This window comes from Lentzea sp. NPDC060358 (genome assembly GCF_042725365.1).
Lineage (GTDB): Bacteria > Actinomycetota > Actinomycetes > Mycobacteriales > Pseudonocardiaceae > Lentzea.
This window is the reverse complement of record NZ_JBHXCW010000007.1, coordinates 1-57,671: the sequence shown is the minus strand read 5'-3', so window position 1 is coordinate 57,671 and position 57,671 is coordinate 1. Positions and strand designations below refer to the sequence as shown.

Annotated in this window: 41 protein-coding genes (1 of these 41 running past the window's edge); 21 read left to right on the top strand and 20 right to left on the bottom strand. The window is 73.9% G+C overall.

Annotated elements, in window-relative coordinates:
- Both ACFWGZ_RS02905 and ACFWGZ_RS02900 read right to left on the bottom strand, forming a co-directional pair.
- A protein-coding gene (locus ACFWGZ_RS02905) for an ATP-binding protein (protein ID WP_382449747.1) crosses the window boundary here: on the bottom strand, positions 1 to 89 show its start. The gene continues 337 nt to the left of window position 1, outside the view; the window shows 89 of its 426 coding nt (coding positions 1-89); its start codon is at positions 87 to 89; its stop codon lies off the left edge, out of view.
- A 122-nt stretch (positions 90 to 211) separates the two neighbouring features.
- Entirely contained in the window at positions 212 to 574 is a 363-nt protein-coding gene (locus tag ACFWGZ_RS02900; protein ID WP_382449746.1) for an STAS domain-containing protein, read from the bottom strand.
- A gap of 296 nt (positions 575 to 870) precedes the next feature.
- Here ACFWGZ_RS02900 and ACFWGZ_RS02895 point away from each other — a divergent pair, with 296 nt between their 5' ends.
- The gene (locus ACFWGZ_RS02895) at positions 871 to 2,847 is read left to right on the top strand and encodes a M91 family zinc metallopeptidase (protein ID WP_382449745.1); all 1,977 of its coding nucleotides are present in this window, start codon (positions 871 to 873) and stop codon (positions 2,845 to 2,847) included.
- Here the strand turns inward: ACFWGZ_RS02895 and ACFWGZ_RS02890 are convergent.
- Both ACFWGZ_RS02890 and ACFWGZ_RS02885 read right to left on the bottom strand, forming a co-directional pair.
- Positions 2,844 to 4,688, bottom strand: coding sequence for a hypothetical protein (locus tag ACFWGZ_RS02890; RefSeq protein WP_382449760.1), 1,845 nt, complete (start codon positions 4,686 to 4,688; stop codon positions 2,844 to 2,846). The genes ACFWGZ_RS02895 and ACFWGZ_RS02890 overlap by 4 nt on opposite strands.
- Before the next feature lie 241 nt (positions 4,689 to 4,929).
- Positions 4,930 to 7,092 carry a M20/M25/M40 family metallo-hydrolase gene (locus ACFWGZ_RS02885; protein WP_382449744.1) on the bottom strand — a complete coding sequence of 721 codons (2,163 nt, stop codon included), beginning with the start codon at positions 7,090 to 7,092 and terminating at the stop codon, positions 4,930 to 4,932.
- A gap of 161 nt (positions 7,093 to 7,253) precedes the next feature.
- Between ACFWGZ_RS02885 and ACFWGZ_RS02880 the strand changes: the two genes are divergently transcribed.
- Complete coding sequence (locus tag ACFWGZ_RS02880; RefSeq protein WP_382449743.1) at positions 7,254 to 8,249, top strand: LuxR C-terminal-related transcriptional regulator; 996 nt, start codon at positions 7,254 to 7,256, stop codon at positions 8,247 to 8,249.
- Here the strand turns inward: ACFWGZ_RS02880 and ACFWGZ_RS02875 are convergent.
- Positions 8,238 to 8,966 carry a thioesterase II family protein gene (locus ACFWGZ_RS02875; RefSeq protein ID WP_382449742.1) on the bottom strand — a complete coding sequence of 243 codons (729 nt, stop codon included), beginning with the start codon at positions 8,964 to 8,966 and terminating at the stop codon, positions 8,238 to 8,240. The two genes, ACFWGZ_RS02880 and ACFWGZ_RS02875, sit on opposite strands and share 12 nt — an antisense overlap.
- Positions 8,967 to 9,095: 129 nt before the next feature.
- Between ACFWGZ_RS02875 and ACFWGZ_RS02870 the strand changes: the two genes are divergently transcribed.
- Both ACFWGZ_RS02870 and ACFWGZ_RS02865 read left to right on the top strand, forming a co-directional pair.
- On the top strand, positions 9,096 to 10,217 hold the full coding sequence (locus tag ACFWGZ_RS02870) for a hypothetical protein (RefSeq protein WP_382449741.1): 1,122 nt from the start codon (positions 9,096 to 9,098) through the stop codon (positions 10,215 to 10,217).
- On the top strand, positions 10,205 to 10,591 hold the full coding sequence (locus ACFWGZ_RS02865) for an ACT domain-containing protein (protein WP_382449740.1): 387 nt from the start codon (positions 10,205 to 10,207) through the stop codon (positions 10,589 to 10,591). Before ACFWGZ_RS02870 ends, ACFWGZ_RS02865 begins: the two co-directional genes overlap by 13 nt.
- Here the strand turns inward: ACFWGZ_RS02865 and ACFWGZ_RS02860 are convergent.
- Complete coding sequence (locus ACFWGZ_RS02860; protein ID WP_382449739.1) at positions 10,570 to 11,808, bottom strand: MFS transporter; 1,239 nt, start codon at positions 11,806 to 11,808, stop codon at positions 10,570 to 10,572. The two genes, ACFWGZ_RS02865 and ACFWGZ_RS02860, sit on opposite strands and share 22 nt — an antisense overlap.
- Positions 11,809 to 11,810: 2 nt before the next feature.
- Positions 11,811 to 15,164, bottom strand: coding sequence for an amino acid adenylation domain-containing protein (locus tag ACFWGZ_RS02855; RefSeq protein ID WP_382449738.1), 3,354 nt, complete (start codon positions 15,162 to 15,164; stop codon positions 11,811 to 11,813).
- Positions 15,165 to 15,330: 166 nt separating this feature from the next.
- On the opposite strand from ACFWGZ_RS02855, the gene ACFWGZ_RS02850 reads away from it, so the two are divergent.
- From ACFWGZ_RS02850 to ACFWGZ_RS02815, 8 genes are all read left to right on the top strand, one after another.
- Complete coding sequence (locus ACFWGZ_RS02850) at positions 15,331 to 18,270, top strand: condensation domain-containing protein (RefSeq protein ID WP_382449737.1); 2,940 nt, start codon at positions 15,331 to 15,333, stop codon at positions 18,268 to 18,270.
- Between the two features lie 81 nt (positions 18,271 to 18,351).
- The gene (locus ACFWGZ_RS02845) at positions 18,352 to 18,936 is read left to right on the top strand and encodes an isochorismatase family cysteine hydrolase (protein ID WP_382449736.1); all 585 of its coding nucleotides are present in this window, start codon (positions 18,352 to 18,354) and stop codon (positions 18,934 to 18,936) included.
- Positions 18,933 to 19,958: a hydrogenase expression/formation protein HypE gene (gene hypE / locus ACFWGZ_RS02840; protein WP_382449735.1), complete on the top strand. Its 1,026-nt coding sequence runs from the start codon at positions 18,933 to 18,935 to the stop codon at positions 19,956 to 19,958. The genes ACFWGZ_RS02845 and hypE overlap by 4 nt, the downstream gene beginning before the upstream one ends.
- Positions 19,959 to 19,965: 7 nt before the next feature.
- The gene (hypF, locus tag ACFWGZ_RS02835; protein ID WP_382449734.1) at positions 19,966 to 22,362 is read left to right on the top strand and encodes a carbamoyltransferase HypF; all 2,397 of its coding nucleotides are present in this window, start codon (positions 19,966 to 19,968) and stop codon (positions 22,360 to 22,362) included.
- Positions 22,355 to 23,698 (top strand): hypothetical protein, encoded by a 1,344-nt coding sequence (locus tag ACFWGZ_RS02830; RefSeq protein ID WP_382449733.1) that lies wholly within the window; start codon positions 22,355 to 22,357, stop codon positions 23,696 to 23,698. The genes hypF and ACFWGZ_RS02830 overlap by 8 nt, the downstream gene beginning before the upstream one ends.
- Positions 23,695 to 24,408 (top strand): gamma-glutamyl-gamma-aminobutyrate hydrolase family protein, encoded by a 714-nt coding sequence (locus ACFWGZ_RS02825; RefSeq protein ID WP_382449732.1) that lies wholly within the window; start codon positions 23,695 to 23,697, stop codon positions 24,406 to 24,408. The genes ACFWGZ_RS02830 and ACFWGZ_RS02825 overlap by 4 nt, the downstream gene beginning before the upstream one ends.
- On the top strand, positions 24,405 to 28,178 hold the full coding sequence (locus ACFWGZ_RS02820; RefSeq protein WP_382449731.1) for an AMP-binding protein: 3,774 nt from the start codon (positions 24,405 to 24,407) through the stop codon (positions 28,176 to 28,178). Before ACFWGZ_RS02825 ends, ACFWGZ_RS02820 begins: the two co-directional genes overlap by 4 nt.
- Complete coding sequence (locus tag ACFWGZ_RS02815) at positions 28,175 to 29,695, top strand: amino acid adenylation domain-containing protein (RefSeq protein WP_382449730.1); 1,521 nt, start codon at positions 28,175 to 28,177, stop codon at positions 29,693 to 29,695. Before ACFWGZ_RS02820 ends, ACFWGZ_RS02815 begins: the two co-directional genes overlap by 4 nt.
- Here the strand turns inward: ACFWGZ_RS02815 and ACFWGZ_RS02810 are convergent.
- From ACFWGZ_RS02810 to ACFWGZ_RS02790, 5 genes are read right to left on the bottom strand one after another with little or no spacing between them, the layout of a single operon-like run.
- On the bottom strand, positions 29,676 to 30,599 hold the full coding sequence (locus tag ACFWGZ_RS02810; RefSeq protein ID WP_382449729.1) for a GNAT family N-acetyltransferase: 924 nt from the start codon (positions 30,597 to 30,599) through the stop codon (positions 29,676 to 29,678). The two genes, ACFWGZ_RS02815 and ACFWGZ_RS02810, sit on opposite strands and share 20 nt — an antisense overlap.
- Positions 30,600 to 30,607: 8 nt before the next feature.
- A complete protein-coding gene (locus ACFWGZ_RS02805; protein WP_382449728.1) occupies positions 30,608 to 31,588 on the bottom strand; it encodes a TauD/TfdA family dioxygenase in 981 nt (326 codons plus the stop codon).
- Complete coding sequence (locus tag ACFWGZ_RS02800; RefSeq protein ID WP_382449727.1) at positions 31,585 to 32,571, bottom strand: TauD/TfdA family dioxygenase; 987 nt, start codon at positions 32,569 to 32,571, stop codon at positions 31,585 to 31,587. The genes ACFWGZ_RS02805 and ACFWGZ_RS02800 overlap by 4 nt, the downstream gene beginning before the upstream one ends.
- A 37-nt stretch (positions 32,572 to 32,608) precedes the next feature.
- Positions 32,609 to 35,860, bottom strand: a complete 3,252-nt coding sequence (locus ACFWGZ_RS02795) for an amino acid adenylation domain-containing protein (RefSeq protein WP_382449726.1) — start codon at positions 35,858 to 35,860, stop codon at positions 32,609 to 32,611.
- Entirely contained in the window at positions 35,853 to 36,842 is a 990-nt protein-coding gene (locus ACFWGZ_RS02790) for a TauD/TfdA family dioxygenase (RefSeq protein ID WP_382449725.1), read from the bottom strand. Before ACFWGZ_RS02790 ends, ACFWGZ_RS02795 begins: the two co-directional genes overlap by 8 nt.
- 135 nt (positions 36,843 to 36,977) lie before the next feature.
- Between ACFWGZ_RS02790 and ACFWGZ_RS02785 the strand changes: the two genes are divergently transcribed.
- Positions 36,978 to 37,577, top strand: a complete 600-nt coding sequence (locus ACFWGZ_RS02785; protein ID WP_382449724.1) for an HD domain-containing protein — start codon at positions 36,978 to 36,980, stop codon at positions 37,575 to 37,577.
- Here the strand turns inward: ACFWGZ_RS02785 and ACFWGZ_RS02780 are convergent.
- From ACFWGZ_RS02780 to ACFWGZ_RS02765, 4 genes are all read right to left on the bottom strand, one after another.
- Positions 37,571 to 38,254, bottom strand: coding sequence for a class I SAM-dependent methyltransferase (locus ACFWGZ_RS02780; RefSeq protein WP_382449723.1), 684 nt, complete (start codon positions 38,252 to 38,254; stop codon positions 37,571 to 37,573). The genes ACFWGZ_RS02785 and ACFWGZ_RS02780 overlap by 7 nt on opposite strands.
- A 34-nt stretch (positions 38,255 to 38,288) precedes the next feature.
- On the bottom strand, positions 38,289 to 39,473 hold the full coding sequence (locus tag ACFWGZ_RS02775) for a cytochrome P450 (RefSeq protein ID WP_382449722.1): 1,185 nt from the start codon (positions 39,471 to 39,473) through the stop codon (positions 38,289 to 38,291).
- Complete coding sequence (locus ACFWGZ_RS02770; protein WP_382449721.1) at positions 39,470 to 40,768, bottom strand: cytochrome P450; 1,299 nt, start codon at positions 40,766 to 40,768, stop codon at positions 39,470 to 39,472. Before ACFWGZ_RS02770 ends, ACFWGZ_RS02775 begins: the two co-directional genes overlap by 4 nt.
- An 87-nt stretch (positions 40,769 to 40,855) precedes the next feature.
- Positions 40,856 to 41,545, bottom strand: a complete 690-nt coding sequence (locus ACFWGZ_RS02765; protein WP_382449720.1) for a hypothetical protein — start codon at positions 41,543 to 41,545, stop codon at positions 40,856 to 40,858.
- A 145-nt stretch (positions 41,546 to 41,690) separates the two neighbouring features.
- Here ACFWGZ_RS02765 and ACFWGZ_RS02760 point away from each other — a divergent pair, with 145 nt between their 5' ends.
- Together ACFWGZ_RS02760 and ACFWGZ_RS02755 are read left to right on the top strand one after the other, a co-directional pair.
- Entirely contained in the window at positions 41,691 to 43,862 is a 2,172-nt protein-coding gene (locus ACFWGZ_RS02760) for an amino acid adenylation domain-containing protein (protein ID WP_382449719.1), read from the top strand.
- A 497-nt stretch (positions 43,863 to 44,359) separates the two neighbouring features.
- Positions 44,360 to 44,887 carry a lipocalin-like domain-containing protein gene (locus ACFWGZ_RS02755; RefSeq protein ID WP_382449718.1) on the top strand — a complete coding sequence of 176 codons (528 nt, stop codon included), beginning with the start codon at positions 44,360 to 44,362 and terminating at the stop codon, positions 44,885 to 44,887.
- Between the two features lie 572 nt (positions 44,888 to 45,459).
- Here the strand turns inward: ACFWGZ_RS02755 and ACFWGZ_RS02750 are convergent.
- Positions 45,460 to 46,587, bottom strand: a complete 1,128-nt coding sequence (locus ACFWGZ_RS02750) for a hypothetical protein (protein ID WP_382449717.1) — start codon at positions 46,585 to 46,587, stop codon at positions 45,460 to 45,462.
- A gap of 88 nt (positions 46,588 to 46,675) precedes the next feature.
- On the opposite strand from ACFWGZ_RS02750, the gene ACFWGZ_RS02745 reads away from it, so the two are divergent.
- Positions 46,676 to 47,614, top strand: a complete 939-nt coding sequence (locus tag ACFWGZ_RS02745; protein ID WP_382449716.1) for a LysR family transcriptional regulator — start codon at positions 46,676 to 46,678, stop codon at positions 47,612 to 47,614.
- Between the two features lie 176 nt (positions 47,615 to 47,790).
- Here ACFWGZ_RS02745 and ACFWGZ_RS02740 read toward each other — a convergent pair whose 3' ends face one another.
- Positions 47,791 to 48,663, bottom strand: a complete 873-nt coding sequence (locus tag ACFWGZ_RS02740) for an alpha/beta hydrolase (RefSeq protein WP_382449715.1) — start codon at positions 48,661 to 48,663, stop codon at positions 47,791 to 47,793.
- Between the two features lie 257 nt (positions 48,664 to 48,920).
- Here ACFWGZ_RS02740 and ACFWGZ_RS02735 point away from each other — a divergent pair, with 257 nt between their 5' ends.
- Genes ACFWGZ_RS02735 through ACFWGZ_RS02720 form a run of 4 tightly spaced genes read left to right on the top strand, consistent with a single transcriptional unit; the run spans position 48,921 to position 53,101 of the window.
- Complete coding sequence (locus ACFWGZ_RS02735) at positions 48,921 to 50,189, top strand: ABC transporter substrate-binding protein (protein ID WP_382449714.1); 1,269 nt, start codon at positions 48,921 to 48,923, stop codon at positions 50,187 to 50,189.
- A 19-nt stretch (positions 50,190 to 50,208) separates the two neighbouring features.
- The gene (locus ACFWGZ_RS02730; RefSeq protein WP_382449713.1) at positions 50,209 to 51,120 is read left to right on the top strand and encodes a carbohydrate ABC transporter permease; all 912 of its coding nucleotides are present in this window, start codon (positions 50,209 to 50,211) and stop codon (positions 51,118 to 51,120) included.
- Complete coding sequence (locus tag ACFWGZ_RS02725; protein WP_382449712.1) at positions 51,120 to 51,947, top strand: carbohydrate ABC transporter permease; 828 nt, start codon at positions 51,120 to 51,122, stop codon at positions 51,945 to 51,947. Before ACFWGZ_RS02730 ends, ACFWGZ_RS02725 begins: the two co-directional genes overlap by 1 nt.
- A gap of 2 nt (positions 51,948 to 51,949) precedes the next feature.
- Positions 51,950 to 53,101: a mandelate racemase/muconate lactonizing enzyme family protein gene (locus tag ACFWGZ_RS02720; RefSeq protein ID WP_382449711.1), complete on the top strand. Its 1,152-nt coding sequence runs from the start codon at positions 51,950 to 51,952 to the stop codon at positions 53,099 to 53,101.
- Positions 53,102 to 53,122: 21 nt separating this feature from the next.
- On the opposite strand, the gene ACFWGZ_RS02715 is transcribed toward ACFWGZ_RS02720, so the two are convergent.
- Positions 53,123 to 54,145: a LacI family DNA-binding transcriptional regulator gene (locus tag ACFWGZ_RS02715; RefSeq protein WP_382449710.1), complete on the bottom strand. Its 1,023-nt coding sequence runs from the start codon at positions 54,143 to 54,145 to the stop codon at positions 53,123 to 53,125.
- 100 nt (positions 54,146 to 54,245) lie between these two features.
- Complete coding sequence (locus tag ACFWGZ_RS02710) at positions 54,246 to 55,019, bottom strand: FadR/GntR family transcriptional regulator (RefSeq protein ID WP_382449709.1); 774 nt, start codon at positions 55,017 to 55,019, stop codon at positions 54,246 to 54,248.
- Between the two features lie 306 nt (positions 55,020 to 55,325).
- On the opposite strand from ACFWGZ_RS02710, the gene ACFWGZ_RS02705 reads away from it, so the two are divergent.
- Positions 55,326 to 57,671, top strand: a 2,346-nt coding sequence (locus ACFWGZ_RS02705; RefSeq protein ID WP_382449708.1) for a ricin-type beta-trefoil lectin domain protein, incomplete at its 3' end; no start/stop codon positions are given.

Here is a 57,671-nt window from a genome sequence, read left to right as displayed (position 1 = left end):
ATGTCGTGGCGCAGTCCGGTCAGGACCACGTCACGGCCGATCAGCACGTCCATCACCAGGAGGTGCGCCTGTTCACCGACGAAGGGCACCGTGGTCGCGCCTCCAGCCGGCCGGGTCGTCTCGGGGGTGTGCGCACACCGCAACCCCCGATCACGACCGCCGATGTCCACCACCGAACCAAACATCATGGGCTTGTGACCTTCGCTCCGGTTCAGCCCACCGCCGCGAGAGCGGCAGGCAGGTCGCGGTACAGGCCGAGCAGTCCGCTGACCCCGGAGAGCGTCAGCACGCGGCGCACGAACCCCTCCCCCGTCACCACCGCGAAGGCCACCTCCCGCTCGGCGGCCTGCTCCCCCACCCGCAGCATGACGTTGATGCCCGCGGATCCCAGGAAGGTGACGCGGGAGACGTCGAGGACCAGCGACCGCGGCCGGTCCGCCAGCCGCGTGGCGACCTCGTCCCGCAGGACGTGGCCGGTGGTCAGGTCGATCTCGCCGTGCACGGACGTGATCGGCGTCCCGAAGCCGGAGTCGGCGGTGCCGACCCAGATCGGTAGCGGGCGTGGCTCAGTCATGCCGCGGCTCTCCCTGCCGTGGGCGAGGCATCGCGGTCACTGCAGGTCCGCGCTGCCGGGGCCGTGACCGGTCAGCGACTGCACCGGCCACGTTCAGCGCCTGGTACCCAGCTCATCGCCGTTGAAACGCCGGAACTCGCCGCCACCCTCCAGGACACCGCATTCCGCCCCGACGGGCAGTGCACGGCGCCCGTCGGGGCGGAACCCCGGTGTTGCCCGTTCCAGCCGACCCGATGCTCGTACTCTCGCTCTGCCGGCTTGTTCCCGCACGCTCCGACGAACCACGGGGAGTCGTGATGTCCCAGTTCGTTCGGCAACCGCAGGGGCTGGAGACGGGGACCGCGGCGCGACCACCGCGGCGGGCCGCACCACCGGGCCCGCAGGCGCTGCTCGCCCTGCAACGCGCGGCCGGGAACCGTGCGGTGCAGCGCACCATCCAGGTCGAGCAGGGCTACCACCTGGATTTCCTGCGCGCCCCGGCGGATCGGTTCAAGACCCAGGTGGTGGAGGCGATCAGCGCGGTGCTGGCCGGCACCGGCGTCAGCGCGGCCGAGCAGAACGGCCGCATCGTGCTGACCGGCGAGCCCCGGGACAAGGACGATCCGCGGTACCGGCTCGTCCACGACCTGGTCGGCAGCGACCGCACGGTGACCATCCGGCGCGACACCAGCGGTGACAACCGCACCGATGTCGCGGCAACGGGTTCCGGCCGGGCCGCGGTGCGGGCGGGCATCTCGGCGGCGGCCACGACCGGCGCCGACGCCATCGTCCACTTCGACCCGAAGACCGCGGGTGAGAAACGCGTGGTCGAGGTGTGGGACGAGGAGCACCAGAGCCTCGAGCGGCAGGAGATGCCCACGTTCCTGGTGCTCGCCCACGAACTGATCCACGCGGGCCGGATCATGCGCGGCAAGGCGGCGAACCACCCGGCCACCGGCGACCGCCAGGTCACCGTCTACCGGCGCGAGGGCGGCGGCAAGCTCCAGATCGGGCACCTGGAGGAGGTCCTCACCGTCGGGCTGACCCCGATCGGCGCGGAGCAACTGGAAGAAGCGCTGTCCCAGGGCGGCGCGCTCCAGGCGTTCGAACGCTCCGGGAAGGCCGGTGAGCTGCTCAAAGTGGCCGAAGACGTGGCGACGAACGACGACGTGACGGAGAACGCGCTGCGCATCGCCCTGGGGTTGCCGGTGCGCGCGTCCTACGAGACGTACCACCAGGACGCGTTGGTCATCAAGGGCGGCAACCAGAACAGGGGCGCGTTGAACCGGCTGGCCGCCGCCGGACAACCGGCCCTGCCGTGGCGCGCCATCGCCGGTTCCGTGTCCGTGCCGGTGCTGGCCTGTCTGCTGTGGTGGTTCCGGGCCGAGCTGTCCGCCGCGTTGCTGAGCGCGCCCGGCCAGGACGCCGACGTGCAGCGCAGCACCGAGTGCGACTGCCCGGCCACCACCGCCCCGCCGGTGCTGCAGCGGTTCGGGATCGGGGACCGGAACTGGGGCGAGGCCACCGAGGTGGGCGCTCTCCGCAAGGGGGTCTACGTGGTGAGCAAGAACGACGAGGCGTTGGTCGTGAAGACCTCCGCGGACACCACCCCCGCCGCCGAGGTGGTGGCCTCCCAGTTCGGGAGGATCGCCGGGGTCAACACCGTGCAGACCGAGGCGATCCGGGTCGACTCCGCCGAGATCACGGGAGCGCTGGCGCGGTTCCGCGAGCTGGGCGCCGGCGGGAACTCACTCGCCGACGCGATCAAAGCGGTGCAGTACGACCAGGTCCTGGTGATGCCCTACGTCAAGGGCGTCGACCTGAAGGACGCGGCGAGCCAGTGGAACGCGGCGGACGAGCAGACCCGTGGCGGGTGGGTGGAGGAGCTCGGCCGGGTGTGGCTGCTCGACCTGGTGATCCACAACCCGGACCGGCACCCGGAGAACCTGCGCCTCGGCGAGGACCGCACGATCCACGCGATCGACCAGGTGGTGGGCATGAACGCCTACCAGGACTTCGGCGGCGAGAAACTCGCCGGCCTGCTCGCCGATCTCGACCAGGCCAAGCGGAAGTTCTTCACCAAGATCAACCACGATCTCGACGGTTTCACGATCAGCCCGGACCTCTACCTGCCGCACTTCGACAGGGGCGTCGACGCGGTCCACCAGATGATCAAGGCGCTGGACCCGGCCAGGCAGGTCGAGGCGCTCTTCGAGATGACCACCCGGGAAAAGGTGTCGCTGCCCGGCATCCGCAGCGGCCAAGACGTGCTCAGGAAACGACTGGCGTCCTAAGAGGACGCTTCTCCTGATGGTTCGGAATCGCCGTAAGTGCGCACGAGGTGGGCGACATAGGCGTCGGGCGTTCCGTGAGCGCGGTCCTGGGCGCCGCGCCGGGTGTGGGTGAGCGCGCGTCCGCGGCCCACGCGCAGCGTCGTGGTGGCCGCCCGGCCCTCGCCCGGCGCGTACCGGGCCACGTCGAGGACGTGGACCTCGGCGGCGAACGCCGCCCGCGCCTCGGCCTGCGACGCCGCCGGTGTGGAGCCGGTGCGGTTCGCACTGCTCACGTGCAGGGGCGCCACGCCGGCGAGCACGGGCAGCACCGGAGGCCAGCAGGCGCCGAACACCAGCACGTGGTCGTCCCGGACGGCCTCGCGGGCCCACGCGGGCAGGGGTTCGGGCAGCACGGGCACCAGGAGCGTGAGTCGTTCCCGGACCAGCAGGTCCCGGGCGAACCGGCGAGTCGGTCCATCAAGGTCGAGGGCACGGGCGAACTCCGCCCAGAGGTCGTCGTCCACGAGCCAGAGAGCCACGGCCTGGCCGGCAGGGCGTTGCTTCGCCTTGTTCACCGCCTCGGGCGACGTCGCGGCGACGACGGAGGTCAGCGGGAACGGGTTGGGCAGCACGACGGCCTCCCCCGCACGCAGCGCGGCAGCGGCCCCGCGCAGCCCGGTCACGAACTCGGCCAGGTCCTCGTCGGGGATCACGGCTTCGTTGCGGCTGTACGCCTCCGACTTCACCCACGCCAGCGCGGCCGTCGTCTCGGCGCGGTCGAGGACGAGACCGATCCGTTCGCACACCGCGCGCAGCACGCGGGCGCTGGCGAGGTGGGTGAGCACGACGGTGGGCTCGATGCCGAGCACCGCGGGGTCGTAGGGCTGGAACGTCGCCGGCCGCACGAACGGCGTGCCGGTGGAGAGGGTGCCCACGCCGGTACCGACGATCGGTGTGGTCACGGTCAGCGGTACCCCGGTCTCGGCCGAGACCTGCCGCGCGATCACGGGAATCCGGGTCAGGTCCGGCGCCGTGTACCAGAGGTCCGCCCCGCCGAGCAGTTCGGTGGCGCGCCGCGCGAGCAGGAACAGCAGCTGCTCGGTCGCGACCAGGCCGCTGCGCTCGGCCACCCCGAGCCACGAGCTCGACACGACGCGGACGCCGGCGCGGATGGCGGCGAGCGTGTTCGCGAGCCCCAGTCCGAGGTCGTTGTGCAGGTGGGAGGCGAGCACGATGTCGGCGGACACCCGTTCGGCCAGGCCGGTGAACAGCTCGGAACAGCGCTCGGTGAGCAGGTCACCGGTCGTGTCGGCGATGACGACCACCCCGGCTCCGGCACCGGTCAGGGTGGTGGCCGCCGCGGCCATGAGGTCCACGTCCGCGCGCGGGGCGTCGGCGAAGCACACGTCGGCGAACACCCCGGCGGCGCGAGCCGCCCGCACCAGCGGCACCGCGTCGGCCAGTGCCGCCTCCGCCGGCCGGTGGACCATCGCGCCGGCCATCTCGTCCGAGGCGGGCACCACGATCATCACCCGGCCGTTCGGAGCGTCCCGGACCGCTGCGCAGGCCTGCCGCACGTCGGCGGCGGTGGCGCGGCACACGGCCGCGGGGCTCACGGCGCCGGCGGCGCGCAGCGCCACCTCCCGGGTCGCGTCGAACTCCTCCTGGCACACAGCGGGAAACCCGGCGGCGAAGACGACGTGCCGCGGCCCGTCGTCGCCGAACACGAGTCCCTGCTGCCGCGCCAGCCGGACCCGGAACCCGGCGCTCATGAGGGTCTTGCCCTGCGCTCCGTCCCTGGCCGACTCCTCCCACAGCACGATCCGCCCGTCGAGCGCCGACCGTCTGATCAGATCCGGCATCGCCACCGTGACGTCTTCTCCCTCCGCGGGCCACCCACCGGCCCGGCCGGTCGTCCAGTGAAACGGCGGTGCCGGACATGGTCAAAGTGCCGACGGTCACAGGGTGAACCCCGAACCCCCCTTCGTGTCGAGGAGTCACCGGCACCACGCCCGCCGGTCGCGTTCACCCGCGAGGTTCACCCGATCGAGGTATGAATCCGCCGGGGACCTCTGTCCCTTGTGCACGGTGGCGAGGACGAGCTCAGCCTTCGAAGCGGTCGATCACCGTCGTCCGCGCGCTGACGACCACCCAGTCCGGCAGGCTGTCCACGACCCTGGCCGCGTCCGGGCCCGTCGTGGTGAACGCCTGCTCGACCACGGCCGTCACCGGGCCGTCGGCGCGCACCTTCGCGGTGAAGCCCTCGGGGTGCCCCACGACGTCCACGGTCGCCTTCTGCACGCCCTCGAACGAGCGGCCGTTGACCGAGCGCACCGCGCCGGTGAGCACGAAGCGCACCCGCGCCGCGCCCGTGGCCCCCACGGTGATCGCCAGTTCGCCGTCGTCGCCGCGCTCGAAGGTCGTCGTGCCCGCGGAGAGGGCGAGCGGGGTGGTGGTCAGCGCGTCCTCGCGCACCGGCAGGCCCGTAGCCCCGGCGGCGTCCCGGACCAGGCCGAGCGACGCGGGTGAGTTCGGGCCGTCGCTGCGCAGCAGGATCCGGGCGCCGGCCGAGTCCTGTTCCTGCATCAGCAGGACGTGCTGCGGGCGGTGGGCGGTGTAGGGCGGGAGCACCGCGGCCGCGACGAGGCCCGCCACCGCGACGACGGCGACCGCGACCGTCACGCGGCGCAGGCGACCGGCGTGGAGGGCGAACAGCGCCACGACGAGCGCGGCGGGGAACGCGATCACGGCCGTCAGCGCGCCCAGGAGCAGGTCGGGCTGGATGCCCGGGTCCTCGCGGCCCAGGAGCGGGACGACGAGCGTGTAGAGGTCCCGCGTGAACTCGGCGACCAGGAGCATCTGCGGCGCCATCGCCACCGCCAGCGGCCACCACCGCCCCGTCCGCGCCGACACCCACAACGCGAGCACCAGCAGGGCGCTGAAGGTCCAGAGCAGGTACGCCGCTCCCACGCCCGCCCACGCGAGGGCGCAGCCGAGCACCGCCGTCGCCGCCGCCACCCCGGTCGCGGCCGTCCTGGCCGCCGCACGGCGCACCGGCTGGGCGCGCCACCACAGCGCCAGCGGGACGACGCTTCCCGCGACCACGACGGGGACGTGCAGCAGGCCGATCAGCCACGGGTGGGCGTACCAGGCGAACGAGCCCCCGGTCAGCAGGCCGAGACCGCCGGCCAGCAGGCCCGCGAGCAGGCCGGTGACCAGCCCGGCGACCGTCAGGGAGGCGGTGACGACCACGGTACGGGCGCTGGAGCGGCCGCGGCGGTGCTCCCGGAACACGAGAGCCGCCACCGCGAGCAGCACGGCGGTGCTGACGACGAGCGGCACGACCGGGTCGGCGGTCCACCACGCACGGCTGAGCACGTCGGCGAAGTACGGCACCGGGGCGTCGCCCAGGGCGTCCCGGGAGGAGAGGACGCCGACGAGCACGTCGACGATGGACTGGGCGGTGCCCGGCGGGATCCGGTCCGCGCGGTCGAGCGGGGTGTCGTAGACGTAGCCGTCCTCGACGAGCGCGTAGTCGAGGCCCTTCCAGCCCCTGCCGCGCCAGATGTCGCTGTCCGTCTCGGAGTTGAGCAGGCCGGTCTGGAACAACTGTTGCCCGACAAAGGATCCGCGCGGCCGGGACACCGCACCCGCCGCCGCCACCAGGTCGCCGGAGCCGGGCGAGGCCTGGAAGAGCACCGGCAGGCCACCGGATCCGACCGCCTCCATGTTCAGGTACCACCGGACGTCGCGGGCCCACTCGTGACGGGTGAACGCGTCGGCGCCGGTGAAGCCGACTTCCTCGCCTCCGTTGAAGAGGAAGACGATCGTCCGGCTCGGCACGTCTCCCGCCGCCAGCACCCGTGCGGCCTCGATCATCGCGCCGACGTTCACCGCGTCGTCGGCGGCGCCGTGTCCTTCCAGGGGTGTGTCCACATGTGCGTTCACGAGCACGGTTTCCGGGCTCTTCCCCCGCACGCGGGCGATGACGTTCGTCACGGAGTAGACGACGTCGCGAGTGGGTAGGTGCACGATTCCGGACTCCTGCTGGCGAACGACCTCGAGCCCGGGAACGTTGCCGAGCAAACGATCCACCTCGTCCACAGCGGAGGCGAGTGCGGGCGTGCCGATGAAACGCTGGCCCTCCAAGCGTTTCGCGACCGCGAGCGCGCGCTGCCCGGCCTCGCCGTCGGCGGCCGGAGCCGTCGTGAGGAAGGCGGCCGACAGCACGAGTGCGGCCATCGCGGTGAACACCAGCCAGACCACTGCGAAGCAGCTTTCCCGTGGATCAGAAGGACAAACCTCGTCTTGTCCACTTCGGCGCATCGTCACACATAAGCACTCTATACATCTTCCTCACACATCCGTTCCCAAAATGGCAGACTGATCGAGGTTCCGGATTTGCCGGGACGTCAGGGGGTGCTGGCGTGAAGCTGAAGCATGGTGGAGCAACCTGGGGCCGGGCTCTGGCGCTGTCGGGACAGTTCAAGAACGCGTTGGAATGGCTGGGGAAGCGGGCTCCGCGCGACACGGTCGGCGATCGGGTGGACGCCGTCGTGTGCCAGGCGTGGTGCGAGGACATGCTGGGGCGGCCCGGGACGTCGGACACGCCCGTCGCCGAGGCGCTCGCGAGGAGATCCGACCTGCCGGAGGAACACCGGGCGGTCCTGCTCGGCGCCAGGATGGCCGGATCGCTGCGAGCGGGAGCACAGGTCTCGGCCGCCGACTCCGCGACGGTCGACGGACTGCTGGGCTCGGTGCCGTCGGTCACGCGGGGCTGGCTCAGCGCCGTGCTCGCCACGGCCGCGCTCGGGCAGCCGCACGGGGAACCGATGAGCGCCGCGGTGCAGGCGACGCACGCCGCGCTGCTGCTGGACGAGGCCGCGGACGAGGCGATCGCGGGCCAACTCGACGCGCTGGTGTGGCTCGCGGAGGCCGAACTGGGGCTCGACCGCACGGGAGCGGCGGAGCGGCACGCGTTGCGCGGCCTCACGATCGCGCAGGAGCGCGGGTTCCACGCGCATTCGGTGATACTGGCCGACATCCTGGCCCGGCACAGCGAGATGATCGGCGACACCGGCTCCGCCACGAAGTACGCCGACGTGGCCGAGGTGGCGGCCGCCGAGACCGACAGCGACCACCTCGCCGGGCTCGCCGAACGGACCCGTCCCGCCGCGGAGGCGGGCGACGCGGGGCCCGGCGAGGAGGAGAAGTCGCTCGACGCGTTGAGCAGGCGCGAGGAACAGATCGCCGTGCTCATCAGCCAGGGCTGCACGAACCAGCGCATCGCGCGGGCGTTGTGCATCAGCCAGAAGACGGTCGAGACGCACCTCGGGCGCATCTTCCGCAAGCTGACGGTCTCGTCCCGCGCCGAGGTGGCGTTCGTGGTCGGGCGCTCGGGCGCCGTGGCGCTACGGCGCTGACTTCCCGGCGTGGTCCCACGCCCGCACGGTCTCGGCGACGAGGGCGAGCAGTCCGGGCCAGCCCTCGACGAGGTACATGTGCCCCCCTTCGAGCTCGGCGAGCTCGAAGGGCCCGGTCGTGATCTCCCGCCACTGCGCGGCCTTCGCGGCGTCGACGATCGTGTCGTCCGCGCCGCGGACCGAGAGCACGGGGATGTCGAGCAGGGGTGCCGCACGGTCCACCTCGTAGCTCTCCTGCATCGCCACGTCGGCGCGCATCGGGGGCAGCAGCACCTCGCGCAGCTCCAGCCGGCCGAGCGCCGGGTAGGTGTACCCGGCGATCCTCTCGACGCCCTCGACGAACTCGTCGTCGGGCAGGCCGGTGATCCGGCCGCCGCGCGGCACGCCCGGTCTGGTCGAGCCGCTCGCCACGAGGGCCAGCGGAAGTCCCGGACGGGCGGCGGCCAGCGCCTGGCAGAGCTCGTAGGCGACGATCGCGCCGTAGCAGTGCCCGAGCACGACCACCCGGTCCGCCGCGTCCGCGACCGGCAGGACCTCCGGCACGAGCACGCCGAGCAGTCCCGCGACGGTCTCCTGGGCCGGTTCGCCGAACCGCCGTTCCCGGCCGGGGACGGAGACGGGCTCGACCCTGATGTCCGCGTCCGGTGCCACCCAGCCGCGGAAGAAGCTCGGCCCGGCGCCGGCCGGTCCGAGGCACAGCACCGTCGTCGTCGGCATCGTCCCCCCGCGCTGTGGTTGAGGTGGTCCTGGCGCGTCAGGACACTGCCACCGCGCTCCCGCGCACAGCAGTCAGGAGATTTCCCCACGCCCCGGCGGCCCTGTTCGTGCTGCTAGCGTCCGGACGCGGTGATCGGCGACCGACGAACCGGAGGCGTGGTGGGCGGCGAGCGGTGGAGACTGTGCCTTGCCGGTGCCGGGAACGTCGGGGCCGGGTTCCTCGCGCTGCTGCGGGACCGCCACGCCGACCTGGTCGGCCGCTACGGCGTGGACCTGTCCGTCGTGGGGGTCGCCGAACTGGGTGGCGCCGCCGTCGACCCCGCCGGCCTCGACCTCGCGCACCTCACCTCGGCGCTGGCGGACGGCACCCCGCTCGCCGCGCTGCCGGGGGTGGGCCGCCCCGGCGCGTCCGCCGCGGACGCGCTGCGGGAGTGCGCACCCGACGTCCTGCTCGGCGCCACACCGGTCGACCTCACCGACGGTGAGCCCGGCCTGGGTCTCGTGCGCGCCGCACTGGCCTCCGGCACGCACGTCGTGCTGGCCGACAAGGGTCCTCTCGCGCTCGCCTACGACGAGCTCGCGGCCGCCAGCGACCTCGGTGCGGGCTGGGCGGAGCCGGACGACCGGCCGTACCTGCGGTTCAGCGCGACCGTGGCGGGTGCCCTGCCCGTGGTCAACCTGGGGCTGCGCGACTTCGCCGGCGAGGAGATCCTCCGGCTCGAAGGCGTGTTCAACGGCACCAGCCAGTACGTGCTGCGGGCCATGGAGTCCGGGACCGGCTTCGGCGAGGCGCTCGCGGACACCCAGCGGCGGGGCATCGCGGAGGCCGACCCGTCGCTCGACGTCGACGGCCACGACGCGGCGTTCAAGCTGCTGATCACGGCGAACTCGGTGCTCGGCGCCCGCGCCGGGCTGGCCGACGTCGAGATCACCGGCATCCGGGGCGTCACGCAGGACGCCGTGCGCGCCGCCGGCGAGGCGGGCGAGCGGATCGTGCCGCTGGCCGTCGCCGAACGGTCGGGCGACGGCTACCGGCTGCGCGTGGGGCCCGAGGCGCTGCCCGCGGACCACCCCCTGGCCCGCCTGCACCCCGACGAGATGGGGGTCGTCTTCCACGCGAGCCAGGTCAGGCGGATCTCCGCCGCGAGCCTCGAGCCGCACCCGGAACCGGCGTCCGCCGCCATGCTGCGCGACGTCCTCGACATCATCCGCACCCAGGCCAAGAGGCGGGAGGGCCCGTGCCCCAGCTGACCCTGCGCAGGCTGCCCGGCCGGTTCGCGATGCTCCGCCTCGGGCCCGGCGACGCGATCCCGCCGTGGGCCGCCGCCGCGCCGAGCGCGTTCACCTCGATCACCCGCACCGCCGCGGAGCTCTCGCTGATCCTGCCGGAGCAGGCGGTCCCCGAGGGGGTGGACGCCGACCGCGGCTGGGAGTGCCTCGGGATCGTCGAGACGTTCGGCCTCGACGTGCCGGGCATCGCGAGCTCGGTGGCGGCGCCGCTGGCCGCGGCGGGACACAGCGTGTTCGTCGTCGCCACGTTCGACACCGACCACTTCGTCGTGCGCGACGCCGCCGCGGCGGCCGCCACCCTGGAGGCGGCCGGTCACCGGGTGCTGCCGGACTGAGCCGCCCCGGCGGACGAGCGCCCCGACACGACCAGCCACGCCACGGCGGCGGTCGCGACGGCCGCGAAGCCGGCGCTGACGAAGAACGGCGCCCGCAGGCCCGCGAGGCCCGCCACCACCCCGCCGAGCAGGCCGCCGGCGGGCGAGACGCCGTTCACGACCAGCCGGTAAGCCGCGTTCACCCGGCCGAAGTGCGACTCCGGGATGGTGTCCTGGCGCAGCGACAGCGTCACGACGGTCATCACCGACGTGGTGAACCCGACGAGCGACAGCGCCGCGGCGGCGACCACGGCGTTCGAGGTCAGGCCACCGATGACGAACGCGCCGGGGCACAGCGCCGTCGACAGCAGCAGCGTTCCCGTCCTGCCGAGCCGCGCGACGCACCACGAGGTCACCGCCAGCCCGGCGAGCCCGCCGATCCCGATGACGAGCAGCAGCACCCCGTACAGCGCCGCGCTGACGTGCAGGACGTGCACGGTGTAGAGGACGGCGATGCTCAGCACCGTCAGGTTCGCGCAGTTGACCAGGCAAGCCGCGAGCGCGACGGTGCGCAGCGTGCCGGACCGCCAGAGCGCCCGCATTCCCTCCCCCGCGCCGACCGCCAGGCCGCGCACCGTCAGCGCCGGCCGGTCGAGCGACGCGCGGGCGGGAGCGCGGACGGTCCAGATCAGCACCGCGGCGAGGACGGTCAGCAGCGCGTCCGCCCCGAACGGCAGCGCCGCGGCCACCGCCAGCAGCAGCGGGCCGAACGGCGTGCCGACGAAGTCGGTGGTGATGGCTTGAGCGCCCATGATCCGGCTGTTGGCGGCTTCGAGGCCGGCCCCGCCCGCCACCTGCGGCACCACCGCCTGGGCCAGGTTGTCGGCGAGCGTGTCGATCGAGCTGATCACGAACGACACCGCGATCAGCACCCAGATGCCGGCACCGCCGGTCAGCACCAGCACCGCGAACGCGGCCACCACGGCGGCGCGCAGGACCAGGCAGAGCCGCATGGCCCGCCAGGGCTCCACCGCGTCGGCGAAGGCGCCCGCGAACGGGCCGATGACGATCCACGGCACGCGTGCGGCGACGGTGACGAGCGCGATGAGCACCGGCGAGTCCGTGAGCGTCGTCGCGAGCACCGCGAGCGCGGCGATGCGGCAGCCGTCACCGAGCCCGGTGGCCGCGGTGGCCGCGAACAGGCGCAGGAACCCGGCGGCGAACCGCGGACGGCCCACCGCTAGTCCCGCAGCCTCGCCGCGACCTCGTCCTCGGACATGGCCTGCACCTGCAGCAGCACCGCGGCCACCTGCTCGGTGTCCACCCCCGCTTCGGCGCCCTGGGCGAGGACCATGGCGGACATCGCCTCGATCGTGGGCGCCTCGATGAAGAAGTGCAGCGGCAGCTCGATCCGGAAGATCTCCCGCACCCGTGAGACCACCACGGTCGCCTGCAGCGAGTTGCCGCCGAGGTCGAAGAAGTTGTCCCGGACGCCGACGTCGCCGGTGCCGATCGCCTCGGTCCAGATGCCGTGCAGCACCTCCTGCACCGGGGTGCCGGTCGGCGCGGGCTGCTCGGCCGCGACCGGCCGCGGTTCGGGCAGCGCGTGGTGGTCGACCTTGCCGCTGGAGGTCAGCGGGAACTCGGCGACGACGGTGATGCTGACCGGGATCATCGGCGTCGGCACCCTGGTGCCGAGCTCGCGGCGCAGCGCGTCGGCGTCGGGCCGCTGCCCGGCCGCCGGTGTCACGTAGGCGTGCAGGACGTGGCTGCCGGTGCCGTCCGGGCGCGCCACGACGGCGGCGTCGCCGACCGACGGGCTCGTCCGCAGCGCGCTCTCGACCTCGCCGGGCTCGACCCGGTAGCCGTGGACCTTGACCTGCCGGTCGATCCGGCCGAGGAACGCGAGCGAGCCGTCCGGGAGCCAGCGCACCAGGTCGCCGGTCCGGTAGACCTTCGCGCCGGGGCGGAACGGGTGCGGGACGAACGCGAGCGCCGTCTGCTCGGGCCGCCGGTGGTAGCCCAGGCCGACCTGCGCCCCGCCGACCACGAGCTCGCCGGGCGCGCCGGGCGGTTGCAGGCGCAGCTGCCGGTCGACGACGTGCAGGTCGGTGCCGCGCACGGGGAACCCGAGCGGGACGGGGTCGGGCACGGGCAGCGAGACCGGCTGGGCGGTGATGTCGAGGGTGGTCTCGGTCGGCCCGTAGCAGTTGAAGAACCGCGCTCCCGGCAGCGCGCGCAGCAGGTCCGTGGCGAGCTGGGGCGCCAGCACCTCGCCGGCGGAGAGGATCACCCGCACGGACGCGGCGGCGGCGCCGAACCCCGGCCGCGCGAGCACCGGCCGCAGCAGCGACGGGATGAACTCGCAGGCCGTGACCCGGTGCCGGGCGAGGACGTCGTGCAGGTAGGCGGGGTCGGTGCCGAGCAGCGGGCGCGCGAGGACGGTGCGCGCCCCGCACAGCAGCGGCACGAGGATCTCCCACATCGCCGGGTCGGCGTTGATCGTGCTCTTGTGCAGCACGACGTCGTCCTCGGTGAACGCCAGCGCGTCGCACATGCCGAGCATCCGGTTCGCGACGCCGTGGTGGGTCAGGACGACGCCCTTGGGCCTGCCGGTCGACCCGGAGGTGTAGAGCAGGTACGCGCCGTCCGAGGGGGTGACCGCGACGTCCGGCCGCGTGGAGGAGCACTCGGCCAGCTCGGCGGCGAGCGCGCCCAGGTCGGCGACGGCGTGCGCGCCGAACCGGCCCGCGACCGCCTGCTCGGTGATCACGAGCACGGGGTCCGCGTCCTGCGCGACCTCCTCGACGCGGCTCGCGGGGTGGGCCGGGTCGAGCGGCACGCAGACCGCGCCCGCCTTCATCGCGCCGAGCAGCGCGACGACGAGGTCCGTGCCGCGGTGCAGGCAGATCGCGATCCGGTCGCCGGCCGCCACGCCGCGCCCGGCGAGCCAGTGCGCCAGGCGGTTCGCGCGCTCGTCCAGCTCCGCGTAGGTCAGTTCGGGACAGGCGTGTTCCGCGTCGGCGACGACGGCGGTCCGGTGCGGTGTCGCGTCCACCTGCTCCGCGACCAGGTCGTGCAGGGTGCGGGCCGGGTAGGCGGGCACGCCGGCGCCGCTCGTCTCCCGCAGCAGGGTCTCGCGCGAGGCGGCGGACATGACCGGCAGCTCCGCGAGCGGGATCTCCCCGCCGGTCGCGGCGACGTGCTCCAGGGCGGCGGCGACGCCCTCGGCGATGCGGGTGGCGGTGGCCTCGCCCAGGATGTCGGTGGAGTAGACGAGCCAGCCCTCCAGCCCGCCGTCGTCGCGCGGGGTGAAGTCGAGCCGGAGGTCGAAGTCGGTGCCCCCGTGCGGCCGCTGCGGGATCTCCGCGCGCACGCCCGGCAGGTCGAGGGCGCGCAGCGGCGTGTTGTTGAGGTTGAGCAGCACCCGCAGCGGGTTCTGCGCGCCGCCACCGCCGGGCACCGCCGCCACCACCCGGTCCACGGGGACCTCGGCGTGCGCGAACGCGCCCACGACCGCTTCGCGCGCCGCCGCGAGCAGCTCGCCGAACGACGTGACGCCCTCGAGGCCGACGTCGAGCGGGATCGTGTTGACGAAGAAGCCGAACACCTCTTCGAGCTCGGGCCGGGTGCGCCCGGCGACCGGCATCGCGACGAGCGGCCGCGGCTGCCCGGACCAGCGGTGCAGCAGGTAGGCGTAGGCGGCGAGCACGACCATGAACAGCGTCGCGTCCTGCGACCGGCCGTAGCGGGCGAGCCCGGCGACCACGTCGGCGCTCAGCGGGAGCGGGACAGACCGGGCGGCGAACGTGCGCCGCGCCGGTTCCGGCCGGTCGCCCGGAACGCGCAGGGGTTCGGCGCCGGCGAGCCGGTCCTGCCAGTAGCGCAGGTGCGCGGCCGTCTCGTCGCCGGTGAGCTGCTCGCGCTGCCAGGAGGCGAAGTCCGCGTAGTCGACCGGTGCCGGGGTGAGCTCGGGCGTGCGGCCGCCGGTCAGCGCCGCGTACGCCGAGGACAGGTCCTTCACCAGCAGGTCCAGCGACCAGCCGTCGGCGATGATGCTGTGCAGCACCAGCCCGAGGTGCCAGGTGTCCTCGCCCGTGCGCCACAGCCGCAGCCGGGCGAGGCTGCCTCCCGCGAGGTCGAACGGCAGACGCACGAGCTGGTCGCCCAGGCGCGGCAGCTGCCGTTCGGTGGCCCGGCCCACGACGACGTCGCCGGCCGCCTCGGCGGCGGGTGTGACGACCTGCACCACGACGCCCAGCCCGGTGTCCAGCTCGAACCGGGTGCGCAGGCCCTCGTGGCGGCGCACCACCGCGTGCCAGGCCTCGGCGAACGCCTGCTCGTCGAGGTCGCCGCGCAGCGTGGCCAGCACGGGGATCACGTAGGCCTGGGCCGACGGGTTGAGCTCGTGCAGGTAGTACATCCACTCCTGCGCGGGGGCGGAGGGGAACCGGGCGACGCCGTCCGGCCTCGGCCGGCGCGGGATCGTCGCGGTCCGCTGCCGGTCGGCGAGCCTGCGCTCCACCTCACGACGCTGCTCCGGGGACAGGGCCGCGAGCTTTCGCCGCAGCGCGTCCATGTCCGTGTCCGTCATGTACGGCCCCTCCCGCAGTGCACGGCCCGGTCGTCGGCTGCTGCCACCGTGGCGAGCTTCGCCTCCGGGCGTGCGGGCAGGGAGTCGGGAGAAGTCCCGATACGCGCTCACGCGCGCGCTGGGGAGCATTGCGCTGGGAAAACACGTTCCGAGGGAGGCCGTGTCGGTGGGTACCGAGCCGTTCACAGTTCCCGCGTCGCTCGCGCAGCAGAGCCTGTGGGTGCACAGCGAGGTCACCGGGGCCGGTGCGGCGTACCACGTCACCGCGCTGGTCCGGATCACCGGCGACCTGCGGCTCGCCGCGCTGCGCCGGGCGTGGGAGGTCCTCGCCGACCGGCACGAGTCCCTGCGCACGGTCTTCCGCCTCGACGGCGACGAGCTCGTGCAGGTGGTCCAGCCGCACCGGCCACCGCCACCGGGCCTGCGCGAGATCGGCCGCGACGAGCTCGACGGCGTGGTGGCCGGGCTGCTCGCCCGCCCGTTCGACCTCGCGACCGGCCCGCTGGTGCGCGCCCACGTGCTGCGGCTGTCCGAACGGGAGCACGTCGCGGTGCTGGTGATGCACCACATCATCACCGACGGCGTCTCGTCGGCCGTCCTGCTCGCCGACCTGACCCGCGTCTACGAGGCGGAGCACCGCGGCGCCGAGGCGGAGCTGCCCGAGCTGCCCGTCCAGTACGCCGACTACGCGGTGTGGCACCGGCGGCGCCTGTCCGGCGACCGGCTGCGGCGGCTGACCGAGCACTGGTCGGCCCGGTTGCAGGGCGCACGACCGCTCGAACCCGCCCGGCCGGCGACCGGTCCCGTCACCGCCGTGGCGGCCGACGTGCGGCTCGACGACCGGGTGCACCGGCTGGCGGCCGCGCACGGCGCCACCCCGTTCATGGCCTTGACCGCGTGTTTCGCGGCCGTGCTGGGCCGCTGCCACGACCGGTCCGACGTCACCGTGGTCTCGCCGGTCGAGGGACGCGGGCGGCCGGAGCTCGCCGGGGTCGTCGGCTACTTCGTCAACGCCGTGCCGATCCGCGTCGACCTCTCGGGCGACCCGACCGCAGCGGAGCTGCTGGCGCACGTCCGCACCCGCGCGCTGGAGGCGTTCGACCACCAGGAGCTGCCGATCGAGCAGGTGGCGGGCCTGCTGCGCCGGCACGGGGAGCCCGGCGCCGACCGGATCTGCTCCGGCGCCATGATCGTGCTCCAGGAACCGCGCCCGTCGGCCTGGCCGGTCGCGGACCTCACGTTCGAGCTGCTGCCGCCGCCCGCGCCGGTCGCGAAGGCGGACGTCGTCCTCGACCTGCGTCCCGACGGCCGGGCGTTCACCGGCACCGTCGAGTGCCACCCGGCCGCGCGGGCCGACGGCGCCTGGCTCGCCGGTGCCCTGGCGACCTTCCTGGACGGGGCCTGCGCGGAGCCGGACGCGAAGATCTCCGCGCTGCTGCCCGCGTCCCCGCCGGCGCCGAGGTCGCCGGCCGGTGGCCCGCCCACCCCCGACACCCTCGCCGTCACGGCGACGCCGGCCGAGTACGTGGAACCGCGCACCCCGCTCGAGGCGGCGGTGGCCGGGATCTGGCAGGACGTGCTCGGCGAAGGCCCGTTCGGCGCGCTCGACAACTTCTTCGACCGCGGGGGCCAGTCGCTCGCGGCCGTCCGCATCGCCACCCGGCTCGCCGAGGTGTTCGACGTCGAGATCTCCGTGGCGGCTGACCTCTACGCCGACTTCACCGTCGAGGCGGTCGCCCGGCGCGTCGCCGCGCGGCTGGCGCAGGCGCGGTCCGCGGCGGCGCCCGTGCTGCAGGCGGCTCCGCGCGGGCCCGGCGTCCAGCACTTCCCCGCCTCGCCGCTGCAACAGGGCGTGTGGGACCGCCTCTCGCCCGACCGCCCCGCCCCGCTCATCCTCGGGGGCGTGCGGGTGCGCGGCCCGCTCGACGTCGGCCGGCTGCGGCGGGCGTTCGCCGACGTGGCCGCCCGGCACGAGACGCTGCGCAGCACCTACCGCGCGGGCACCGGCGGGCTCGAGCAGGTCGTGACACCCGGCGCGGCACCCCCGGTCGAGGTGCGCGACGCCGCGCCGGAGCACTACCAGGACGTCGTCCGCGCCGAGGCGGACCGGGGTTTCGACCTGGAGCACGAGGTGCCGGCCAGGGTGGTCGTGCTGCGGTTCGCCGCCGACGACCACGCGGTCCTGCTCGTCCTGCACCACCTCGTCGGGGACCGGCGTTCGGTCGACGTGCTCGCCAGGGACGCCTTCGCCTGCTACGCCGGACGTGCCGCCGCGCTGCCCGCGCTGCCGGTGCAGTTCGCCGACTTCGCCCGCCACCACCACGCCCTGCTCGCCGGGCCGCGGGCGGAGGAGCTGATCGGCTACTGGACCGACCGGCTGCGCGGGGCGCGGCCGCTGACCCTGCCGAGCGACCTCACCGCGGCGGACACGCCGTGGGCGCCGGGGACGTCCGCGGAGTTCGAGGTGCCCGCGGTGACGTTCGACGCCGTCACCCGGCTCGCGACCGATTTCCGGATCACGCTGAACTCCGTGGCGCTCACGGCCTTCGCGACGTTGCTCGCGCGCTGGACGGGCGATCGCGACCTCTGCGTGCGCGCGCCGGTGTCCTTTCGGGACGATTCGAGGGTGCAGGAGCTCGTCGCCGACTTCTCCAACGACGTCGTCATCCGGCTCGACCTGTCCGGCGACCCGTCGTTCGCGGACCTGCTGCGCCAGGCCGAACGGGTCACCTCGGAGGCCTTCGCGCACCACGAGCTCCCGCCGCACCTGCTCGAACCCCACCTCGAGGATCCGGGCCTGCTCTCCCGGCTCTTCCGCGTGCAGTTCACCACCGAACCGGAGATCACCGCGGAGCCCGCGCTCGGCGAGCTGGCGGTGGCCCCCCTGCTCCCCCGCTACCCCTACGCCCACCGCCCGCTCAGCGTCCGGCTGCGGCACGGCGCGGACGGGCCGAGGTGCGTGTGGATCTACCGCGAGGACCTGTTCTCCCCCACCAGGATCGCCGCGCTCGCGGCCGGGTTCTCCGGCGTCCTCGGCGAGCTCGCGGCCGACCCCGGGGCCGGGGCGGTCCCCGCGACCAGCGCAGTCGGGGGTTCTCCCGACTAGGGCCGGGACCTCCGCGCGTGACACGGTTCGGGTGTCGCGCGCTCCCGGCCGCCCGGACACCATCAGCATCGAGGAGTTGGCATGAGCAGGATCGCGGTACTCACCAACGATCTCCAGGGTGACCTCGTCAACAAGAACGAGGAGCGCAGGACCGCGGTGGCGAACGCCACGCCGGCGTACGCCGGGTTCCTCGCGCAGATGCGGGAGCGCGGCCACGTCGTGGTGCACCTGCAGCTGATCAACCTGCCGGACGACCCGATCGCCGAGCGGTACGACGGTTTCCTGCCCGTGCAGAAGGGCTCGCCCGGCGCCGCCGTGCTGCCCGAGTTCCTCGGCGAGGGCGACGTGCTGGTGGAGAAGCACAAGGACAGCGGCTTCTACGAGACCGACCTGCACGAGCGGTTGCAGGAGCTCGGCGTGGACACGGTGGTCGTCACCGGGATGCAGACCCAGATCTGCGTCCAGACGACCGCGGCCGACGCGTTCTTCCGCGAGTACAACGTGTGGGTCCCGAGCGACTGCGTCATCTCGGCGCGGCAGGAGGACACGGCCCGGGCGCTGCAGTGGCTCGACGGCTACTGCGCGATGGTCGCCCCGTCGAGCGAGATCCTCGGCCTCATCGACGAGACCGGGTCGCTGCCCCGGAAGGAGTTCGTGGTCCCGTGACCGCGGAGCAGACCGGGCAGGCCGGGCACGTCGTCCTCGACCACGGAACGGGCGCGGCGCTGAGCCGCGAGCTCGTCGAGCTCGTCGTGGAGATCCTCGGCGACGTCCACATCGGACAGATGGAGGACAGCGCGACGCTGCCGGTGCCGTCGGGCAGGATCGCGATGACGACCGACTCGTTCGTGGTCGACCCCCCGTTCTTCGGCAACGGCGACATCGGCAAGATCTCGGTGTGCGGCACGGTGAACGACCTCGCCGTGTCCGGTGCGCAACCGCTGTACCTCACGCTCGCGATGATCCTCGAGGCCGGGCTGCCGCTCGCGAAGCTGCGCCGGGTCGTCGAGTCCGTGCGGGACACGGCGCGGGAGGCGGGCGTCAAGATCGTCGCCGGGGACACGAAGGTCGTCGGCAAGGGCGAGGCGGACCAGATCTTCCTCAACACCACCGGGATCGGCGCCTTCCACCGCGCGCCGCTGCGGATGGCGGACGTGCGGCCGGGCGACCGGCTGATCGTCTCCGGCCCGATCGGCAACCACACCGTGCACCTGCTGTCGGTGCGCGAGGGCCTGGGGTTCGAGCGCAACGTGCTCAGCGACTGCGCCCCGCTCAACAGCATGATCGCCGCGCTGCGCGACGCGGTGCCCGCCGAGGCCGTGCGGTCGATGCGGGACGTGACCCGCGGCGGGCTCGCGGCGGTGCTGCACGAGTACAGCGCGGCACTGCGGTGCACCATCCGGGTCGAGCGGGACGCGCTGCCGGTCGACCACGAGACCAGGATGGCCGCGGACATGCTCGGGATCGACCCGATCCACGCCGCGAACGAGGGCTGCCTCGCGCTCTTCGTCGCGCCCGAGTCCGTCGAGGAGGTGCTCACCTCGTTGCGGGCCCACGAGTACGGCCGCCGCGCGACCGTCGTCGGCGAGGTGCTCGCCGGCGAGCCCGCGGTGGAGCTCACAGACCCCGCCGGGGTCGTCAACCGCCTCGCGGAGCTGCGGGGGGCCGAACTGCCGCGGCTGTGTTGACGCTCCCATGACCGCGACCACCGATTCCGAGCAGCCCACCGGAGCGCACTCCGGCGAGCCGGCGTTCCGGCAGCTCCGTGTCGAGGGCGTCGTGCAGGGCGTGGGCTACCGGCCGTTCGTCTACACGCTGGCCGTCCGGCTGCGGCTGACGGGCTGGGTGCTCAACGACTCCCAGGGCGTGCTCACCGAGGTCTGCGGTCCGCGGGAGGTCCTCGACGACTTCACGCGGGCGCTGCGCGACGAGGCACCGCCACTCGCCAAGGTCACGGCCGTGCGGGTCGTCGAGCCCTCCGCGCCGCCGCAGGAGCACACCGCGTTCCGGATCCTGGAGAGCCGGCGCGGGGCGGCGGCGAGCACCTACGTCGCACCGGACTCGCACGTCTGCGCCGACTGCCTGCGCGAGGTGCGGGACCCCGCCGACCGGCGGCACGACTACCCGTTCACCAACTGCACCAACTGCGGGCCGCGGTACTCGATCATCACGAGCCTGCCGTACGACCGGCCGAACACGACCATGGCGGACTTCGCGATGTGCGCGGACTGCGCGGCCGAGTACGCGGACCCGCTCGACCGCCGCTACCACGCGCAGCCCAACGCCTGCCCCGCCTGCGGCCCGCAGCTCGCGCTGCACGACACCACCGGCGCCGTGGTCGGCACGGGACCCGCCGCGCTGACGGCGACGGCGGCGGCGCTCGCCGCGGGGAAGATCGTCGCGGTCAAGAGCGTCGGCGGGTTCCACCTGGCGGTCAACGCGCGCGACGCGGCGGCCGTGGCGTTGCTGCGCGAGCGGAAACGCCGTGACTCCAAGCCTTTCGCGGTCATGACCGGCGATCTGGCGGCGGTCGGCCGGATCGCGCGGGTCAGCGGTGCCGAGGCCGGGCTGCTGGAGTCGCCGCCGCGGCCGATCGTGCTGCTGCGCAAGGTTCCCGGCGCGCTGCCGGAGATCGTCGCGCCGCGCAACCCGAACGTCGGCGTCATGCTGCCCTCCGCCGCGCTGCACCACCTGCTGCTGGACCACTCCGGTCTCGACGTGCTCGTGATGACGAGCGGCAACGTCTCGGGGCTGCCGATCGCGCACCGCAACGCCGACGCGCTGCGCCACCTCACCACCATCGCGGACCTGGTGCTGGTGAACGACCGGGACATCCAGGTGCGGGTCGACGACTCGGTGGTCCGGCTGACCGAGCACCCGCGGCTGCCGGAGCCGCTCGTCACCTTCTTCCGGCGCGGCCGCGGCTACGCCCCGTACCCGGTGCGGATCGACGAGGTGCCGCAGCCGGTGGTGGCCTACGGAGCCGAGCTCAAGACCACGGTCGCGGTGGCCTCCGGCACGGACGCGTACCTGAGCCAGCACATCGGCGACCTGAAGAACGACGAGGTGTTCGCCGCGCACCAGGACGCCGTGCGGCACCTGTGCGCGTTGTACGGCCTGGACCCGGCGCTGGCCGCCTGCGACATGCACCCGTCGTTCCGGTCGCACCTGGCGGCGCGCGCGGCCGACGGCGTGCTGGACCCCGTCCAGCACCACCACGCGCACATGGCGTCGTGCATGGCGGAGAACCAGCTGACCGGCCCGGTGCTCGGGGTGCTGCTCGACGGCGCGGGCTACGGGCCGGACGGCACGATCTGGGGCGCCGAGCTGTTCCTCGGCGATTTCACCGGCTTCCGCCGGGTCGCGCACCTGCGGCCGATCCCGCTGCCGGGCGGCGACCAGGCGGTGCGGGAACCGGTCCGCACGGCGTGGGTGCTCGCCCTGGACGCGTTCGGCGGCGACGACACCGCGGCGGCGGCCGCCTTCCCCGCGCTCGCCGCGCTCGACCCGCAACGCCGCCACGTCTACACGACCATGGTGCGGCGCGGGATCAACAGCCCGCCGGTGTCCAGCACGGGACGGTTCTTCGACGGGGTGGCGGCGCTGCTCGGCGTCTGCGCCCTCGCCGAGTACGAGGCGCAGGGGCCGATCGAGCTGGAAGGCCTGCTGGAGCGCGATCTCACGATGGCGCCGCCGTACCCGTTCGCGCTCGGCACACCGGCGCCCGGCGTGACGGAGTTCGACCCGCGGCCGCTCGTCAGGGCGATGGCCGGGGACCTCGCGGCCGGAGCGGACCCGGCGTGGATCAGCCGCCGGGTGCACTCCGGCGTGGTGGCGCTCGTGCGGGACCTGTGCGTCGCCGAGAGCGAACGGGCGGGCGTCGACGAGGTCGTGCTCTCTGGCGGGGTGTTCCTCAACGAGTTCCTCGCGGTCAACACGCTGCTCGCGCTGCGCTCCGCCGGTCTGCGGGCGCACTGCCACCGCCTCGTTCCCCCCAACGACGGCGGGATCAGCCTCGGACAGGTCGCGGTGGCCGCCGCCAGGGCGCGCCGGGCGCAGCCACCGGTCAAGGAAGAAGGTCGCGATGACTGACGCCGTTCCGACGCTCGACGACGTGCTGGACCTGCTGGCCGGGCACGAGGAGCGCGCGCACCGGACGCTCAACCTCGTGCCGTCGGAGAACGTGCTGTCGGGGCTCGCGAAGGTGCCGCTGGTGCTCGACTCCTACCACCGGTACTTCTTCAACGAGAGCGGCGCACCCGACCGCTGGACCTTCCGCGGCGCGCAGGGGCTGCGCGACATCGAGATGAAGGTGACCATCCCGCTGCTGCAACGGCTGGGGAAGGCCTCCCACGTGTCGGTCCGGCCGTTGAGCGGGCTGAACGGGATGACGCTCGCGCTGGGCACGCTCGGCGGTCCGCCGGGGTCGACGGTCGTGACGATCGGGCCGGGCAACGGCGGCCACTACGCGACGCCCAGCGTCGCGGCGCGGCTCGGCCTGCGGGTGGAGTTCCTCACCGGGCCCACGCCGCACGACATCGACTGGGAGGCGGCGACCGTCCTGCTGCGGCGGGTCCGCCCGACGCTCGTGTACGTCGACCAGTCGCACTGCCTGTTCCCCGTCGACGTGGCCGAGCTCGTCCGGACGGTCCGGGCGGCGTCACCGGAGACGGTCGTGCACGTGGACGCGAGCCACTGGATGGGCTTCGTGCTCGGCGGCGTGCACCCCAACCCGCTCGACCTCGGCGCGGACAGCTTCGGCGGCTCGACGCACAAGACGTTCCCCGGCCCGCAGAAGGCCGTGCTGCTGACCAACGACCCCGGGATCGACGCGCGCATCCGGGAGACGCAGGACTACCTGATCAGCAGCCACCACCTGGCCGCCGTGATCAGCCTCGGCATCGCGCTGCTGGAGTTCGCCGAGTTCGGTCCCGGCTACGCCGCCGCGATCCTCGCCAACACCAAGGACTTCGCGGCGGCGCTGAGCGAGCGCGGGCTCACCCTCGCCGCCGCCGACCGCGGCTACACGGCCGGGCACCAGCTGTGGCTCGACACCGAGAGCGACGGCGTGCCCGCACCGCTGGCGAGCGACCGGCTCGCCGCGGCGGGCCTGGTCGTGAACTACATGGAGGGACTGCCCGGCTTCCCCGGCCGGGGTGTCCGCATCGGGCTGAACGAGGCGACCTACCACGGACTGTCCGGTGTGGACGTCCCGGAGCTGGCGGACGTCTTCGCCACCGCGGTCACCGGCACCGAGCCGCCGGCCGCCCTGGCCGCGCGCACGGCAGAGCTGCGGCGCCGCTGGGCGCACGACGGGCAGCGCTCGGCCCGGCACGACCACCTGACCGAACGCGCCCGCGAGGTGGTGGCGACCGCGCTGCCGCTGCGGTACCGGGCGGCCGCGTCGTCGTTCGTGGCGGCGCGATGACCCGCCCGGTCATCGGCATCGCCGCGTACCGCGAACGGGCGCGCTGGAACATGTGGGACACCGACGCCGTGGTCGTGCACCAGTACTACGTGCACAACGTGACCGCCGCCGGCGGCCGTGCCGTCGTGCTGCCTCCCGACGACACCGACACCGACGTGCTGAGCCGGCTCGACGGGCTGGTGCTCACCGGGGGCGCGGACATCGACGCGCGGCTCTTCGGGCAGCGGCCGCACCCCGAGGCGGAACCGCCCCACGCCCTTCGCGACCGCGCGGAACTGCTCCTGCTGCGGGCCGCGCTGGACGCGGACCTGCCGGTGCTGGGCATCTGCCGGGGCCTGCAGCTGCTCGCGCTCGCCTACGGCGGCTCGCTGCACCAGCACCTGCCCGACGTCGTCGGGCACGACGGGCACAGTCCGGCGTCCGGTGAGTTCGCCACGCACGAGGTGACGTTCACCGAGGGCAGCAGGGCACGCGGCATCTACGGGCCGCGCGCGGTGCTCAACTCCCACCACCACCAGGCCGTCGCCGAGACCGGGCCCGGTCTGGTGGCCACCGGGCACGCTCCCGACGGGGTGGTCGAGGCGGCGGAGGACCCCGGCAGGAGGTTCGTGATGGGCGTGCAGTGGCATCCCGAGATGTCGGACGACACCGCCCTGTTCGGCGCGTTCGTCTCGGCGTGCGCCGGGACCGCCGCGGCGCTGCGGGGGTGAGCACCGTGCCGAACCCCGGTGCCGGGCACACGCTGGTGGACGTCCTGCGCGAGCGCGCGGCGGCCACTCCCGGCCGCGAGGCGCTGGTGTTCGCCGACGGCGAGCCGGCCGCGGTGACCGACGCCGAACTGGACCGCGAGGCGCGCGCGGTCGCGTCCGCGTTGCGCGAGCACGCCGTCGACGGCGACCGGGTGCTGATCCTGCTGCCACCGGGCCGGGCGTACGTGACCGCGTTCCTGGGCTGCCTCTACGCCGGTCTCGTCGCCGTGCCGCAGTACCCGCCCACCGCGCGGCGGGGCGGGGGCGCGGTGCTCGCGGTCGCCACCGACGCGCGGGTCGCCGTCGCCGTCGGCGACGCGGCCGTCATCCGCGCGGTCACCGAGGGCCATCCCGCGCTCGCCGCGGCGGTGCCGGTGTGGCTGGACGCCGCGGCCGTGCCGCCCGCGCCGGCGGACGAGTCCTGGCGGGGACCCCGGCCGGACGCGCTGGCGTTGCTGCAGTACACCTCCGGCTCGACCGGCACGCCGAAGGGCGTGATGGTGCGGCACGACAACCTGGTCCACAACTCGGCGGTCATCGCCTCGGCGATCGGCGCGCACCCCGGCAGCCGGTCGGTCAGCTGGCTGCCGCCCTACCACGACATGGGGCTGATCGGCGGCATCCTGCAGCCGTTGCACAGCGGCTTCACCGGGGTGCTGATGGCGCCGATGTCGTTCCTGCGCGACCCGGTGCGCTGGCTCGACGCGATCAGCCGGTACCGGGCGAGCTTCTCGGTGGCACCGGACTTCGGGTACCTGGAGTGCGCCCGGCGGATCTCCGCGGAGGCGGCGGCCGCGCTGGACCTGTCGTGCTGGGAGCACGCGATGATCGGCGCCGAGCCGATCCGCCCGTCCACGTTGGACGAGTTCGCGGAACGCTTCGCCCCCAGCGGTTTCCGGCGTTCGGCCTTCCACCCGTGCTACGGCCTGGCGGAGGCGACGCTGTTCGTCACCGGCGGGCGGCGGGCGGGCGCGCGGGTCCTCACGCTCGACCGCGCCGCGCTGGAGGCGGGCACCGCCCGCGCGGCGACCGGGTCCACGCCGTCGACGCGGGTCACCGGGTGCGGGTCGCCGCTGGGGCAGGACCGGGTCGTCGTCGCCGATCCCGAGTCGGGCCGGCCGTGCGAGGACGGCCGGGTGGGCGAGATCCTCGTCGGCGGGCCGACCGTGGCGGCCGGGTACTGGGGCCGGGACGAGAGCTTCCCCGCCCCCGTCGCCGGGCTGCCGGGCGAGTACCTGCGGACCGGGGACCTCGGCTTCCGGTCCGGCGGCGACCTCTTCGTCACCGGCCGCGCCAAGGACCTGGTGATCGTCGGCGGGCGCAACCTCTCCCCGCACGACCTGGAGGTCACCGGCGAGTCGGCGCACCCCGCCCTCGCTCCCGGCCGGTCGGCGGCGTTCTCGGTGGACGTGGCCGGCGCGGAACGGGTCGTGCTCGTGCACGAGGTGGTCCGCGGCTTCGCGGCCGAGGACGCGCCCGCCGTGACCGCCGCGGTGGCCGCCGCCGTCACCTCCGAGCACGGCACCGCACCGCACGAGGTGCTGCTGGTGCGGCCGGGCAAGGTGCCGAGGACGAGCAGCGGCAAGGTGCGCAGGAGCCGCTGCCGGGAGCTGTGGGCGGCGGGCGGGTTCGACGCGCTCGCACCGGCGGTTCTCCCGCCCTGCCCGCCGTCCGGCGACCTCGTTCCCGCCGTGGCCGAGGTGCTGTCCCGCGTGCTGCGGGTGGATCCCGGCGCGCTGCGCGCGGACGTCCCCCTGACCGGTCTCGGCCTCGACTCGGTGCGGGCGGTGCAGGTGGCCGCGGGGCTGCGGGACGCGTTCGGAACGGCGCCGGAGCTGACCGAGCTGCTCGGCGACCTGACCCCGCGCGACCTCGGCACCTGGTCGCGCACCGCGCCGGCACCGGCGCCCGCCCGGGACGACGCCGACGGGCTCGCCACCGGGCGACAGGAATGGCTGTGGCTGCTCGACCGGATGGGCGCGGGGCCCGCGTACACCGTCGTCGGCGGAGTCCGGCTGCGCGGCGAGCTCGACGTCGAGCGGCTGCGCGCGGCCGTCACCGCCGTGCTGGGTGCGCTCCCGGTGCTGCACACGACGTTCACGCCCGACCGCGAGTCCCTGCGCGCCACCGCGCGGCCCGGGCAGCCGGTGCCGCTGCCCGTCGTGCACGGCGACCCCGGCACCGCCCTCGCGGAGCTGGCCGCACGGGGTTTCGACCTCGCGACCGGCCCGCTCCTGCACGCCGTGCTGGTGCGGTCGGAGGACGAGTGGACGCTGGGGGTCGCGGTCCACCACATCGCGGTCGACGGCTGGTCGCTCGCCGTCCTGCTCGGCCAGGTCGGCCGGGCCTACGCCACGGGCGAGCCCGTGCCACCGGACACCTCCCTCCCCGGCGGGCCACGGCCGGCCGAGGGCGACGAGGATTTCTGGCGCAAGGCGCTGCACGGGGCGTGCGCGGTCGCGCTGCCGCTGGACCGCGCGCCGGGACCGCAGCGGAGCTGGCGCGGTTCGTCCGGCCCGCTGACCGTCGCCGCCGCGCAGGCCACCGCCGTCCGCGCCCTCGCCGAACGCCACCAGGCGACCCCGTTCATGGTGCTGCTCTCCGCGCTGGCCCTGGTGCTCGCGCACCGGACCGGGCAGACCGACGTCGTCGTGGGGACACCGGCCGCACGCCGCGACGCCGCCACCGCGGACGCCGTCGGCCTGTTCGTCACCACGCTGCCGATCAGGATCGACGTCTCGGGCGACCCGGACTTCGCCGAGCTGCTCGGGCGGGTGCGCGCGGCCTGTCTCGCGGCCTACGCGCACCAGCACCTGCCGTTCGAGCGGATCGTCGAGACCGCCGAGCTGCTCGACCCGCCGGGTCCCCGCGCACCGCTCGTGCGCGTCTGCCTGGCGGTGCAGAACCTGCCGTTCGCGGACTGGCCGGCGGACGGCCTCGCCGCCGAGCCGTTCGAGCTGCCGAGCCCCGGCGCGCAGTTCGAGCTGTCGATCACCCTCACCGAGCACGCCGACGGTTCGCTGCGGGGCCACACCGTCCACGCCGCCGACCTGCTCGGCGACGCCACGGTGGCCGGGGTGCGCGACGACCTCGCAGCGGTGCTCGCCGCCGTGGGCCGCGGGGACGACCGGCCGCTGCCCCCGCCGTCCGGGCTCGTGCCGCCCGAGCGGGTCGCCGCGCTGCTGCGGGAGCACCCGGCGGTGGCCGGGGCGAGGGTGGCGGGCAACGGGACGAGGGCCGAGCTCACCCCCGAGGGCGATCCCGTTCCCGACGGGGTGCTGCGGTCGTTCCTGTCGGCGGAGCTGCCCGGCACGGCGATTCCGCTCACCTACCACTGGGCGGCGGTGCCCGCGCCGTTCGAGCTCGTGTCGCTGGAGGCCCCCGAACCGCCCGCGTTCGTCGCCCCGAGGGACGAGGTCGAGACGACGCTCGCCGCCATCTGGGGCGAGGTGATCGGGCTGCCGGAGGTCTCGGTGACCGCCGCGTTCCTCGACCTGGGCGGGCACTCGCTGCAGGCGGCCAGGATCGTGGCGCGGGCGGAGGCGGCGTTCGGCGTGCGGGTCGGCGTCGAGGACGTGCTGAGAGCCGGCACGACGGTCGAGGAGCTCGCCGCCCTCGTGCGCGCCGAGCTCGCCCGGCCGCGGGACCCGGAGGTCGACGCCGCCGTCGCGGCGCTCGACCGGTTGTCCGACGAGGAGATCGCCGCCCTGCTCGGAGGTGAGGGGACATGACCGAGTCGCTGCCCGGCGCGTTCGCCGAGGTCGCCCGCCACACGCCGGACAGGACCGCCCTCGTCGACGGCGGCACCGCGCTCACCTACGCCGAGGTCGACGACGCCGCGACCGGCCTGGCCGCCGCGCTGCGCGACGAGGGCGTCGGGCACGGCACGATGGTCGGTCTCGTGCTCGAACGCACCGCCCGCGTTCCGATCGCCGTCCTCGCGGTCCTCAAGCTGGGCGCGGTCTACGTCCCGCTCGACCCCGGCTACCCCGCCGCACGGCTGCGGCACATGGTCGACGACGCGTCCATCGGTCTCGTCGTCGGCGACCTGGCCGCGCTCCCGCCCGAGGTCTCCGCCGGGCTGCGCGGCGTCGACCTGTCCCGCCGCTCCACCACCGATCCCGGTGGCGCTCCGGCGCGGGAGGACGTCGCCTACGTCATCTACACCTCCGGGTCGACCGGGCTGCCCAAGGGCTGCCAGGTCACGCACGGCAACGTGCTCGCGCTCGTGGCCGCCACGACACCGCTGCTCGGCGCTGGCCCGGACGACCGGTGGTCGCTCTTCCACTCGGCGGGCTTCGACGTCTCCGTGTTCGAGCTGTGGGCCGCCTGGTCGACCGGCGCGACGGCGGTCGTGGTGGGCTCCGGCGCCGCCCGCTCGCCGCACGAGCTGCTCGCCCTGCTGCGCACCGCCGGGGTCACGGTGCTGAGCATGGTGCCGTCGGTGTTCACCCAGCTCGCCCACGTCCACGCCGAGCAGGGCGCGCCCGAACTGGGGCTGCGGCACGTCCTGTTCGCCGGCGAGAGCGTCCAGCTCGACGTCGTGGCCGCGTTCCTCGAACGCTGCCCCGTGCCGCCCGTGGTGGTCAACCTGTACGGCATCACCGAGACCACCGTGCACGCCACGTTCAAGGTGCTCGGCCCCGCCGACCTGCACGGCACCGTGGTGTCCCCGATCGGCCGCGAGCTGCCGCACCTGCGGATCGTGCTGCGCGACGAGGACGGCCGGCCCGTGCCGCCGGGCGAGCCCGGCGAGATCTGGGTGCACGGCGCCGGTGTCGCGCGCGGCTACCTCAACCGCCCCGAGCTGACCGCCGAACGCTTCCGCGCGACCGAGGACGGCGTGGGGTACCGGTCCGGCGACCTCGCGCGGCGGTTGCCGGACGGCGAGCTCGAGTTCCTCGGCCGCGGGGACCAGCAGGTGAAGCTGCGCGGGTTCCGGATCGAGCTGGGCGAGGTCGAGAGCGTGCTGCGGCAGCACCCCGGCGTGCGCGAGGTCGCGGTGCTCGTCGACGGCGCGACCGCGGACAGCCGGGTGCTGCTCGCGTTCTTCGTGCCGGTGGACACCGCGGCCATCCCGGCGGCGGACGAGTTGCGCGCGGCCGCCGCGGCGATGCTGCCGGAGCACATGCTGCCGCACCGGTTCGAGGCGGTGGCCGCGCTGCCGTTCACCCCCTCGGGCAAGCTCGACCGGCAGGCGCTCGCCGAGGCCGTCCGGCGCAGGCGGCTCAGCGCGACGGGGCGGTGAAGACCGTCCTGACCTCCGTCACCGAGTAGCCGGCGCGGTCGAACGCCGCCGCCATCGGCTTGTTCGGCACGTCCGTGGTGGCCGTGATCCGCTCGGCTCCCCCGTCGGCGTGCACGCGGGTGATCTCGCCGAGGAGGTCGTCGACGTAGCCCTGCCCGCGCCGTTCCGGCAGCACGCCGAGGTAGCCGACGTTGCGGTGGTACGGCGTGGCGGACGGGACGGCGAACCCGACCGGGTCCCCCTCCGGCGTGGTCGCGACCCGCCACCACGACCGCTCACCGGGGCACGACAGGTAGAACTCCAGATCGGCCTGGGCCTGCTCGTCCGCGTCCATGGTCTCGAGGTCGCGCCGGGTGGCCACGTCGAGGCTGCCGACCGCGGCGCGGCGGAACAGCGCGAGGAACTCGTCGTCCGGAGCCGGGCGGAAGACGAGCCGCCGCGACGGCGCGGGCACGCCCGCCTCGGGAGTCCACTCGTAGCGCAGCCGTTCGACGACGTCGGTCAGCCCGGCCGCCCGTGCCGCGGCGGCGCGCCAGGACACGGCGTCGGCCACGGCGGGGTCGCCGAGCCCGCTGCCGCGGATCACCCGGTACTCGGGCCTGGTGCCGAACTCAGCGTGCGCGCGCTCCAGCAGCTCGGTGGCGAGCGCGACCCGGTCGGGCACGCCGGGCAGCACGTGCAGGCAGTCGAGGGTCAGCGGGCGGTCGCTGTCCTCGCGCCCCCACCACAGGGCGCGCGCGACGACCCGGGACCCGTCGAGCGCGTACCAGGTCCACTCGGGACGCATCCGGCCCGCCGCCACCTCCGCCAGGTACGCCTCGCGGCCGACCGAGACGACCGGGTCGGGCGGTGCGAGGTCGGCGGGCTCGGCCACCTCGGCGGCGGTCGCTGTCCTGATCAGCACGGTGCTCCTCACCCGGTTGCCACGAAGAGGTCGGACATGGCGACCAGCACGCGCCGGTCGCCGTCGAACGGTTCCCGCCCATGGGTGGCGAGGAAGTTGTCGACGATCAGGACGTCGCCGCGCTGCCACGGGAAGCTCACCCTGGCCTCGTCGTAGATCCCGCGGAGCAGGGCGATCACCTCGTCCTCGATCGGTTCGCCGTCGCCGAAGAGCACGTTGCGCGGCAGCCCGTCGGGACCGTACTCCTCGATCATGACCTCGACCACTTCGGCGGGCAGCGCAGAGGGGTGGAAGAGGTGGGCGTGGTTGAACCACACCGTCTCGCCGGTGCGCGGATGGGTGGCCACCGCCTGCCGGTCCGCCGTGGTGCGCAGGTTGTCGCCGTCCCAGCGCACCGTCGTCCCCGAGGCCGCGCAGTACGCCTCGACCTCCTGCCGGTCGGTGGTCTGGAAGACCTCCTGCCACGGCAGGTCGACGTCTGGGCCGTAGTTGCGCACGTACCGCACGCCGTGCCGGGTGAACCGCTCCTTCACCTCGGCGGGGATGCGCGGGAAGACCCGGCGCTCGCTCGCGAGCGGGGTGGCGCCGCGCGCACCGGGCGCGACGTCGCAGTAGAAGTACAGCAGGCTCGGCCAGTTGTGGGAGTAGGACATCTCGTGGTGCAGCTCGATCCACCGGTCCCTGCTCGCCTCCGTCGAGGTGAACACCCTGTCCGCCACCTCGGTGCGGGGGGCCGCGCGTTCCACGTAGTCGAGCAGGTCCGGCGAGAAGCTGCGCGCGGCCCGGCTGAAGCCGTCCGCGTCCGGCACGTCGAACCCGCGCAGCAGCACGGCGCCGTGGCGCAGCAGGTCCTCGTGCACCCGCGCGCGGTGCTCGGTGAGCCAGCCGGCCGCGTCGACCGGCGTGTGCGCCTCGACCACCAGCACGAACGGCTCGTCGTCGAGCGGCCGCGCGTGCGCTCCGGGATAGCCGGTGACGTCCGCGGTCATGCCGCACCTCCGGTCGCGCTGATCGGGTCGGACATGGCCGTGAGGATGCGGCGCGGTCCCTCGAACGGCTCGCGGGCGTGCGCGGTGATCATGTTGTCCACCACCAGGACGTCGCCCCGCTCCCAGTCGAACGCCACGGTCTCGGCGTCCATCGCGGCGGTGATCCGGTCCAGCACCTCGGGCTTGATGGCCCCGCCGTCGCCGTAGTAGGTGTTGTACGGCAGGTCCTCCTCGTCCAGCGCCTCCAGCAGCCCGGCGCTGACGTCCTGCGGCAACGAGGACACGTGGAAGAAGTGGGCGTGGTTGAACCAGGTCTCCTCCCCCGTCACCGGGTGGGAGCGGATCGCCGGCCGCACCTGCGCGGTGCGCAGCTGGTCCTCGGAGACCCACTCCGCGGTGATGCCCGCCCGGCGGCAGTACTCGTCCACGTCGGACCGGTCCGAGGTCTGGAACGCCTCCTGCCACGGCAGGCTGATGCCCTCCAGGTAGTTGCGCACGTAGCGGACCCCTTCGGCGCGGAACCGCGCGGTGACGCCGTCGCCGAGCCTGCGCAGCACGCCGCGCGAGTCGACGAGCGGGGTCCGGCCGCCCGAGGCGGGCGGCTGGTCGCAGAAGAACACGATCCGCGTCGGCCAGTCGGTCGTGTAGGACTGCTCGTTGTGCGGGAGGATCCGCTCCTCCGGCGGGTACTCGGTCGAGGTGTAGACGCCCTTCGACACCATCGTGCGCGGCGAGGAGCGCTCGCCGTAGTCGAGGATGTGCGGTGACAACGCCCGCATCACCGCGTGGAAGTCCTCGTGGCCGGTGACCGCGAACCCGCGCAGCAGCACGGCTCCGGCGGTGCGCGCCAGCCGGTGCACCTCCGCGGCGTGCTCGCCCGCCCACGCGGCCAGGTCAGCCCCGGGGCTCGCGGACAGGACCAGCGCGGGCAGCGACCGCCCCTGCCAGTCGGTGCGGATCTCGACGTTCACCGCCGTTGTCATGGGCGCTCTCCCGTTCGTCGGGTCGTGCTGTGCGGAGTCAGCCCCGGTCGAGCCGGGGAATCGGAGCGTCGTCGTCGGGATCGGTGCCGCTGTCCTGCGCCCGGTCCCGCACGAGCACGGCCAGGCTCGCGAGATCGGCGGCGGCGAAGAACTCGCCGATCTTGATCCGCGCGCCGAAGGTCTTGCGGATGCGGCCGACGGCGCGGATGGCGATCAGCGAGTGGCCGCCCAGCGACGCGAACGACGTGGTGCGCCCGACCTCGTCGACCTTGAGCAGCTCCGCCCAGATCTCGGCGAGCCGCTGCTCGACCTCGCCCTGCGGCGGCTCGTACCCGGCGCCGGGGTCCTGTGCGGCGAGCGGGTCGGGCAGCGCGGCGACGTCGACCTTGCCGTTGGTGTTGACCGGCCACCGGTCGAGCACCACCACGTGGTCCGGCACGGCCGCGGCGGGCAGCCGGTCGGCGAGGAAGGCACCGAGGTCGTCCGGTTCACCCTCCGCGACCACGTGGGCGACCAGCAGGGCGTGGCCGGAGTCGCCGGTGTGCACGCGCACGAGCGCGCCGGTGACCGCGGGGTGCTCGCGCAGCACCGACTCGACCTCGCCCGGCTCGATCCGGTGCCCGCGGACCTTGACCTGGTCGTCGGAGCGGCCGAGGAAGTCGAGGGTGCCGCCGGGCAGCCACCGGACGCGGTCGCCGGTCGCGTACAGCCGTTCACCGGGCCGGGCGGGATGCGGCACGAAGCGGCGGGCGGTCTCCTCCGGTGCTCCCACGTAGCCGAGCGCGACCTGCACGCCGCCCACGTGGAGCTCGCCCGGCACGCCGACCGGCACCGGGGCGCCCGCCGCGTCGAGCACGAGCAGCTCGGTGCCGGGCACCGGCGCGCCGATGGGCACGACGTCGGGCACCGGCGCGGTCACGTCTCCCGCCGTCACGTCGATGACGGTCTCGGTGGGCCCGTACTGGTTGACGAACCGGACCTCCGGCCAGCGGGCGAGGACCCTTTCCGCGAGCTGCCGGGTGAGCCGTTCGCCGCCGCTGAGCAGCAGGCGCAGCGCGGGCGCCGCCGGGCCCTCCGCGCGGGCGAACTCCTCCAGCAGCGACGGCACGAAGTGGCAGATCGTGACGCGCCGGGCGGCGACGACCTCGTGCAGGTAGGCGACGTCGCGGTGCCCGTCGGGACGGGTGAGCACCACGGCCGCGCCGGTCACCAGCGGCAGGAACAGCTCCCACAGCGACACGTCGAACCCGGTCGACGCCTTGCCGAGCACCCGGTCGTTCCCGGTGAGTCGGTAGCTGTCCTGCATGCCCGCGAGCCGGTTGAGCAGGCCGCCGTGGGTGGCGAGCACCCCCTTCGGCACGCCGGTGGAGCCCGAGGTGAACAGCAGGTAGGCGGGGGCGTCCGGCGCGAGCGGGACGGCGAGCCGTGGCGCGGGATCGCCCTCCTGCTCCGGGAGCACCAGGTCCGCCTCCTCCAGCACCACGGCGGGACGGGCGATGCCGAGGACCTGCTCGAGCCGCCGCGGCGGCAGGTCCGCGACGAGCGGCAGGTACACCGCGCCCGCCTTCCACACGCCGAGCACGGCGGCGACGAGGGCGGGACCGCGGTCGAGCCGCAGCCCGACTAGGTCACCCGGCCGCACTCCCCTGCCGGTCAGCAGGTGGGCGACCCGGTCGGCCCGGCGATCGAGCTCGGCGTAGCGCACCTCGGTGTGCGGCTCGTCGGCGACGACGGCGACCGCGTCCGGGGTCGCGTCCGCCTGCGCCTCGAACCAGCGCACCACGTCGGGGTGCCCGGACTCGACCGGTGCGACGGCGCCCGGCAGTGCGGCGAGGCCCGGCCGCTCGGCCTCGGCGAACAGTTCCGCGACGGTCGAGTCCGGCGCGGCGGCCGCGGCGGTGAGCAGGTCCGTGAACGCGGCCGCGATCCGCTGCGCCGTGCCCTCGTCGAAGAGCTCGGCGGAGAACTCCAGGTGGCCGTCGAGGCCGCCGTCGAGGGCGGGCGCCAGCTGCACGGACAGGTCGCAGCGCACGGTGCCGACGAGGTCGGGCAGGACCTCGGCGTCGACTCCCGGCCACGAGGCCTTCCACGCGTTGTTGTTCAGCGCGAGCCAGTGCCGCGCGAGCGCGGTCTGCCCCGAGACGTCGCGCTCCAGCGCGGACTCGCCCACGATGCGGTCGAACGGGACGTCCTGGTGCGCGAACGCGTCGGCGCAGACCTCGTGCGCGCGGGCGACCGCGGTGCGGAAGTCCTGCGCCGGGTCCGCCCCGAGCCGCAGGGGCAGGGTGTTGACGAAGAAGCCGACGACGTTCTCCAGCTCGGAGCGCCGGCGACCGGCCACGGGCGTGCCGACCACGACGTCGTCGCCGCCGGACCAGCGGCCGAGCACCAGCGACCACGCGGCGGCCAGTGCCGTGAACAGGGTCGTGCCGGCGGAACCGGTGAGCGCGCGCAGGGCGCCGACGACGTCCGGGCGCACGGCGAGCGGCACGGTGCCGCCGGAGTAGTCGCGGTTCGCCGGGCGCGGCCGGTCGACCGGCACGTCCACGAGCGGCGTGCCGGCGAGCAGGTCGCGCCAGTGCGCCGCCTGCTCGTCGAGCTCGCCGTGCGCGAGCCTGTCCCGTTGCCACGCGGCGAAGTCGCCGTAGCCGATGGGCAGCTCCGGCAGCTGAGGCGGCTGCCCGGCCGACAGCGCGCGGTAGACCTCGCCGAACTCCCTCATCAGCACACCGATCGACCACGCGTCGACCGCGATGTGGTGCATCGACAGCACGAGCACCCACTCCGGCGCGGGCGCGTCGGTGACCCGCAGCAGCACCGGCCGCAGCAGCGGCGGGCGGGTCAGGTCGAACGGCTCCGCGGCGGCCAGCGCCACCGCCGCCCGCAGCCCGTCGCCGTCCACGTCGCGCACCGGCAGGCCGACCGGCACCTCGGCGCCCGGCCGGATCAGCTGGACCGGCTCCCCCGTCTCCGGAGACTCGGCGATGGCGGTGCGCAGGGCCTCGTGCCGTTCGACGAGCACGGCGAAGCTGCGCCGCAGCACCTCGACGTCGAGGTCGCCCCGCAGCCGCACGGCGCCGGTGCCGACGAACATCGTCGAGCCGGGCACGCCCTGTTCGACCAGGTAGAGGCGCTCCTGCCCGAACGACAGCGGCGCCGTGGAGCGGTCACCGCCCCGGCGGGTCACGCCCTCGTCGCGGCGCGGCACGTTGCTCTCGGCGAGCAGCTTCTCGAGCAGCCGCTGACGCTCCGGCGTCAGCCCGCCGGTCCGGGGAGTCGGGTCACCCACGTCGGTCCTCCGTCCGGCCGGCGACCGTCCGGATCGGCTGGTCGTAGCGGTGTTCGGTGGCCGCGTCGGCGGGACGCGGCCGGTCGAGGTGCAGCAGGATCCGCTTGAGCCACCGGTCGGTGCCGTCGTAGCGCGGCGTGAAGGAGTTGCGGCCGTGCACCACGAGGTCGTTGTCGATCAGCAGCACGTCGCCCGCCTGGATGTCGACGACCGTGCTCGCCCGTTCGAGGCTCACCGCGAGCTTGTCGTAGACCGCGCGGAACTCCGGGTCCTCGGTGAGGAACCGGGTGTAGGCGGGGTCGTAGCGCAGGCACGGCCCGTCGTCGGCGTCCCAGACGGCGGCCACCCCGTCCTCGCCGCCGCCGGCCTGCCAGGACTCGGGGTAGGAGTCGTCGGGCAGGATCCGGCTGTCGCGGCGGCGCAGCACGTCCATCTCCGCGCCGGTGAGGTCGAGGTCGCGGACGGAGGAGACCCTGCTGCCGATGCCGTCCGGGTTGCGCAGGCAGACCAGCGCGACGAGGTGGGCCCGTTCGGGGTGGAAGGCGTCCTCGGTGTGCCACTCGAGCGGTGTCTGGCTGCTCGCGCCGACCTGCATGGTCTCGAACCCCTGCGTGGGCACGATGTCGTGGACGAGCCGGCCGCCCTGCTGGCCCGCCCAGCCGAACGGGTGCCCGACCGCGAGCGCGATCGTCGCGATGGCGATGTCCAGCGCCCGCAGCTCCGGGGTCTGCGGCAGCCCCCACCGCAGCGGTGTCGGTCCCACCGGCAGGAACGGGTCGAGCAGCCCGCGGACCGTGCGCGTGCCGGCCTCCCGGTCGGGCGGGGCGATGTGCTCGCGCAGCTCGTCGAGGAGGTCGCCGGGCAGCGGGAGACCACCGCGCAGGAAGTCGTCGGCGGTGTGGCCGGACCGCGCGCGGTCCACGGCCAGGTCGTGCAACCGCCGGGCCGGCCCGGTCGGGGCTTCGGCTGCCGTACCGACCATGACGTGCTCCCCCTGTGCTCGTGCGCGGGTGTTTCCGCAGGCCACCGGACCCGACCCTAGGTAGCCGCACCAGGTGTGTCTTGTAGGGAGATGTCCCGATGGGCAGGGCGGTGTGCGCCGTCGACCGTGGACACCATGACGCTCGAACTGCCGCCGTTCCCCGACAGCCCGGCCTGCGCCGGCGCGTACCAGGTGGCGGCCCGCTACTGCTCGGTCGCGCTGCTCAACCACTGCGTGCGGTCCTACGTCTGGGCAGCCGCCTACGGCAGCAGGGAGGGCGTGCCGTACGACCCGGAGCTGCTGTACGTGGGTTCGCTGCTGCACGACATCGCGCTCGTGCCCGAGTTCGACAGCCACACGGTCGCCTTCGACGACGCGAGCGGGCACGTGGCCGACGTGTTCGCGACCGGCGCCGGCTGGGACCGCGACCGGCGTGCCCGGCTCGTCGACCTGGTGCTCAGCCACATGTGGGACACCGTCGACGTCGCCGCGCACCCGGAGGGGTTCCTGCTGGAACGGTCGACGAGCCTCGACATCTCCGGCCGCTACCAGGACGACTTCACCGCCGGGTTCAAGGCCGAGGTGCTGCGCCGCCACCCCCGCGAGGGCATCGCGGAGGAGTTCCTGGCGTGCTTCACCGACCAGGCCGCGCGCAAACCGGGCAGCTCGGCCGGGCGCGCGGTGCGCGGGGGCATCGGCGACCGGATCCTCGGCAACGCGCTCGACCGTCAGTAGCGCCGCCACCACAGGTTCACCCGGTCCTGCAGCTCGAGGCCGCTCCACGAGCCGAGCACCTCCCGCGCCACGACCGGTCCGAACTCGAGCCGCACCACCGCCTCCACCGTGGCCCGGTCCGGGAACACCCAGCGGAACTCGACGCTCTGCTTCGTCCAGCCGCGCCCGGTCCAGAAGCGGTCGACCTCGGCGGGGTCGAGCACCGCCCAGCCGCTGCGGTAGAGCTTGCCGAACGGCGAGCCGACGCCGTCGTGGTCGATGACGAACGACGTGCCGCCCGGCCGGATCACCCGGTCGAGCTCCGCGAGGCCCGGTTCGCAGCCGGGCCCGAAGAAGTACGCCCAGCGGGAGTGGTGGACGTCGACCGACCCGGCGGCGAGCGGCAGCTCCTGGGCGCCGGACTCGACGACCTGGACGTGGCCGAGGTCCGCGACCCTGGCCCGCGCCCGTTCGACCAGCGGCGGGTGCGGTTCGACGCCGACGACCGACCGCGCCGTCGCGGCGAAGGCGGGCAGGTGGAACCCGGTGCCGCAGCCGATGTCGACGACGTCGAGGCCCGCCCAGTCGGTGATGGACCGCAGGGCGTCCTCGATCTCGCCGTCGGGGTCGATCGCGAGGTTCTCCAGCTCGTAGACGTCCGGGTCGGACCAGATGTTGGGCGACGGGATGGCGTGCATCGCTGGTGCACCTCTCGGCTTCGGTCGGGTGCCTCTAGGGCACGAGGGTGAGCGGCAGAGCGCGCAGGCCGTTGACGACGATCGAGTCGAGCAGCTCCGGTTCGCCCGCGAGCTCGATCCGGGAGACCTGCTCGGTGAGCTCGCGCAGGATCGCGCGCATCTCCGCCCTCGCGAGCCGGGTGCCCACGCAGTAGTGCGGCCCGGCGCCCAGCGCGAGGTGCCGGTTGGGGGTGCGGCGCAGGTCGAACACGTCGGGGTCGGGGAACTGCCGGGGGTCGCGGTTCGCCGACGGCAGCCAGCACACGACCAGGTCGCCCGCGCCGATCGCGGTGCCGCCGAGGACGGTGTCCCCGGTCGCCGTGCGCGCCAGGTGGGTCGCGCTCGACGTCCAGCGCAGGACCTCGTCGATCGCGGTGTCCGCGACCTCGTCGAACCGGGTCCGCAGCAGCTCCCACTGCCCGGGGTGCCGGGCGAGGGCGAGCACGCCGCCCGACATCGCGAGCCGGGTGTTCTCGGTGCCCCCGACGAGGAGGTTGTCGCAGTTGAGCACGACCTCTTCGACGGGCAGCGGCCGTCCGTCGAGCTCGACGGAGGCGAGCACGCTGACGAGGTCGGTGCCCCCGCTGTCACGGCGGCGGCGCACCAGCGTCGTGAAGTAGTCGAGGATCTTCATGTGGGCGACGCTGCGTTCCCAGGCCGTGCCCGCGCAGAACGCGTCGGTGGTCCACCCGGTGATCTGCCCCCGGTCGGCCTCCGGCAGGCCGAGGAAGGCGCAGACCACCTCGACCGGGAGGGTCGCGGCGATGCCGGTGACGAAGTCGACCGTGCCCGCCGCCACGGCCTGCCGCACGATCCGCTGCGCCGCGTCGTCGAGCTCGGCCTGCAGCGAGCGGAGGTGGCGCGGTGAGAAGTGCCCGGCGATGGCGTCGCGCAGGACCGTGTGCCGCGGCGGGTCGGACAGCGCCATCGTGCGGCCGCCGCCGGGATCGGCGCCCTGGGCGGTGGGGCGCAACAGGATCCCGGCCGCGGAGGAGAACAGCCCGGGGTCGCGCAGCACCGTCCGCACGTCGTCGTAGCCGGTCACCGACCAGAAGCCGGGGAAGTCGCCCGGCTCGTGCCAGAGCACCGGGGTGTGCTCGCGCATCCGCTGCCACAGCGGGAAGGGCTGTCCCGCGAGGTACGTCGCGCCGTCCACCAGGTCGCCCGCCACCCCGGTCACGTCCGCTCCCGCTGCCCGGGCGGGCTCACCGGCCGCGCGGACCGGACCTTCGCCACGACCGGCAGGTGCTTGATGCCCGCGACGAAGTTCGAGGAGAGGTGCTCGGCCTCGCCCGCGGGTTCGAGGTCGGCGAAGGTGGCGATGATCTCCTCGAACAGGGCGCGCAGCGTCACCCTGGCCACCGTGTGCCCGACGCAGTAGTGCGCGCCGGCGCCGAACGCGATGTGGCGGTTGGGCTTGCGGGACGGGTCGAAGGTGAACGGGTCCCGGAACACCGCCTCGTCCCGGTTGGCCGAACCGAGCCAGGTGACCACCGCGTCGCCGGAACGCACCCGCGTGCCGCCGAGGTCGACGTCGCGCACGGCGTAGCGCATGAAGTGGTTGGCGGGCGAGGCCCACCGCAGCGACTCCTCCATGATCGCCGCCACGGCGTCGGGCGCCGGGCCCGCGGACAGCACGCCGGCGAGCGCCGGGGTGCCGATCAGGGCGTGCAGCGCGGCCGCCGGCACGTACGGGGTGGTGACGTTGGCGCCGAGCAGCAGGCTGTAGCAGTTGGCGACCACCTCGCCCGCGCTCATCTCGCGGCCGTCGACCTCCATGCCCAGCAACAGGCTGATCAGGTCGTCCCCGCCGGGGTGCCGCTGCCGTTCCGCGACCACGTCCGAGAAGTAGGCGAACAGCTCGCGGTGGGCCCGCCGCAGGGCGAGCGCGGGTTCGTCGCCCTCGCTGAACTCCGGGTCGTCGGGGGCGATGGACTTGAGCGTGAGCAGCGTCAGCCGGGGCCAGTCGGCGGGCGGCAGGCCCATCAGCATGCCGGTGACCGCCATCGGCAGCCGCGTCACGGCCGCCGCGAAGTCGAACGGCTCGCCGGAGGCCGCGGGGGCGAGCAGCGCGCGCACCTCGGCGCGGATGTGGTCGGCCGAGCGTTCGACCTGCTTGATCGTGAGGGCCCGTTGCAGCGGCCCGCGCATCCGGGTGTGGCGCGGCGGGTCGGTGGCGGCCATCTGGCGCCCGCCCGCCGGGTCGTCCTTGCCGAGCAGGCTCAGCAGCGTCCCGCGCTCGGAGGTGAAGTTCTCGTGCTCGCGCAGCACCCGTGAGCAGTGGTCGAGCGTCGTGACCGACCAGAAGCCCAGGTCGTCGCCGACCGGGTGCCAGCGCACCGGGTCGTCGCGCCGCAGGCGGGCCCAGATCGGGTGCGGGTCGCCGTGGGAGTAGGTCCGCGGGTCGGCCAGATCGACCGCCGCGAGGTCGACGGCGTCGACCTCGGCGGGGTCCAGCGATCTCGGTATCCGCATGCGATCTTCTCCGCTCCCCGGTGGCCGCCTCCCCCAGCGAAGTCGACCTCCCGGCCGCGAGGCAGTCCGGAGAACCCCGGACGCGACTCAGCCGCGGGGCGGGTACCAGCGGGTGGTCGCGGCGGCGAGCAGGACGCCGGCGTCGTCGTGCAGGGCGGAGGTGGCCGTGATCCCGTGCTCGCCGGCGTCGTCGAGCCGTGCGACGACCACGCAGGCGCGTCCGGCGGCGGGGCGTTCGCGGATCTTCGCGCGCATCCAGCCGAGCACCATCGGCGTGGTGGTCATGTCGGTGGTCCAGCCGGACGGGCAGTCGAGCGCGGCCCACACGACCTCGGCCCGCACCCGCCCGTCCCCGGCCAGCATGCTCTCCTGCGGCGTCCAGGTGCACGCGACGACGTCCGGCCTGCCCTCGACCGCGCCGGGGGCGAGGCGCAGGCCGTCCGCCCGGCCGGTGCCGCAGGCGAAGCAGCGCGGGAACGGATGGCGCTCGCGTCCCCGGAAGCCCGGCTCGGCGGCCCGCGCGAGGACCGGGTCGACCGGGTCGAGCACGGCCACCCGGTGCCGGGTCGGCGCCGCCGTCGCGACCAGGCCGGGGCCGTCCCACAGGTGGGTGCGCCGGCCGGTGTGCTCGGTCCGCAACGGCCGGCCGAGCCTCGGCGGCGCGTGCAGGGTCACCGCCACGTCCCCGGTGCTCCCGCCCGCGAGCAGGCCGCAGGCGTACCCGCCGTGCGCGCTGTCGTCGGGACCGTTGAACCGGGCGGCGATCGTGAGCGGCACCGCGACCCCCTTCCCCGGGCTGGGCCACGGACTCTAGGCGCGGCGCGCGGTCCCGTGATTCGGGGACTTCCCTGACTGGTGACCGCCCCGGCGCCGGACCACCCTCGGGGTGGGGTGCCCCGCGGGTCTGGAGGAGTCGGCGATCATGCTGCGAACTGTCACCTGGCCCGCGGACGGCGCCGTCGACCTGGCGGTCCCGCCGCGGGAGGCGCTCGCCGCGCTGGTGGCCGTGACCGCGCGCCGCACGCACAGCGACGTGGTCGAGGTGACCGCGGGCGCGACCACCACCGGGGTCGACCTGGCGGCCGACCCGCCGTTCGCCGACCTGTGCGCCCAGGTCGAACCGCTGCTCGCCGGCGCGGACCCGGTCGCCGTCGACGGCAGCGGACTCGTTTCCACCCCGGACGGATCACGGCTGCACGCGCGCACCGCCGACGTGGCGAGCCAGGTCGCGCAGGCGCTGGACGACGCCGGGCGGGACCCGTCCACCAGGATCTCCGTGCTCCGGCTGGCCTCCGAAGCCGACCTCGCGGCGGTGGCGCGCTTCGGCGCGGGCGCCGCCCCGCCCGCCGCCCGCACGATCCCGGACCTGGTGCGCGCCCGTGCCGCGGCCGGCCCGGACGCCGTCGCCGTCAGCGGCGGCGGGCTCGCGCTCACCTACCGGCAGCTCGTGGACCGCGCCGACGCGCTGGCCGCGGTCCTGGTGACCGCCGGAGTGCGTCCCGGCGAGGTCGTCGGTGTCGTCGGCGGACGGTCGCCCGGACTCGTCACGGCGCTGCTCGCGGTGCTGCGGGCGGGCGGCGCGTACCTGGCGCCGGCACCGGACTGGCCGGACGCGCGGGTGACCGCGCTGCTCGACGACGCGGGCGTGCGGGTGGTGCTCGCCGATCCCGGCCTCGGGCAGGTGCCCGGCGGGCGCACCGTCGTGCCGTTCGACGCCCCGGAGCCAACAGATCCCGTCGCACTGCCCGCCGACCTCTCACCCGACGCACTCGCCTACGTGAGCTACACGTCGGGGTCGACGGGCGAGCCCAAGGGCGTGTGCGTGCCGCACCGCGCGGTGGCGCGCCTGGTCGACGAGCCCGACTGGGCCGACCTCGGCCCTGGCGACACGGTGCTGCAGGCGGCGCCCGTCGCGTTCGACGCGTCGACGTTCGAGCTGTGGGGCACGCTCGCCGCCGGAGCGCGCCTGGCCCTGCTGCCACCGGGTGACGTCGATCCGGCGGGCCTCGCGGCGGCGATCACCGGTGAGGGCGTCACCGTGCTCTGGCTGACCGCGGGCCTGTTCCAGCAGATGACCGACCGGCACCTGGACTGCTTCGCCGGTGTGCGGCACGCGCTCGCGGGCGGTGACGTCGTGTCCCCGGACGCGGTGGCGCGCCTGCTCGACGCGCATCCCGGCATCGTGTTCACCAACGGCTACGGCCCGACCGAGAACACGACCTTCACGACGTGCGCCACGATCCGCGGCAGCGCCGGCGACGGGCCGCTGCCGATCGGGCGCCCGATCCGGGGCACCGACGTGCGGGTGCTCGACCCCCTCGGCCGCCCGGTGCCACCGGGCGTCGTCGGTCACCTGCACGCGCTGGGCGCCGGTCTGGCGCTCGGCTACCTGGGCAAACCCGCCGCCACCGCGGAGGCCTTCCCCCCGGCGCCCGGCGGCGGGCGGCAGTACCGGACCGGCGACCTGGCCCGCTGGCGCGCGGACGGCACCCTCGAGTTCGCGGGCCGCGCCGACGAGCAGGTCAAGATCAACGGCTACCGCGTCGAACCGGGCGAGGCCGCCGCCGTCCTGCGCGAGCACCCCGGGGTCGCGGCCGCCGAGGTCACCGCGGAACCGGCCGCCGGCGGCGGGACCCAGCTCGTGGCCCACGTCGTCACCACCGGCGACGCCCCCTCCCCGCGCGACCTGCGCGACTGGGCGCGGGCGAGGGTGCCCGGGTTCCTAGTGCCGGCGAGGGTGCGCGTCGTCGACCGCTTTCCCCTGACCGGCAACGGAAAGCTCGACCGGGCGGCACTCGCCCGCCAGGACCACGACGAGGAGCCCGGCACCGCCGCCGCGCCGGGAACGCCCCTGGAGCGCTACCTGTGCCGGCTGTGGGCGCAGGCGCTGCGGCTCGACGAGGTCGGCGTCGACGACGACTTCTTCGAGCTCGGCGGGCACTCGCTGATCGCGGCCGACCTGATCGTCCGGCTGCGCGAGGACCTCGGCGTGGAACTGCGGGCGCGCACGTTCTACCTGAGCCCGACGGTCGCGGAACTGGCCGCCTCGGACGAGCTGCGCCCGCTGCGCGACAGGGGCGAGCTGCCGCTCTGACCGGCCGGAGCGGCGGTGCCCGTGCGGAACGGCTGGTCGCAGTGCGCCCACGCGGAGAAGTCGTGCTTCCTGCGCCAGCTGGCTGTTCCGCTCCGGGTCGTAGGCCTGCCGCAGCGTGCCGCCGAACCCCTTGAGCAGGGCGTTGGTGAGCTGGAAGACGCCCCCGTTGCGCGTGCCGTTGGTGTTCGGCAGCACGTGCAGCGGATCGAGGAACGACTGGCAGCGCGCGATTCCCACCGCGCGGTCGGGCTCCTCGGTGAAGACCTCTCTGCGTCCAGATTAGACAGATCCACGATGTCGGCCCGTATGCCGCCGGCTCTCTCCTGCCCGCGACGCATGAGCAGGTCGCATGGGTGCGATGACGATCAGTCGTTGGTGGTTCCGCGAACGGATCTCTACCGTGAAAGGAAGAGCGCCCGGATCCGTTGGAAAGGCTTGCAGCGGTTCAGGTTTCGCGTTTCCGGCGCCGTGCCCGTTCACCCGGCGAAAGGATGATCATGCGTCGACCAGTGCGCACCGGTGTGACCGTGTCCGCTCTGCTGGCACTGGTGGCCGGGCTCGCCGGCCCCGCCACGGGTGCCGCCCGTGAGGGGAAGCCCTCCCGCAACGAGCTGGCCGGCACCTGGCGGATGGTGTCGGCGGTGTCCGACCCCGGCGGGCCCGCCGAGCGGCGGCCCTACGGCGACAACCCGGACGGCATGGTCACGTTCTCCGAGAACGGGACGTTCGTCGAGGTCTTCCAGGACACCACCATCCCTCGGTTCGCCAGCGGCGAGAGGGTGGGCACGCCCGAGGAGAACGCCGCCGTCGTCGGCAGGTCCCTCGGGCAGTTCGGCACCTACGAGGTCGACCGCAGGGGCGAGTACTCCTCCAACGTCATCATCGGGTCGACTTGGCCCAACCGCAACGGCCAGCGCTGGCAGACGCCGGTGCTGCGGTTCATCAGGGCGGGCGATCAGTTGACGGAGGTCCTGGAGGCACCCGGCGTCCCCCGTCTGGAGATCAGGTTCGTGCGCGTTCCCTGAGACTGCAGCGCTCTCACGACCCGATGAGCGCCAACGGACGGATCGGGGCGCCAGTGGCGCCGACGACGTCCAGGTCGAGCGTGGCCAGGTCGCATCGGTCACAGCCGGGGTCCAGCTCCTGGATGGACCTCGGGCAGCTCGACGTGCTCGCCGGACGCGTCGCGCAGTCCGCGCGGGAATCGGTCACCGATGGCGCCCGACTCCCGGGTTCGCCTCGCACCGGGATTCGTCTCGACCTCATCACGCCGGGCGTGGCCTGAGAAGACCGGGAAGCCTGCACTTCCCGTTCTGTCCCGGTGGCAGCGTGATCGCCCAGCCGGATGAGCGCCGCCCTCGCGGTAGAGGCCGGCCCAGCCGTGCACCGAGGCGGGTGGCGTGGGAGGCGTCCGCCACGAAGGGCGCCAATCGCCTTGCGGGTCCCCTCGACGTCCGTCGGGTCGAGCAGGCCTTGCTCATCCATCGGCAGGTCCTCGCGCGCGTCAGCAAGTCCGGGACCCGTTGAGACACGGAGCCCGGACGTGCTGCCAACACCCCTTCGCGGAACAACGGAGTCGGCTCTCGGCACCGGGCCGTCAGCTGTGCGCCAGCGCCCGCATGTGCCCGAGGCAGACGTGCACCTGGTCCGCGCTGTGCCGTCCCAGGCCGCAGGAGTTCGCCATGCCGACGCGCCGACCGAACACGTCGTCGAGCACGCGGTAGAGGGCCACCAGTTCCTCTGTGGACCGTCCGTGGTGGATCGCCCCGGCGAAGACCTTCGTCTCTTCCGGTACGACCATCGCGCGGTAAGCCTCGTAGTCCTCGGAAGCCAACGACGGCGGCCTCTTTCCCAGAGCGAGCGGAACGTGCACCAACTCCGACACGTGCCCGCTCTCGGCCAGTCGCCGCAGCACCGTGCCGATCATCCGCACCGAGTGCGCGGGCCGGTAGAGCAGCCGGTGCAGTCCCAGCCGCTCGGCGACCGCACCGTGGTCGCCGATGCTGTTGTTGCCCAGATCCCCGTAGCAGAAGTGAAAACCCCACGGCGCGCCCGCGGGCAGAGCGCCCACCACCCTTTCGAGCGCCCCCGCGAGCCAGTTCAGCACTCCCCCGTGCCCGCGGGCCAGGTTGGCGAGGACGATGGCGACCGGCGTCTCGACCAAGAAGAAGACGTTGCCGCCCGTGCGCTCCCACGCCGCGAGCGTCTCCCGACGGGTCGCCTCGACAAAGGCCCCCAGTTCGGAGCGCACACCGAAGCCCAGGCCGAAGACCGCCAGGTCGAGGGTGTTGACGCCCACCTGCAGACGGGGCACCGGGACGCCTTGCCGCTCGGCGACCTCCCGCAGCACCGGAAAGCCGGCGTCCACCCTGGTGGCGATGCGGAGGTCGAGGTCGCCGGGATCGACGTGGTGCCCACGCCGGCGGACGTACGTCGTGATCCCCGTGTAGTTGCCCGTCCGTGCGGCGTTGCCGCGCCGGAGACGCCGCAGCGCCGGAACGGCCTCCAGCGCGCCGAGCTGCTCCAGAACCCAGTTCGGGTCGTCCGTCTCCCCCAGCGGGACCGCCGGCAACCGGAACGACCTGGCCGCCTCCGTGAAGAGCTCCGCGGCTCCGGCCGCGTCCGTGGTCACCTCCGGTGAGATGCTGCCGATGAACAGGCCGTCGCGCGCTTCGACGGGCATGGCGGCCTCCAGGGCGTGGGCGGTCCCCGGAAAGCGCTTCACGGGGTCCTCCGCAGTCTCGAGGCCCCGGGAGGCGTGCCACCAGCGAAAGTTGATCAACGCGGACATTCCGCGGCGGCATACTGGATTCATGGTCCTCGACGTCCACCCCCAGCTGCTCCGCGCACTGCGGGCGGTCATCGAGGCGGGGTCCCTCACCGCGGCCTCCGAGCGTCTGGGTTTCACGCAGTCGGCGTTGTCCAAGCAGATCGCCGCGCTCGAGTCCGCTGCCGGTGTGCGGTTGTTCGACCGCGGCCCCCGCGGTGTCCGGCCGACCGAGGCCGGCAGTCGGCTGGCGACGCGCGCGGCGGCGATCCTGGACCAGTACGACTTCGCGCAGCGCGAACTCGAAGGCGGACCGGCGCCGCTCGGAGGTCGCATCGCGCTCGGAGGTTTCCCGACCGCGGCCCTGCGGCTGGTGCCCCGCACCATCGCCGCGGTCCGCGCCACCCACCCGTCGATCGAGATCGAGTTCCTGGAATCGTCCACGCCCGTGCAGATCCGGCGCCTGCGAACGGGCCGGCTCGACCTGGCGATCCTGGCGTCGGGGAACGACCTTCCCGACTGGGACCTCACCGGGATCGAGGTCGAACGGCTGCCGACCGGCACCCTGCTGGTCGCGGTGGGCGCCGGGCACCGGCTGGCCGGCGCGCGGCGGGTGCCGGCCGCGGAGCTCGCCCGCGAGAGGTGGGTTGTCGGCCGGGGCGCACGGGGCGAACCGCAGTTCGGCGCGTGGCCGACGGTGCCGGATCCGCACGTGGTGGCCGAACTCGGCGACTGGTCCACCCGGTTCGGATTCGTCGCCGCCGGGCTCGGGATCACGACCATCCCGAGCCTCGCGGTCGCCGCCCTGCCCCGCGACGTCGTCTGCGTCGAGGTGGACGACCCCGGCTGGGCCCGCCGCTCGATGGGACTCGCCCGTGTCGGCGACCTGACCGGCCCGGCCGCCGCCGTGCGCGCGGCGCTGGTGGAGGAAGCACGCCTGATCGCCGGCAGCGGCGAGGAAGGCACCCTCGACGGTGTGCGGTGAGGACGCCGCCGCCCGGATCGGAGTTCGTGCTCGTCCACGGCGGAGAGCGGCCACGCTCGGCCTGGAGGACGTGCTCGACCGCGTCGAGGGCCCCTCGGTGGGCCGGGGCCGCACCCGCGACCCCGGGCGAGCCACGTCGCGGAGCGGGCGAGGCAGGCACCGTCGTGTGCCCCGGCTCAGGACACAGCGGCGCTGATGTGCTCGGCGACCATGGCCATGGTGGTGCGCGCCCGAACGGGGTTCTCGGTGAGGAAGTAGTGGTCGGTGCCGGGTGTCTCGTCGTGGTGCACCGGCACACCGGCCTCGCGCAGGCGTGCGGCGTAGCGCCGGCCGTCGTGGCGCAGCACGTCGCGCTCGGCGGTGAGGACCACCGCCGGCGGCAGGCCTGACAGGTCCCCTGCCAGCAGAGGGGAAGCCCACGGCTCCAGGCGGCTTGCGGGATCGGGGAAGTAGACCCGGCGCACGAGCCGGCGCAGCTGCGGGGTGATCATGCCCGGCTCGTCGTGGCCGGGTTCGTCGTGGAAGTCGAGCACGGGGATCCCGAGCACCTGCAGGGCGGGGAGCCAGCGTCCGCCATCACGGGCCTGCAGGGCGACCGACGCCGCCAGGTTTCCGCCGGAGGAGAACCCGCCCACCGAGATCCGGTCCCGGTCGAAGCGGAGATCGCCTCCGCCGGCCGCGGCCCACGCCCCGACGTCGTGGCACTGGTGGTGGGCCACGGGATAGGCGACGTACGGCGCGGCGCGGAAGTCGACGTTCAGCACGAGAACGCCGGTCGTCGCGGCGAGGTAGCGGCACCACCAGTCGTCCATGAACGGGTAGCGCATGAGGAATGCGCCGCCGTGGAAGTGGACGTGTGCGGCGCCATGCACAGGTTCGGAGAGCGGCCGGTAGACGTGCACGCGAACGGGACCGTGGCGGGTGGGCACGCGGACCGGGCGCGGACGGGGCAGATCCGCTCCGGCGAAGCGGAGCACCTCGCCGTAGCGCACGGTCCAGCGGGCGGTCGCGTGCATCGTCGCGGCGGTGATCCGGTCACGGAACTTCACACCGGTACCTTCGTCGCCGCGAGGCCCCCGGATCGGTGTCCGACCACCGGGGCGCAGCGGCGGGCTTGAACGCCGTGAGCACAGTGGACGACGACTCGGCCGGCATCAGGCCCCATTCCGGTGCGGGCGGCTGGGCGCCGGACGCCCGTCACAGCCTCGCGCAGCCCCTCGCACGACTCAGATGGAGCCGTTGACGTGATACGTCATACGACTTATGTTCACTGCACGAGCCACCACTCGAGAAGTGAGCAGCGATGATGCAGCGCACGGTGTGGTCCGCGGCCCTCGCGGCAGGGCTGTTGCTGTCGGCCGGGTGCGGGAGCGCCGCGGGACCGGGGTCGGACTCCGGCGGGCCGGGCGGCAAGATCGTGGTCTGGGACTGGAAGTCGGGTGACCCGAAGGCCGCCGGGTACGTGCGGGAGGCCAAGGCCGACTTCGCGCGCAAGCACCCCGGCGTGGCCGTCGAGTTCGTGGCGCAGCCGTTCGAGCAGTACTACACCCTGCTCGGCGCGGCCATCCAGGCCGGCAAGGGGCCCGACGTCGTCCTGTTCAACGGGGGCGGCCAGCTCCGCGACCGCACCGACGCCCTCACGCCGCTCGACGCCTACGTGGGCGAGGACCGGCAGCGGCTGGCCGGGTGGGAGGCGTTCACGAAGGCGGGGAAGGTCTACGCCGAGCCGGTGACGTTGCAGGGGCACCCGATCTACCTCAACGAGGACCTCTACCGCAAGGCGGGCCTCGATCCCGACGCGCCCGCCGCGACGTGGGACGCGTTCGTCCGCGACTGCGCCACCATCGCCCAGAAGACCGGCGCCCGGTGTTTCGCCCTGGGCAACAAGGAGGGCATCGGCATCCAGTTCTGGTTGTCGGCGCTGGGATCGGCGGCGCTGACCCCGCAGGAGTACGACGACTGGATCGCGGGCCGGCGCGACTGGACGTCGCCGAACGTCCGGAAGGTCTTCGAGCTGTGGCGGCAGGCCGGCGAGTCCGGGCTCAACACCGACGGCGCCAACTCCACCGCGATGTTCAACGACGCGTTCGCGGCCTTCAGCTCCGGCAAGGCGGCCAACGTCATCGGCCTGATGTCGGACGTGGGGCACTGGAAGGACTTCGCGGAGTTCCTCACGCCGGAGAACGTCGGTGTGCGCACCGCGCCCGTGGTCACCCCCGCCGCCAAGCCGAGCCTGCCCTACGACGGCGGCATCGGCTACGCCGTCGCGAAGTGGGCCAAGGACCCGAAGCTGGCCGCCGACCTGGTGCGGTCGCTGACCTCGCCCGGTGCGCTCAAGGCCTTCTCCCTCGACAGCGGTGCGATCGCGGCCGACACCACGATCGACGCCTCCGCGGGCGGCCCAGCCGTCGAGTCCATCGTCTCGGAGGTCAAGACCGGCAAGCCCGCGCTGCACGTCGCCCTGGGCTCCAAGACGATCGACCTCATGGGCCGGCTCTCGCAGCAGTTGCTCAGCGGTTCGGCCACGGTCGACGACGTGCTGCGGCAGCTGGCCGAGTCCGACAAGACGGGCTGAGCGCGTGAGTTCGTCCACAATGGATGTCAAACTGTCCACTGCGGACGCCCGGCGACGCAGAGCCCGGGGCTCGCGCGCCGAGCGGTTCGCTCCCCTGGTCCTGCTGGCACCGGCGGTGCTGATCATCGCGGGACTGCGGCTGTGGCCGCTCGTGCTCGGCGTCAACTTCTCGTTCACCGGGGACGGCGACCGCGACGGCACGGCGGTCGGGTTCGACAACTACGCGGCGCTGCTGGACGACCCGCTCTTCCTCACCGCGCTGCGCAACGTCGGACTGCTCGTGCTGCTGCTCCCGGTGGCGGTGGCCGTCCCCGGCCTGATCGCGACCTTCCTGCACCTGAAGGTGCCGGGGCACCGCGTGTACCGCGGCGTCTACTTCTTCCCCGCCGTGCTCTCCCCCGTGATCGTCGGCGCGATCTTCACCCTGCTGCTGGCCTTCGACGGCCCGCTCAACACCGCGCTCGGCGCGCTGGGGCTCGGGCCGGTGGACTGGCTCGGCGATCCGGACGTCGCGATCTTCGCCGTCGCCGGGGTGCACGTGTGGGCCACGTTCGGCATGGCGCTCGTCGTCTTCCTGGCGGGCTTCGCCACCCTCGACCCGTCGCTGCTGGACGCGGCCGAGGTCGACGGCGCCTCGCTGCCGCAGACCATCCGGCACGTCGTCGTGCCCGGCCTGACGCGCACCATCCAGTTCGTCTTCGTCACCACCCTGATCGGCATGCTCACCTCGATGTTCGGCCTGGTGTACGTGATGACCAGCGGCGGCCCGGAGGGGTCGACCTACCTACCCGAGTACTACGTGTGGATCCAGCAGGGGCAGGTGAACCAGCCCGCGCTGGCCTCCGCCGCGTCCACGGTGCTGTTCCTGATCATGCTCGTCGTGGGGCTGGCCCAGGTGGCCGTCCTGCGGCGCACGGGCCGGGAGGACTGATGCCCGGCTCCCGGCTGACCAGGTGGGGCGCCGCGGTGCCGATGGCGCTGCTCGCGCTGGCCACCGTCTACCCCCTGGTGTTCACCACCAACGTCGCGCTCAAGACCCGCCGCGAGTACGTCCTCGACCGGTTTTCCCCGGCGAGCGCGTGGAACTGGGACAACTTCGCGCGGGCGTGGACCAGCGCGGGGATGTCCCGCTACTTCCTGAACTCGGTGGTCGTCGTGACCTGCTCGGTCGCGCTGTTGCTGCTGTTCGGGTCGATGGCGGGGTTCGCCCTGGCACGCCTGAGGTTCCGCGGCTCGTCCGCGCTCTTCCTCGGCGTGCTCGCCGCGTTGTTCATCCCCTTCCAGGTCGTCATGGTCCCGCTGGCCCGGGTCCTGGCCGGCGCCGGGCTGACCGACACCTACCCCGGGCTGGTGCTCGCCTACGTGGCGCAGTTCCTGCCGTTCACGATCTTCCTGCTGACCAGCTACTACGCGACCGTGCCCGCGGACGTCGTCGACGCGGCCCGCATCGACGGGAACTCGGTGTACGGGGTCTACTGGCGGATCATGCTGCCGCTGGGCGCCCCGGCGCTGCTGTCGGCCGGTGTGCTCGACGCGTTGTTCTGCTGGAACGACGTGCTGATCTCGTTGCTGCTGATGCCTTCCGCGCAGCACCGGACGCTGATGGTGGGCGTCACCTCGTTGCGCGGCCAGTACTCCGACGACATCCCGGTCTTCGCCGCCGGTGTGCTGATCACGGCGGTGCCGGTCCTCGTCGTGTACCTGTTCCTGCAACGCCAGATCGCCGACGGGGTCACCGCCGGGTCCACGAAGGGCTGACCATGCGCATCACCGGATACCGGACCCTCACGACCGTCCAGGACTGGGGCAGGCCCGTCGGCGACGCCAACGGCGTGTACGCCGACGGCGTCGTCCGGGTGCCGATCGTGGTCGTCGAGACCGACGCGGGCATCAGCGGCGTCGGTCTCGGCCCCTGCGTGGAGATCGAGAACGTCTTCGCCGCCATCGAGGGCGAGGACCCGCGGTCGGTCACCGCCCTCTACGACACGATGCTGCGCCGCACGTTCAAGGCGGGCCACACCGGCGCGGTGTTCGGCACGATCGGCGCGATCGACACCGCGCTGTGGGACATCAAGGCCCAGGCGGCGGGCGAACCGCTGTGGCGGCTGCTCGGCGGGCGCGACCGCCGGGTGCCCGCCTACGCCTCGGGGCTCGACATCGCGCTGGACGACGCCGAGTTCGTCGCGGTGTACGAGGCCTACGCCGAACTGGGCGTGCGCGCGGCGAAGATCAAGGGCGGCCTCGACGTCGAGCACGACGCGCACCGGCTCGCCCTCGTCCGCGACGTCCTCGCCAAGGGCCGGCGGGGAGCGCGGCCGAGCCTGATGCTCGACGTGAACGAGACCTGGGCGCGCAAGCAGGCCGTCCGGTACGTCAGCGAGCTCGAACGCACGCTGGACCTGACGTGGGTCGAGGAACCGGTCCGGCGCTGGGACGCGGAGGGGCACGCGGTCGTCGGCCGCGGGATCCGCGCCTCCGTCGCCACCGGGGAGAACCTCACCGGTCTCGAACAGCACCGGGCGCTCATCGCGGCCGGAGCCGTGGACATCGTGCAGACGGCGGCGGTCTGGGGCATCACCCACTTCCTGCGGGTCGCCGCGCTCGCGCACGCGCACGACCTGCCGGTCAGCCCGATCGGCACGACGCCCGCCGGTCTGCTGCACGCCGCCACGTCGGTCCCCAACCACCTGGTGAGCGAGCTGCAGGACCTCCGGCCGCCGGTGGGCGTGTCGGTGGACGTGCGCGTGGAGAACGGTGCCTTCGTCCTCGGCGACAGTCCCGGGCTGGGCGTGCGCGTGGACGAGGAGGCGGTCGCCGTCTCGAGCCACCTGCTGCCCGACCCGCTGGCCGGCGGCGCGCACATCCGCCCCGAGCGGGCCGGGCGGCGCCTGCACGCGGTCGAGACGGGCTGAGGGCCTGCCCCGAGCGGCGGCTCACCTGCGTGGTGGCGCCACCGAGCCACCCTCGCGGACCGGCATCGGCACGCGGTGGACCACCGGCGGCCGAGCGCCCCGCACGACCAGGTCCACCAGGACCTCGACCGCCCGCTCGCCGAGCTCCCGGTGCGGCAGGGCGACCGTGGTCAGCCGCGGCCGCAACCACGACGCGACGGGGTGGCCCTCGAACCCGATCACGGACACGTCCCGCGGCACCGAGAGCCCTGCTTCGGCCAGCGCCTGGTAGGCGCCGAGCGCGAGGTGGTCGTCGAGGCACACCAGCGCTTTGGGGCACTGGGTGCGCAAAAGCCGTGCTGTGGCGTCGAACCCGTGTTCCGGTGTCCACTCCGGACACCACAGCGCGCCGGCGACCTCGGCTCCCGCCGCCGCGAAGACCTGGCGCAGACCGAGGAGTCGTTCGGCCGCGGCGCTGCCGTGCGGCACCGGACCGGCACCGATCAGGTGGATGCCGCGGTCGTGTCCCGCCGCGAGCAGGACCCGTGCGGCCGACCGGCCCGCCCGCACCTCGTCGGGCAGCACCGAGGGCACGGCCGCGGAAGCAGCGTTGAGCAGCACCACGGGCGCGTCGCGCAGCCCGGCCGGAACCGCCGGCGCGGTGGTGTGCGCGGGTGCGAACACCACACCGTCCGCGCGCCGGTCCCGCAGCTCGTCCGCGAGGGTCCGCTCGATCTCCGGGTCGCCGCCGGTCTCCCCCACGAACAGCAGGAACCCGTGCCGGTACGCGGCGTCCGCCGCACCCTTGACCACCTCCCCCGCCCATTCCGGCGAGGCGACGGCCCCGGTCACGAACCCGATCGTCCGGGTGAGCCCGGCGGGCGGCGCGGTCGTGGTGGCGGGGCGGCGGTAGCCCAGCCGCTGCGCGGTCGAGCGCACGCGCCGTTCGGCCTCCGCCGAGATGCGCAGCTCCCGTGCCCGGCCGGTCAGCACGAGCGACGCCGTCGTGACCGACACACCGCTCGCCGCCGCGACGTCGGCCAGTGTCACGCGCGTCCGCCCCACCGCCGATCCGCCTCCTGTCGCCACGCGGGTGCGGCCGCGGGTGCGGCGGCCGCGCGTCCTCGCCCGGCCACCCCGGCGGAGAGGTGGCCGTCGAGCGCTGTCATCGGTCCAGCCGGCCGGGATCCCCCGCCTCGCCACGGCGCACGAGCCACGCCTCGGTGATGTGGGTGAACATGGCCTCCGCCGCGCCGGCGGGGTCGTGCGCGGCGATGCGGTCGAACACGCGCCGGTGCCCGGCGTTGGACGCCCGGCACAGCTCGCGGCTGCTCTCGCCGCGGTAGCCGGCCGTGTTGAGGACCTGCGCCTGCAGCGAGCGCACGACGCCGCGGGCGATGCGGTTGCCCGACGCCAGCATGATCGCGTCGTGGAAGAGGCGGTCGTGCTCCTCGTAGCTGACGACGTCGTCGACGAGCTCGTCCATCCGGTCGACCAGCGCCCGCAACCGCGCGACGGTGTCGTCGTCCGCGGTGCGCGCGGCGACCTGCGCCATGTCCGACTCCAGCAGCCGCCGGGTCACGACGACGTCGTCGAGGGTCGCGAGGCTCTCGTCCTCGGCGATGGCGGCGACGAGCACCTGCGCGTCGAGCATGTTCCACTGCACCGGCGGGTTGACCGTCGTGCCGGACCCCTGGCGCACCGTGACCAGGCCCTTCTCCTGCAGGACCTTCACCGCCTCGCGGATCACCGTCCTGCTCACGGAGAAGGTCTCGCAGAGCACCGGCTCCGGCGGCAGGGTCATGCCCGCGGGGTAGCTGTGCCGGACGATCCGCTGCACCAGCTCGGCGGTGACCGCCGCGGCGAGGCTGGCCGGCCGCCGCGTCCACGCCGGATCCGCGGACACACCCGGTTCCGCCTGCCGCCCTGTCGTTGTCATGCTCGACTCCGTTGCGCCACACCGTGCTGATCCCGGCCCACAGTATACGTAACACCATTGACGTCACACGTCATACGAGTTACGTTCGAGGTGTTCTGCTGGCCGCTTTCTGCACCCGGCCGGCGAAGTCCGCTCCGCCGGGCGGACCAGTCGCGACCCCAACCGTGCGACGCGCGGTCCGAGCTCCCGCCGCCGGACCGCCCGGCCCGCCGCGTGCGCTCACACCTCGCCCACGCGGACGTGGCCTGCTCCGAAGGTCCGCAAAGGACACATCCCCAGCCGCCGCGTTCCCACCCAGGAGGTCTCTTGTCCACGTCCTCGTTCCCCGCGGCGCGGCGGCGAACAGCTCTCGCCACCGTCGCGGTGGTGGTGGCCGCGGCGGTAGCCACCGCCGCACCGGCCTCGGCCGCCACGACCACCCTGTACGCATCCCCCTCCGGCACCGGCACCTCCTGCGCCGCAACCGATCCGTGCTCGTTGCCGGCCGCGCAGTCCGCCGTGCGGTCCCGCGCCGGCAGCATGTCCGGTGACCTCGTCGTGGAGCTCGCCGACGGGGTGTACCGGCTCGCGCAGCCGTTCCGGCTCACGGCCGCCGACTCGGGCACCAACGGCTACCGCGTGCTGTGGCAGGCGGCCGCATCGGCCCGTCCCGTGATCAGCGGCGCCCGAGCCGTCACGGGCTGGACGCTCGCCGACGCCGGCAAGAACATCTGGCGGGCGAACGTCGGTGCCGGCCTCGACAGCAGGCAGCTCTACGTCGACGGCGCGATCGCCACCCGTGCGCGCACGCAGGTGAACCGGTCGGACTTCACCTTCACCGACACCGGCATGCGCTTCTCCACCAGCGCGTTGGGCTACCTGAACTCGCTGGCGAACCAGAACCGGGTCGAGGTGGAGAGCGTCAACTCCTTCACCGACAGGTACTCGCCGGTGCAGAGCATCAGCGGCAACTTCCTGACGATGCAGCAGCCCGCGTGGAACAACAACACCTTCGGCTACGACACGCTCAACAACCCGTTCCGCGCCGGTCCCCTCTACCTGGCGAACGCCTACGAGTTCCTGGACGCCGCCGGCGAGTGGTACCTCAACCCCGGCACCGGCGTCCTGTACTACATCCCCCGTTCCGGGCAGAACATGGCGAACGCCAGCGTCGAACTGCCGGCGTTGCAGTCGCTCGTCGCCGTCGGCGGCACCTACGACGCTCCCGCGCACGACATCTCGTTCAGCGGCATCACCTTCACCGGCACGTCGTGGCTCGGGCCCAGCAGCAACCAGGGGTACGCCGACCAGCAGACCGGCGCCTACATCGCCGGCAACTGGACGTGGCCGGCCGACCGGATCAACTCCTGCCGCAGCGGCTGCCCGTTGTTCGAGGCGGTCCGCCCGCACTGGTCGCAGATGCCCGCCGCGGTCCAGATCTCCGCGGCCAGCCGCGTCACGTTCACCGACTCCCGCTTCGTCAACCTGGGGCAGACCGCGATCGGCATCGGCAACGACGCCAACGCCCACACCAGCGGGGTCGGCCTGGGCGCGACCGGCATCACGGTCACCCGCTCGGAGATCGCGCAGAACTCGGCGGGCGGCGTCGTGGTCGGCGGCGTGCGCGCCGACGCGCACCACCCGAGCGACTCGCGGATGCTCAACCGGGACATCACGGTCAGCTACAACCGCGTGCACGACCTCGGGATCGAGTACCGGGGCATCGTGTCGGTGCTCAACACCTACGTCACCAACGCGACGGTGGCCCACAACGAGGTCTACAACCTGCCGTACTCCGGCATCTCGCTCGGCTACGGCTGGGGCTCCAACGACGCGGGCGGCAGCAACCACTACGCCGGCCGGGGTCTCTACAACTACCAGCCCCGCTACTCCACCCCCACCACGGCATCGGGCAACAAGCTGCTGAACAACTACGTCCACGACGTGATGCAGCAGATGACGGACGGGGGGTGCATCTACACGCTGGGCTGGAACCCGAACGCGGAGATCAGCGGCAACTACTGCCTGCGCACCAACGGGTTCTTCGGGCTCTACTTCGACGAGGGCTCGAAGTACTACCGTGCGAGCGGAAACGTCTTCTCCGCCACCGGGACCTGGGCCACGGCCAACTACGGCGGTGGCGAGAACATGGGCAACTGGACGCTCACCGGCAACTGGTCGAGCAACGGCAGCAGCAACATCTCCAACGGCGACCGCGGCAACGTGGTGAACAACAACGTCGTGGTCTCCGGCGGAAACTGGCCCGCGGGCGCCCAGGCGGTGATGGCCGCCGCCGGACCGGGTGGCACCGGCGGGGGCGGACGCGAGAACGTCACCGTCGTCGGCTCCCAGTCGGGCCGGTGCCTCGACGTCGCCGCCACGGCCAACAACACCGCGGCCAGGCTGTGGGACTGCGGCGGCGGGGCCAACCAGCGGTGGAGCCACACCTCGGCCCGGCAGTGGACGATCGGCGGCAAGTGCCTCGACGCCAGTGGCAACGGCACCACCAACGGCACCCCGTTGATCCTCTGGGACTGCCACGGCGGACTGAACCAGCAGTGGGCCGTCAACGCCGACGGCAGCATCACCGGCGCGCAGTCCGGGCTGTGCCTCGACGCCAGCGGCAACGCCACGGCCAACGGCACACCGATCGTGCTGTGGACGTGCCACGGC

Bases quoted from the DNA above. Each gene is read 5' to 3' on its own strand.
- ACFWGZ_RS02830 (WP_382449733.1), top strand. From the start codon at position 22,355: ATGACTGACGCCGTTCCGACGCTCGACGACGTGCTGGACCTGCTGGCC.
- ACFWGZ_RS02755 (WP_382449718.1), top strand. From the start codon at position 44,360: ATGCGTCGACCAGTGCGCACCGGTGTGACCGTGTCCGCTCTGCTGGCA.
- ACFWGZ_RS02845 (WP_382449736.1), top strand. From the start codon at position 18,352: ATGAGCAGGATCGCGGTACTCACCAACGATCTCCAGGGTGACCTCGTC.
- hypF (WP_382449734.1), top strand. From the start codon at position 19,966: ATGACCGCGACCACCGATTCCGAGCAGCCCACCGGAGCGCACTCCGGC.
- ACFWGZ_RS02770 (WP_382449721.1), bottom strand. From the start codon at position 40,768: ATGCGGATACCGAGATCGCTGGACCCCGCCGAGGTCGACGCCGTCGAC.
- ACFWGZ_RS02890 (WP_382449760.1), bottom strand. From the start codon at position 4,688: ATGCCGGATCTGATCAGACGGTCGGCGCTCGACGGGCGGATCGTGCTG.
- ACFWGZ_RS02800 (WP_382449727.1), bottom strand. From the start codon at position 32,571: ATGACAACGGCGGTGAACGTCGAGATCCGCACCGACTGGCAGGGGCGG.
- ACFWGZ_RS02785 (WP_382449724.1), top strand. From the start codon at position 36,978: ATGACGCTCGAACTGCCGCCGTTCCCCGACAGCCCGGCCTGCGCCGGC.
- ACFWGZ_RS02720 (WP_382449711.1), top strand. From the start codon at position 51,950: ATGCGCATCACCGGATACCGGACCCTCACGACCGTCCAGGACTGGGGC.
- ACFWGZ_RS02895 (WP_382449745.1), top strand. From the start codon at position 871: ATGTCCCAGTTCGTTCGGCAACCGCAGGGGCTGGAGACGGGGACCGCG.
- ACFWGZ_RS02815 (WP_382449730.1), top strand. From the start codon at position 28,175: ATGACCGAGTCGCTGCCCGGCGCGTTCGCCGAGGTCGCCCGCCACACG.
- ACFWGZ_RS02780 (WP_382449723.1), bottom strand. From the start codon at position 38,254: ATGCACGCCATCCCGTCGCCCAACATCTGGTCCGACCCGGACGTCTAC.
- ACFWGZ_RS02790 (WP_382449725.1), bottom strand. From the start codon at position 36,842: ATGGTCGGTACGGCAGCCGAAGCCCCGACCGGGCCGGCCCGGCGGTTG.
- ACFWGZ_RS02805 (WP_382449728.1), bottom strand. From the start codon at position 31,588: ATGACCGCGGACGTCACCGGCTATCCCGGAGCGCACGCGCGGCCGCTC.
- ACFWGZ_RS02900 (WP_382449746.1), bottom strand. From the start codon at position 574: ATGACTGAGCCACGCCCGCTACCGATCTGGGTCGGCACCGCCGACTCC.
- ACFWGZ_RS02710 (WP_382449709.1), bottom strand. From the start codon at position 55,019: ATGACAACGACAGGGCGGCAGGCGGAACCGGGTGTGTCCGCGGATCCG.
- ACFWGZ_RS02745 (WP_382449716.1), top strand. From the start codon at position 46,676: ATGGTCCTCGACGTCCACCCCCAGCTGCTCCGCGCACTGCGGGCGGTC.
- ACFWGZ_RS02875 (WP_382449742.1), bottom strand. From the start codon at position 8,966: ATGCCGACGACGACGGTGCTGTGCCTCGGACCGGCCGGCGCCGGGCCG.
- ACFWGZ_RS02735 (WP_382449714.1), top strand. From the start codon at position 48,921: ATGCAGCGCACGGTGTGGTCCGCGGCCCTCGCGGCAGGGCTGTTGCTG.
- ACFWGZ_RS02855 (WP_382449738.1), bottom strand. From the start codon at position 15,164: ATGACGGACACGGACATGGACGCGCTGCGGCGAAAGCTCGCGGCCCTG.
- ACFWGZ_RS02825 (WP_382449732.1), top strand. From the start codon at position 23,695: ATGACCCGCCCGGTCATCGGCATCGCCGCGTACCGCGAACGGGCGCGC.
- ACFWGZ_RS02730 (WP_382449713.1), top strand. From the start codon at position 50,209: ATGGATGTCAAACTGTCCACTGCGGACGCCCGGCGACGCAGAGCCCGG.
- ACFWGZ_RS02725 (WP_382449712.1), top strand. From the start codon at position 51,120: ATGCCCGGCTCCCGGCTGACCAGGTGGGGCGCCGCGGTGCCGATGGCG.
- ACFWGZ_RS02760 (WP_382449719.1), top strand. From the start codon at position 41,691: ATGCTGCGAACTGTCACCTGGCCCGCGGACGGCGCCGTCGACCTGGCG.